The organism is Deltaproteobacteria bacterium, from assembly GCA_013151915.1.
Classification (GTDB): Bacteria; BMS3Abin14; BMS3Abin14; order BMS3Abin14; family BMS3Abin14; genus BMS3ABIN14.
Window position 1 is genome coordinate 1 of record JAADHJ010000041.1, and the last position, 57,671, is coordinate 57,671.

Genomic DNA, 57,671 nt, shown 5'->3' on the forward strand with positions numbered 1-57,671 from the left:
TACAGGCTGATCTTCGGATTTCCGACCGTTCCCCTCACCTGGACAGTGACGGATCCGTCGGTTTTTGCCCTGGCTCCGGCGAGAAGAAACAGGGGGGCCAGCCGCTTACGCGACGACGCCGAGGGACGCAGGCTAAGCGTCATATTGAGTCGGGAATTTTTGATATTCGATGGGAAAAGCAGGGCGGTTCCCCTGGCATCGCCGATGATGTCACCCTGAACGGTGGTCTCGCCGAGCGTGAGAAGATTATCCTTAACGGTCCAGAAAACAAGGGCCCGTGAGATTCCCAGAGACCCGGCGCCCAGAATGTCCATGGCGCCTCCGGAAAGCGAAGCGTCGCCAACCCGCGCGTTTCCCTTGCCGGATATCTTCCCCTTTCCATCGCTGTCCACGTCAAGATCCACATCGAGGGAAAGTCGGCCCGAAAGCTTCACGGGGAGGTTCTGCCCACCGGGGATGCGGGCAAGCTCAATCCCCTTTCCCCGGCCCTTGATGTGCCATGTCCGCCCTTCCTTCTCAAGGGTGACAGGCAGTTCTCCCCAGGGTCCTTTCAGGACAATCCCCGCACTCCTGTCATGTCCCACAAAGCTCTTCAGACCGAAGGACACCATCGCGTTTCCAAGGTTGACATGGGCACCGCCGATCATGGCGTCAAGCCCGGTCACCTTCAGGGACAGGGGGAAAACAAATGCGGCCGAATCCATGGACAGGACTCCCCCGGTAACATCCTTCATCCGCGCGTTCAGCATTTCAGCCATCCTGCCCCCGGGAAAGGTCGAAATCAGAAAGATTGCCGTTCCCGACAGGAAAAGAAGCAGGTAGACCACGTATCTGACAGCGCCGCGTCCCCTCATTTGCCCTCCAGGGTGCTGACCAACAACGTGACGTCAAGCAACTTGGGATCGTCGAAACGGGCCTTGATACGAATCCGCCTGGTTCTGACAAGGCGGTTCTCATTCTCCACGTTCTTCAGAAATCCAACGAGAGAACCAAGATCCAGCTTCTCCAGCCTGATCTCCACGGATGATTCCTCGATTCCCGATTCCATCTGAGTTTTCAGCGGTTTCATTGACGCGATTTTGTCCTGGACCCCTGATTCCCTGGCTCCCGATTCAAGTCGGGCGAGAAGTGAACCTTCATCCCGGGAGGACCCGATACGTTTTTCAAAACCGGACAACGATTGAGTCAGCTCCATATATCGGGTTTTCAGCTCCTCAAACCTGGCAAGCTCCTGTTTTTTTCGAACCGCCATACTCTGCCACCGGTCTCGCCTTTCCAGGGCGGGAGAGAGAACAAGGCTGTAGAGAAGGGTGCTGAGGACAAACAGTGCCCCCAGGACGATAACGATTCTCTCCCTTTCTGAAAGGCGGTGAAGGAAACTACGCAAGTTAAAGAACCTCCATCTGGAGACGGAAGGAGACCTTGGATGGGTCAGCGCCGACCCGCGCATTCTGAACCTTGACATCCTTGAACTTTCCGGATTTATCGAGGGCGCTTTTAATCCTGTCAATGACATCGAAGGATGGGGCCGTACCTTCCAGGCGGAGCCGACCCGAGTCCAGGGACAGCTCGTTGAGCTTCAGGTCCAGATCGCTGGGGATGGCCCGGCCAAGATCTGCCATTACCGAAAGTGCAGTCCTTCCGGAAAAGCCCGCGTAATCGGCCGCCTTTTTCTGAAGGGTGGAAATTTTCTCCTCCATCTGGGCCACCACATTGACGATTCTTGCATCCGGAAACATCATTTGAAAGGAGGATTTGAGTGTCCCTGCATAGGTCTGGTATTCGTCCTTCGCGGCAGTGTAATCACCCCAAAGGTATCCAGCGCCCAGGAGAACCACCAATCCGGCTAGGATCGCGGTCCGAAAACCGGCTTCTTTCAGGCCGGTAAGTATGTTTTCGGGCTTAAAAGGCCCCTGTCGAAGGTCGAACGGCAAAGATTCCCGGCGCCCAAGGGCCCGGAGGGCCAATCCCAGGGCGGGAAGGTATTGACCGGCCTCACCTGATACGGAGAAATCGCTTTCATTGAATACCGCCCAGTCCCTTGCCGTCTTAACCCTGGATACCCCAGCCTCATTGAACGCAGCCAACATCGGTTCGAGGAGAGAACCGCAGGCCAGGAGGAGTTCTCCTCCCTCGGCCAGGAGACCTGTCGTCATATCCACCAGATTGTTCAATTCCCCGGTGGGTTCACCGGCAAGCCGTCTCCTCCTTATTGCGACCGGCCTTCCGGAGGCAAGCCCCACGGCGATGGCCTCCCCCTCGCTGCAGTAAAGGATGCCGCCATCCCTGATCCCACCGAAGACGGACGCGGCGGCCAATCCCAGGGCGTCGGTCTGAATCGCCGCAGGGGAAATACCTGCGGGCAGAACCTTTAAAACCTCCCGGAGAAGTTCCTGTTCGCAGGCGACCGCCACACCTTTGCATCCATGCTTGTCCATGGTGAAGGGAATGAAATCGGAAACCGATTCATCGGACGGAATGGGGATTTCACCCTCAAGCTCTGAAGGAAGGACCTGGTTGATCCGTCGCCGCCCGGTAAACGGGAATGAAAGGGTCCGTTGAAAAGTGCGCACAGCGGGGATTCCCACAACGACCCTCTCCATAGAAAAGCCGTTTTCCACAACCAGCCTTAGAGCCGAGGACCAGCAGTCGTAGAGCGTCTCCCCCTCTCCGGGAAAAACAGCGGCGCGGTTAAGTGAAACTCCCCTCAAATTGGCGGAAAGTTCAACTACCGTGACGTTTCCACTCTCCTTAAGGGATATGCCTGTGCCTGTTCCGGCAAACATTTCCATAAGTGGCAAAATTATCAGAACCCCCTATAGTACACAAGGCTGACATGCTCTCCTTGCCTGGCGAAGACGCCGGCGGCTGTGCTGGAGGACCTTTCAGTCTCCCCGGTAATCACAGCGGAGAAATGACTGCTGTTGACATCGATCAGCGATAAAACCTGATTGTAGAGATCCTCGTGAAAATCCGCCACCCTCTCTTTCAGCTCGTTGGTTGTCTGAAACGGGGCATCGGACCTGACCGAAATGATCTCCTCGGCAAGATCGCGGTCGATTATGTAGTCCACGCCCCCTACCCCTTTCGGGGTCAGGGACATGAGAACCTCGGCAGACGCGGTATTGATATTTATTTTACCGTCCCGCCTCCCGTATATCGTGACAAATTTCCTTAGAGGAGGGATATCCCCTTCGCCGCGGTTCAGGAGGGCGTCGCCGACCCCTTTGACAAGAGCCAACTCACCCACAGTTCGAAGCCTTTCATTGGGGCAGGAATAGGGCCCGGGCAGATCCGAATAATACCGTTCCTCAGCCCCATTTTCCAGGGCGATGTTGTCCTCGTCCATCCAGTCGGTAAGGCTGTCGACAATCTCGTCCGCACGTTTGTTAGAGATGCCGAGAGATGTCAGCAGGGACCAGAGCCGGCCGGCCGCCTTTGCCGTCTCCTCATCGGTCTCGCCGTCATTGTTGACCAGAGCGTTGATGTCCAGTTTTCCCTCCTCGTCTTCGACCCTGCCGCTTACCCAACCGATATCAGCGATGGGTATTGTTCCAGCGGAATTGGCGGCTGCCCAATCGTCGCTGAATGAATCCACCTTGACATCGTCCTTCTCCAGGGCGGCCTGCACCAGGGCCAGGCCCGAGCGGGCGATATATTCGGTCTGAAGCTCGTAGGCGGCATTGTAAGCGATATCCTCAAACAGATTTACCCCGGCCCTTGTATCCAGCACCACCACGGAGAGGAGGAGCACCGCCACAATGGCCATAAGAAGGGCAACGCCCCTCTCCCCTTCCGAACGCGGTATTAATGCCATGGTGCCGCTCATGACATTTTATTCCGGCAGGTAGGCCACCACATGGTAGGATTCCTCCCTTGTGCCTTCCATCCACTTCACCGTGAGGCTGATCTCCTTGACCCCGGAAAATTCCGTATCGGTGACGGTGTCGGACCAGGTGTATATTCCTTTCTCATCCCTGGCTTCCTCCTGGGTGGAGTCGGGAACACCATTATAAATGATCCCTTCCATCTTCTCCCGGGCCAGGTAGGAGGCTCCCATGAGGCGGGCGGCGTGAAGGGTTCGGCGGCTGTTAAGGCCATCGGTCTGAAGAAGGACCAACAGGCCCGCCGCCAGGACGGCAAGAGCCGCTAGGATCTCCAGGAGGGTAAAACCATCCTCCCCCCCCTGGATGCTTCGTCGGAGGCTACGACGCAGGAAGTTCCACATACCCATCCTTCAGCCGAATCCCTCCGCTCAACATCTCCGGCTGAATACTCCAGACCCTCCCTTTTCTGTCCCCCACATGGATAATTGAAGGCTCGATAATCCCCCGGGGCGACAGATGGATCTCCCCTGTTCCCTCGTTTTTCTTCCCCTCACCGACCGTTATCACGTCCACTATCTTCATCCCTTCGGGAAGCCGTAGAATCCTGACATCCTCATCTGGAATATATTTGTCCTCCGGGCCAAAGTATGAAGCCGTGACGACCGACTGGTCCATATCAAAATCCAGCCTGTAGTAGCGCCTGAGGGTTACGGCCCGATCCCTGGTGAGCTGGATCAGCATTCCCAGCTTTCTGATGCCGCGATCCAGCTCCAACCCCGAGATATCGGGCAGTCTTGGCAGGATAATCCCGATGGCGATACCGATTATCACCATAACTATGACCAACTCCAGGAGGGTAAATCCCCCATCGGTAACGATTCTTCCACTCCGGGCATTTCCGGGGACGGGGTATCTGCCGCACGGTCTTCTACTCAAGGGTCCAGGATTCGATGTCCGCATCCTTTCCTTCGCCCCCTTCAACCCCATCGGCCCCATAGGAAACGATATCGAACTCTCCGTGCAGACCGGGAGAAAGATAGATGTAATCCCTGCCCCAGGGATCTGCGGGAACCTTTCCCTTTTCAAGATAGCCCCCATCACGGTATTTTCCGGGAACCGGATCGGTGGTGGGTTCCCTGACCAGGGCCTCAAGGCCCTGATCCGTAGTCGGATAAAAACCATTATCCAGATAATAGGTCTTGAGGGCCGTCTCAAGATTGGAAATGGTCACTTCAGCCTTCAAATGTCTTGCTTTCTCCGGTTCACCCAGGAACCGGGGGGCAACGATGGTAATGAGCGTCGCAAGAATGACCATGACCACCATGAGCTCGATGAGCGTGAATCCGTTCTCCCGTCCACCTTTTGGAATTTTCATTATCCTTCTCCTGTGAAAAAATCCAATTGCCGGCTTCTTTATATTTATGCTTCGTCCGGTCAATGCGTACCTGGATCAATACCGGAACAGGGAAAAACTTATTTAACACAGAGTACACAGGGTTTCACAGAGTTTCACAGAGTTTTTTCAAGTTAACTTCTTTGTCAAACCCTCTTCAAAACCCTGTGGAGCAGTCTGCGAAAGGCTGCGCTGTGTTAAAAGCTTTTGACTATACCTCTATCCCGATCTGACAAGCTGGTTCAGATCAAATATGGGAAGAAGCACCGCAAGGACAACAAACAGCACTACCCCGGCCATTAGAAGAATGAGGAGGGGCTCCATGACCGAGGTCAAAGCCTGAATGGAGGTGGTAACCTCCTCCTCGTAGGACTCCGCAACACCCGTCAACATCCCACCCAGTTCTCCGCTCTCTTCCCCCACCGCAACAACCCTCGGAACAAGGGGTGGAAAGACCGCGCCGGCCCTCAGGGCATCCGCCAGGGAACCACCGCGAGAGACGGACAGGGCGGCCTCTCCAACTGCCGAACTGAGAACCCGGTTCCCGAGTACCTGTCCCGCAACCTCGAGGGACTTCAAAAGCGGAACGCCGCTCTGAAGGAGAGACCCGAGGATGAAGCACATCCTGACGGTCGCGATCTTCAGGACAAGCCGGCCGAACACGGGCACTTTCAGCTTCAGACCGTCCACGACCGGCCCGAACCTGGCGCTGCCCGACAGGTTTCTATACAGAAGAAAAATCAGCACGACGGCAACGATAAGGGCAGGCCAGTAACGCGAGGCGAGATCGCTGACAACCAGCAGGATCCGTGTGGGCACCGGGAGGGTTCTGCCGAAATCCGAAAAGATTCCCACGACCTGGGGCACAACATAGGCAAAAAGAAAGAGCAGGAAGGTAAAACCGAGGATCGTCATGATAATCGGGTAGGTAAGCGCCGCCATGATCCTGCCCCGAAGACGGGTTTCCTTCTCCAGGGTGAGGGCCAGACGCGTCATAATGGTGTCCAGAAAACCTCCGGATTCCCCTGCCCTTACCATCTGTATAAAGATAGGCGGAAACACCGATGGATGCTCCGCAAGAGCTTCATGGAAAGATTTTCCTTCGTTAATCCCATTGCGGACACTGCTTAGCACCTTGCGGACAGCTGGTTTTTCTACCTGTTCCATGAGGGCTTCCAGTGCCTGAACGAGCGTGAGCCCGGCTTTAAGGAGCGTTGCGAGCTGACGGGCGGTAGTGGCAAGGTCTTTTCGGTTCATACGCTCGAAAAGAAAAAATTCCCTGGAAGAAGAATCGTCCTTCCGGGCAGCCGCGTTTTCCAGTGAAATTACGTAAAGCCCATTGGTCTTTAACCGTTCGCGGGCCGCATGCAGGGTGCCGGCGTCAACAAACCCGGCGCGCTTTCTACCCTTGGTATCCAGGGCGCTGTACTCAAACAGGGGCATGACCGGCCTCCTCCTGAGTAACCCTGAGAATCTCCTCCACCGTGGTCACTTCATCCAGGACCTTCCTCCCCCCGTCCTGCCGCAGGGTTCTCATGCCCTCCTCGATGGCTATCCGGTGAACCGTGCCGCTGTCAGGATTTTTCAGGGCCGCAGCCTTGATCCTGTCCGTCACCATGAGTAGCTCATAGATTCCCGTCCTGCCAACGTAGCCGGTCCCCAGACATTGATGACACCCCGCGCCCTTCCACAGACGGCCATCGGGTATCTCATTCGATTCCCAGCCGAGTTCTGCCAACTCCTCCTCAAGGGGAACGTATGTTTCTGCGCAGTGGGGGCAGATTTTCCGAACGAGCCTCTGTGCCAGAATGGCGGTGACGGAGGACGCCACCAGAAACGGCTCAACCCCCATGTCGATAAGCCGGGTAACCGCTCCCGCCGCATCATTGGTATGAAGGGTCGATAAAACGAGATGGCCTGTCAGGGAAGCCTGAATCGCAATCTCCGCCGTCTCCAGATCCCGTATCTCGCCTACCATAATCACATTGGGATCCTGCCGAAGGATGGATCGCAGCCCGTTGGCAAAGGTGAGATCTATTTTCGGGTTGATCTGGATCTGGCTTATCCCCCTGAGTTGATATTCCACCGGATCCTCCACCGTGATTATGTTCCTGTCGGCGGAGTTGATCCTGGTAAGCGCCCCGTAGAGGGTGGTTGTCTTTCCGCTTCCTGTTGGACCGGTCACGAGGGTAATGCCATGGCTGGAATGGACGATCCTTTCCATGGACCTGAGGTGATCGGAAGCCATCCCGATCTCCTCTAAGCCCAGCAGAACCTGGGATCGATCCAGGAGCCTTAAAACGCCCCGCTCTCCAAAACGTGTCGGCACGATGGACACCCGGATGTCAATGTCCTTTCCGGCGATCTTGATCCGAATCCTCCCATCCTGGGGCAGGCGCTTCTCGGCGATATCGAGGTCCGCCATAACTTTGACACGTGAAATTATGGGGGAATGAAGCCTCTTGGGCAGGGAGTGAACGTTGTGCAGGACCCCATCCACCCGGTAGCGAACGGAGAGGTCTCCCTCGAATGGCTCGATATGGATGTCGCTGGCCCTCTCCCGAACCGCTTCATAAAGGAGGGAATTGACGAAGCTGATAATGGGAGCCTCGTCGGAAGAGTCAAGGAGGTCCTGGGGTTCATCGAACTCGCCGGCATGAATGGCAAGGCCACCGTTATCAAGATTTTCAATGACCATATCGGCGGAGTCGGAGGATCTCTCGTAGGTCAGATTGATGGCCTCGGATATGGCCTTTCTTGTGGAAAGGACGGGTTTCACCACCGCTCCCAGAAAGACGCTGACGTTTTCAAGCACCTCATGATTCAGTTGATTTACCGCGACCCTGGTCTCCCCGGTTTCAGCATCCACGAAGGGATAAAGAAAGTGTTTACGCGCATATTGGATGGGGATCTGATGCCCTGCGGACCTCTCACGCACCCGGACCGAAAAATCCTCGATGAAGGGTACGCCGGACACATCCCCGAGCATATCAAGAATTTCGGTTTCCCCCAGCATTTTAAGGTGGAGAAGGGCCTCGTCCAGGGTCGTTCCCATCCTCTCCCCCTGGAGGTTCGCCTCCTCGACCTGGGCAATGGTCAGAAGGCCACGTTCCACGAGGGCCTCACCGAGCCTGTCCGAAAAAGCGTGTCCTTTCATTTTCCCTCTTTCCCGGGTTTGTCCGGGGCCTTCTCTCCATCAACAGCGGGGCGCTCCACCAACCCGGTATCTTCCATCCTCTCCATGGGGAGGAGTGTCTGCTTCCGGACACTGTATTGGGAGGCCTCCTGCATATCCTTCGGATTTGCGATAATATGAGGGGTGAGAAAGATCAGGAGGTTTGTTTTGCTCGCAACGGTCGACTCCTTGCGGAACAGAGCCCCGAGTATCGGCAGGCTTCCAAGCACCGGGACCCGGCTGACGACTTTGGTCTTGTCGTCCCTGATCAGCCCTCCGATAACCACCGTCTGACCATCAGAGACAACCACACTTGTATTGGCCTTGCGCTTGAGGGTCGTTGGGGCGATCTCCCGGGAAAGGCCGGTGTTGATGGTGTTGGCAACCAGAGCCTCAAGCTGGGTAAAGATATCCAGTTTGACAAACCGTTCGGAGTTGATCTGGGGGGTAATCCTCAGGGTCAGGCCCACATCCCGGTAATCGAAGGTGATGACCGGCTGATTGTTGGCATCAAACTTGGTGCTGGTCTGAAACGGAACGTTCTGGGCCACGACGATTTCAGCTTCATGGTTATCCATGGTCACGATAGTGGGGGTGGAAAGGATGTTCACGTCCGAATCCGTGCGGAGCAGACTGATGAGCGTTCCAAGGTTTGGAACGTCAACCACCTGACCGCCCACATTAAAGGAAATCGTCTCACCGAGGGCCCCGACGACAAGTCCGCTCGGGGTACTTGGAAATGAAGTGACCAGTGAATCCAACGCGCCGAAGGTGGATCCTCCAAACCCCAGGGTACCATTATTGAATTTGTTGGCGGCGCGCCATTCCACACCCATTGACAGCGTCTTGTCCATCGATACCTCAGCGATCAGGACCTCCACAAGGACCTGCTCCCGCGGCACATCCAGTTTCCTGATTACAGACTCCAGGACAGCGTAATCCTCGGGTTTGGCTGTGATCACCAGGGAGTTGGTCGCCGGATCCGAGATAATGGAAATATCCAGTTCAGGCGTGCCGGTTCTTGCTGCAGCCTGTCCCGGATTGCCGGAGGTTGCCTTGACCTGGTTCGATACCTGCTTCACAGGAATTCCCATGAGGACCTTGGACAGATCATCCGAATCCGCGTTCTGCAGGTAGTAGACGTGGATCTTCCCCTTCCCCGCCGGCATTGATACGTCCAGTTGTTTTACTAAAGCCTCCACCCGATCGAGGGTTTGGACGTCTCCTATGGCGATGATGGAGTTGGTCCTGTCATCCGGGATAATCTTTGTCTCCATCAGAGACGCCGCCTGCGCCGGCTGGATGCCCCTGGCCGAGCGGCGGGGCACGACCACCGGCCTGGATTGTTTCTGAATAATCTGGGTAATCTTCCCGGCGAGATCTTCCACGGGGGCGTAGTTCACCTTGATAGTGCGGATCTCTTCCCGCGCTCCGGCCACATCCACCACGGATATGATCTGGCCGAGGCGGGACAGGAGGGACTCGGTGGTGGTGATGATAAGCAGGTTTGTCGGGCCATAGGCGGTGATGCTGTCGCTCTTGGGGATAAGGGGCGCGAGCAGGTTCCTAAGGTCATCCGCGCTGGTGTATTGGACGTGTATGACCTGGGTTATGTACTGGTCCCCCACCTTTTTTTTGGCCGTAGCGCCTACCTCCGTGTCCATATTATAACTAGCTACGTTGGCCGCCGGTACGATCTTGTTGATCCTGCCGGCGGGGACCAGGGCATACCCCTTTACCCTCAGAATCGACAGAAACACCTGGTAGATCTCATCGGCAGTCAGGGATTTGGGGCCAACCATCGTAACCCGCCCCTGGACACGATCATCGATCAGGAAGTTTTTGCCGGTGATTTCGCTCACCGTCTCAATAACCTTCCGTATATCCACACCGTTAAAATCAATTTTATAGGCCGACGCGGCCAGGGCTTTCATGGGTATGGCCATGAGGATTACAGTAAGAAGGATCGCCGGAATTTTCCTGTGGATTTTCTTTTTCATGGCATTATCACCTTATTTCATAATGAAGGGTGAGATTTTTCCGGAACCGCTCAATCACCAGGGTGATGCGGCTTTCGTCCTTTAGCTGCTGGAACATCTGCAGGGCCTGTTCAGGACCGGATATCTCCAGCCCGTTTACCCGTTTAATGATGTCGCCGTTGACCATGCCCAACTTCATGAAGAGACTGTTGGGTCGGATATTAAAAACCTTGAACCCGTCCGGCTTCCCGTTGGAGAAGTGTGGAATCAGACGTACTTGGGTCAAAAGCTTGCTGAAATTCCCAAGAACTCCATCAACCTCTCTGCGGTCCATGACATAGTTATTGTCGGAAACCTTTCTGACCGTTATGCCGCCGGTGTTTTCCCTTCCGGAACGAACCGCCCGGACGCCGAACTTCCTCGCAGACGGGGCGGCGGCTCTTTCTGCAATCTTCTCCAGGACCTCCCGATGTCCGTTCCTCATCAGTATGACCCTGTTCCTGGCCACTGAGACCAGGGTCACCCCGTCGGCGACAAAATCCCCCGCAAAGTACAGCTGCTGCTTATTCGTACTGCTGTTTTGAATAATGGCGAATGAACGTCCACCCTTGACATTGACCACCGTCCCCAGCAGCTGGAGGGGAAGGGCGCTTCCCGGAAGACTCCCCCCGACGGCCGCGTTTTCGTTCTTATCGGAAGGGGTTTGACCGATACGACTGCCGAACAGGTTTCTGTGCAGTACCGCGGCCGCGTCGGCGTCTCCGCCATAACCTTTCCCGGAGGGGTTCTTGGATAAAACAACGGTTCGGGACCGCGCAACCGATTCGGCCCCGGGAGGAACAAAGGCGGTGAGGATGATCTGCGATGCAAAAAAGGCCGCCGCCATGATGAGAAGCAGGTCAACCGCCGTGAATATATATTTACCTGACTTTGACAGGGTCGTAAAAAGTCCATCCATGGCTCTTTACTCCACGGGTTCCATTACGGCGCAAGATCCGGGTTCTGGTAATCGGGATCAGCCAGATCACCGGAGAAAACCAACGGATAGATGGCACTTGGGAAATCTACAAGGTCCCCGTTCGTGTGATTATACGTTTCCAAAAAGTCTTTATATTGCAGATACGGCGGTTCCGATGCCAGGTTGGTGGCCCGGTTCATGGTAGAAATTTTGAGGATGCCCAAAAAATCACCGCCGATATTCTTCGAGAATACCGCCTCGCCGTACCTGTTGGTCTGATATCTGATTACCATCTGATTGACCTGGTCGGGGTCGGTCCCGGATTCAAGGAGGCCGGCAAAATCCGAGGCGGGCCGCTGTTGATAACTGTTATTGGGGGTGGCGGAGCTGTCGAGGGGCGACCCCATGATATCGCTGGCCAGGTTGAGCGGGGGAATGCCGGCCTCCATAAAGGAGAAGACCCTATGGTGGTTCACATTGGAAGAAGGTCCCGTCATCTGGAGGGCGCCGGACGCGGTGGAGGAGTAGTAGTATCCGTTGTAGGTATAAAAGGCGCCCAGTTTACCGTCGATGTGTGCGGCCGGCTCCCCGTTGTCCTGGATCACACGCCAGACGTACTCACCCTCGGGTGGGGTTGCCGCGGGATCCTGCCCCAGGGGGAAGCCGTCATAGCGGTAGGTCCAGCCCAGGGGATAGACGGTGGAGCCTGAAGACCAACGGACGCTGGAGAAGATGGAGGGCGATCCGGTGTCCCATACGGGGCCGCCTGAACCGGAGAGAGTCGAGGTGGTGGTCAACCACCTCGACGAACCGTTTCCCGCGCTGTCTATGGCAACGACGGCAAACCCGTAGGAAACATCGTTCACCATGTCCCCAACGGTGGCGGATGTGCCGGTGGTGTCGATGAAGGCGTAGGTCCCTGATGCGTAGGCGCCGGCGTCGGATGCGGCGACGGAGCCGGGCGCGTGGTACAGCCGGTAGGTAATGGTTGAAGATGCAGCTGCCGTACCCCATGAGGCGAGGACCGTCCCGGGGGTTCCCGGCGAAATGGTGAAGTTGGTGGCGATCCAGGAAGGTCCGGAAGTGGAACCCACCGGGACCGCCGGGACGGCGGAGATTGGCGTTCCGGCAATTCCGACGTCGCCGTTTGCCGCGAAGGGCTCAACACCGATGTAGTAGTTCGTCCCGTTGACAAGGCCGGTAAGTGTTACAGGGACCGGAGATCCGGTGTATGAGACATCTTTTCGAATGTATCTCGGGTCGTAAGTCTCGGTAGCTGAAGGGGCTGCATAAACATGATGGAGTATGGTTCCGGAGTTAAGGGAATTGTCCAGAACAAAACTCAATTCCCCACCCACGTCTGTCGCAATGGTTGAGGAAATGCTGGCGCTCCCCAGCGATGTACCCCCCGAAACAGGCGTAACGTTCCGGGTGGATGTGGCCGAAAGGGTGTCAAGGTTGGCGGATGCATCCCGGGCGCGAAGGCCGAAAGTGTACCCGGTTCCGTTTTTCAGCAGCAACGTGTCGTTGGGATAGGGAGCGCCGGGACCCACGGTGAAGAAGAGCGCCCCTCCTGCGGGGGCCCACTGAATACCCCTGACCACCAAGTTTTTCCCCCAATCAACGTTGTTCCACGAGGCCGTGGGCGCGTAGTAAAGATCGTAGGCGTCCGCCGGGTACCCATCCGTCCGGGAGGACCAGAGGATCGTCTGACCTGTGCCCGCCGCCCGCGCCCCCTGGAGACCCGCCAGCGGAACCTCCCAGTCGGGCTCGATGCCGGGCAGGGTGTTGGTGTATCCGGACGCATCCCGGATACCGAGGGGAAACCGGGTGTCGCCGTCCGTGTCCTGCCAGAGCTGGAATCTGAAACCAACCGTGCCGGTGAGGGATGGTTCCTGCCGCCACCAGAAGGTGGGCAGAATCGTCGACGCGAACTCATCGGTATCGCCCGCACGGTAAGGGGATGAGGTGTCCCGCCCGTCCGTCAGCCACTGGTTGTCAACAGGAGATACCTGCAATTCATCGAGGTAGACGGTGACAACCGTGATGAAGCCATCGGCGACAGGGACAGCCATTGTCGTATCTCCCACTGCGAAACCGCGATCGGCGTAGGCCTGGTACGTTCCCTCCGCGCCCTCCCCCGAGATGTGGCTCCCCCGGATGACCCACCCCCTGCCTCCCTGTGGGTCGAGGAGACTCGCCGGATCCACCTGGACCGTATGGACCCCGCCTACGGACAGGCTCTTAAATACCTGGCCCGTATTGCGTACGCCGGTAACAAGGGTGGTCCCGTCCACGCGGACCTGGACGCCGTCCACAGGAATCCCATTGGGATCCGCCCCTTCCATGACCTGAACGACGATGGCCGTTTCCTTGGGAAGCGGGATCCAACAGGCCGTGAGGGTCAAAGACAGGCCGAACAGAACAAGTAGGGACAGTGGTCCCCATTTTTTCATCCAGACATCTCCTGAAGCGTCGTCCCCACACGGCCGATAATCTCGTCCAGCCCTCCCGGCCGCTTGCCCCCTGCCTGGGCCATGTCCGGACGCCCGCCGCCTCTTCCATCCACGAGGGGGGCCAGCCGGTTTATCAATTCGGAGGCCGGGAAGTTTTCCACCAGGTCACGGCTCACCACGCATACCAGGTAGGCCTTGTTTTCATCCCTTGTTCCAAGGAGGACCACTCCGCTTCCGATTTTGTCCCTCATCCGGTCGGCGGTATCCCTCAGGGAGGTGGGATCCTGACCGGGCACCTCGGCTGCAAGGTACTTGATCCCGCCGGCCTCCTTAACCATGTTCGCCAGATCCGTCCCGCCTCCGGCCAATCCCCTCTGGAGATCCCGGATTTTCTTTTCCTGTTCCTGAATCGTCGACAGGAGTTTGCGAATTCGCGCCGGGAGTTCCGGAGCCGATACCTTCACCGCTTCGGCCATCTCCCGGAGGGCGTCTTCCTCCTCCCTGATCCTGCTCAGAACGCCGGCCCCTGTCACGGCCTCGATCCTTCGCACACCGGCAGCGACACTGGATTCCTGAAGAACCCTGAAAAGACCGATATCACCCGTCCGGTTCACATGGGTGCCGCCGCAAAGTTCCATGCTGACTCCCGGCACCGACACGACCCGGACCACATCCCCGTACTTTTCCCCAAAGAGGGCCATGGCGCCCTCCTTCATCGCCTCCTCGGAGGACATTTCACGGGTCTTGACGGAAATATTTTCCATGATATTCCCGTTGACAAGGTCCTCGATCCGTTCAATCTCCTCCCTGAGCAGGCCGGAAAAGTGGGTGAAGTCGAAGCGCAGGCGGCTGGGATTCACCAGGGATCCCGACTGTTTCACATGCTCGCCAAGGGTCCGTCTCAGTGCCGCCTGGAGAAGATGTGTAGCGGTGTGATTACGCCTGGTAGCTGATCTGGCGTCATGATCGATACGGGCGGTGCATATGTCGCCCAGTTTGACCTTAGCCGCATCCGGGAAACGGCAGTGGTGGACGACCAGGTCCGGCAGAGGACGGGTAGTGTTGAAAACGGATGCCTTGAATCCGTCGCCTTCCAGCAAACCGGTGTCGCCGGCCTGTCCGCCGCTCTCACCGTAGAAAGGGGTATGGTCCAGGACGAGCTCGATCTCGCCTTCGCCGGACCATGCGTCAAGCACACGCCCGCCCTCGGAAATTCCGACGATAGTGGCTGCGGCGTTTTCTTCTTCCTCGTATCCTATAAAATGGACGGTGCCGGTCTTTTCCCGAAGGGCTCGGTATACCGCGGGCACATCCTCTTCACCAGATCCCGTCCAGGCGGCTCTCGCCCGCTTTTTCTGAAGCTCCATTTCGCGGTTGAAACCCTCGACATCCACAGTCATACCGCTCTCGGAAGCGATATCCTCTGAAAGATCGAGGGGGAAGCCGAACGTGTCGTACAGGCGGAAGATCTCGTCCCCGGGCAGTTCCTTCAGGTTCCGGCTCCGTGTCTGCTCCATGAGCTCGGAAAGGCGCCGTAATCCTTGGTCCAGGGTCCTGACGAAACGTTCCTCCTCCAGATGTACGGCCTTGACCACGGTATCCATATTCTCTTCGAGCTCAGGGAAAGCGCCCCCCATATTCTTCCCAACGAGGGGACATATCCTGTACAGGAAAGGATCATCCAGGCCAAGCAGCTTCCCGTGCCGGGCGGCCCTTCTCATGATCCTCCTGAGGACATAGCCCCTGCCCTCGCTGGATGGGAAAACACCATCCGCTACCAGAAAAGTGACCGCGCGTATGTGGTCGGCTATCACGCGGAGGCTCACGTCGCTCCCCTCGGCGGCTCCGTATTTTACGCCGGAGATCCTGGATGCCTCCTGGAGATATGGAAAAACGAGGTCCGTGTGGTAGTTGCTGTCTTGGCCCTGAAGGACGGCGGTCAGCCGCTCAAGACCCATGCCCGTGTCGATACTGGGTTTTGGAAGGGGGGCTAGTTTTCCGGACTTATCCCGATTGTACTGCATGAAGACAAGGTTCCACAGTTCCAGGAATCGTCCACAGTCGCAGGCAGGCCCGCAGGTCTTCTCGCCGCACCCGTATTTCTCCCCCTGGTCATAAATGATCTCGGAACAAGGGCCGCACGGTCCCGTGTCGCCCATGGACCAGAAATTATCCTTTTCTCCGAGCCTGACGATCCTCTCGGTCGGGAGGCCGGCGATTTCTTCCCACAGGTCATAGGCCTCGTCATCGTCCTGAAAAACCGTAGCGGTGAGCCTGTCCGGATCCAGGTTTACTACCCTGGTCAGAAATTCCCAGCCGAAGGAAATGGCGTCTTTCTTGAAATAGTCCCCGAAGGAAAAGTTGCCTAACATCTCGAAAAAGGTATGGTGCCTGGCTGTTCTACCGACGTTCTCCAGGTCGTTGTGCTTACCTGATACCCTCATGCACTTCTGGGTAGATGTAGCTCTGACATAATCACGTTTCTCCAGCCCCAGGAAAAGGTCCTTGAACTGCACCATCCCGGCGTTAGTGAAGAACAGGCTGGGATCGCTCCGCGGGACCAGGGAAGAGCTTCCCACCCGTTGATGCCCCTTGCTCTCGAAATATTCCAGGTACGCTTCCCTGATCTCGGCACCCTTCAACTTTTTTCCTCCATCCTCTGGTAGGGTCGTAAAAAGTCCTTCAATGGCTTTTTACTCAACGGAAAGCGAAAAATGTCATTTTCACTTCCCTCACAAATCTTCGATTTGAGCGCCCCTAAGCGGGCGCTTTGATGGTAATAAGTCATCAACTTTGGTAGGGTCGTAAAAAGTCCTTCAATGGCTTTTTACTCAACGGAAAGCGAAAAATGTCATTTTCACTTCCCTCACAAATCTTCGATTTAACATCAAAACCTGTCGATCTGCATGCCGTCTGTCTTTGTGTCTCCCTCACCATTCCCGTTTTCCGACGGGACTTCCTGGTCTTTCTGCATTTTCTCAAACTCCACCCACGACTCATCGGTGGCATCAATGCCCTTGACCTTAAGCGCGAAATCGTCGGGACGCGTGCTTTGGCGAAGGGCTTCCTCGTATGTGATAAGCTTCCTTTTGAAAAGTATCATCAGTGCCTGGTCAAAGGTCTGCATCCCATACTGGGTATAACCGGCCCCGATGATATCGGTAATCTCGTGTGTCCGGTCCTTGTCGACTATGCATTCCTTAACGCGGTTGGTCGCAACGAGAATCTCCACAGCTGGAACCCTTCCCTTTCCATCGGACCTCGGGACGAGGCGCATGGAGATGACCCCCCGCAGGACCCCGGCCAACTGGATCCTGACCTGTTTCTGCTGATAGGGCGGGAATACAGAGATAATCCTGTTGATCGTCTCCGTTGCGTCCACGGTGTGGACGGTGCTCATGACGAGGTGCCCCGTCTCCGCTGCCACCAATGCAGTCTCGATGGTCTCAAAATCCCTCATCTCGCCGACCATCACCACATCGGGATCCTGCCTCAGTGCGCTCTTTAGCGCCGCTCCGAAGGACAGGGTGTCGGAGCCTACTTCCCTCTGGTTGATCAGGCTCTTGATGTCCCGGTGAAGGTACTCGATGGGATCCTCGATGGTCATGATGTGGGCCGTTCGTTTCTGATTGACATGATGGATCATGGCCGCCAGAGTAGTGGACTTTCCACTGCCGGTGGTGCCCGTAACGAGGATCAGTCCACGTGCTTGCATGGCAAGGGACTCCAGAACTTCAGGCAGGTTCAGTTCATCAATGGATTTGATTTTCACCGGTATGAGCCGAAAAACGATACCGATTGTCCCCCTCTGCTGGAAAATATTGACCCTGAATCGGCCAAGCCCGGGTACGCTGTAGGCCATGTCCAGTTCGCTGCTCCTCTTGAATCGATCTTTCTGCGCGTCATTCATGACGCTGAAGGCTATATCCATGACCTCTTCCTGGGTAACGCGTCTTGTCTGGGGAAGAGGGTGAAGCGCGCCATCCACCCGGATAACCGGTGGATTACCCACCTTCACATGGAGGTCAGACGCCCCGTAGCCCGCAGCTTGTCGGAGCAGTTGATTGATGTCCAGTGGAGCCTGCTCACTCATTCGGATTCTCCTTTTACCTCAGGTTCCCGGGGTACAATCTCGTAATGCTCCCTGACCTTCCCTTCGAGCTCCATGGTAACATCAGGATTTTCCTTGAGAAATTTCCGTGTATTTTCCCTCCCCTGTCCGATACGCTGTTCACCGTAGGAGTACCAGGCGCCGCTCCGACTGACCAGATCCGCATCCAGGGCCATATCCAACAGGGCGCCTTCCTTTGAAATCCCCTCTCCATTGATCAGGTCGAATTCGGCCTGGCGGAAGGGCGGGGCCATCTTGTTCTTGACAACTTTCACCCGAACCCTGCTCCCGATGGGAGTGTCTCCATCCTTCAGTGTGCCGATACGACGTATATCCATTCTGACGGAGGCGTAGAATTTCAGGGCGTTACCCCCGGTGGTCGTCTCCGGGTTGCCGAACATTACACCTATCTTCATCCTGATCTGATTGATAAAAACGAGGGCCGTCCTCGTCTTGCTTATGGCCCCTGTGAGCTTTCTCAAGGCCTGGGACATGAGCCGGGCCTGGAGCCCCATGTGGGAATCACCCATTTCACCCTCTATTTCGGCCCGGGGTACGAGGGCGGCCACCGAGTCGATGACTATGATATCGATGGCCCCGCTTCGCAGCAGCATCTCGGTAATCTCCAGGGCCTGCTCACCCGTATCGGGCTGCGATATGAGCATGTCGTTGGTTTTGACACCAAGCTTTCGCGCGTAGCCGATGTCAAGGGCGTGTTCCGCGTCGATAAACGCGGCAACTCCTGAACCCTTCTGGGCCTCAGCAATAAAATGGAGCGTCATGGTGGTTTTCCCCGAGGATTCCGGGCCGTATATTTCTGTGACCCTGCCGCGGGGGATGCCACCCACCCCCAGAGCAAGGTCCAGGGGCAAAGCGCCGGAAGATATGACGGGAATGTTCGGCAGCGGTTCATCCGACCCCAACCGCATTATCGATCCCTTGCCGAATTGCCTTTCTATCTGGCCGACAGCTGCTTCGATCGCTTTTTCTCTATCCTTATTCTGTGCCATTTTACACATCCTCCAGATGTTCCCGGCCTGGTAGCGCTAATAACCGAGGAATAATAGCAAATTCCATACCATTTTGCCATAAAGGGGCTACGTACCCCCGAGGAAGGGGAAAAACCGTATTACCTCATATTTCGCCCCGCCGGGATCGAGATAACTGCGGTAAAGAGACAGTCCCCTCGACTCCTGTTCCCCCCAGACACTATCCTGCATATTTCCCACTGCTGAGGCAAGTTGCTTGATATTGATATTTCCCTTGACCCTTCCGACCGTCACATGGGGGCGAAAACCTCTTCGTTCCCTCTTCCAGCCCATGGCAGCGGCAGCAGCCTCCAGCGAGTCCCAAACCTTTTCCAGGGAACCCGATGGCTCCAGGACACCGGCCCATATGATCCTCGGATTTGACAGAGTCGGAAATGCTCCCATCCCCGATACCGTGATGGGAAAAGGATAGACGCCGGATGTAATTCTCTCAAGGGTCGACTTCAGGGAATCTATCTTTTCGCCGGGGGTTTCGCCCAGAAATTTCAGGGTCAGGTGAATTCCATCAGGTTTTACCCACCTGACGGGAACACGGGTCCTCCTCAGTTCGTCCACAGCGGCTTTAAGAGCATCCCTGATCTTTTCGTCCAGGGCCAGGGCGACAAACAGCCTCATGAATCCGTTTTCTCCAAGGCTTCCACCAGAAATTCAAGAGCTTTGGAGACCGTCAACTCCCTTATCTCTTTCCGGCTGCCGGCAAGAGATAACATTTTCGACTCAAGCCCCTTTGGGGTCTTCACAGCGATATGAACCGTACCGGGGGGTTTTTGATCGGAACTTCCCGGGCCGGCCACGCCGGTTATGGACAGACCCACCTGCACCCCTGTTGCGCGAACAACGCCAACGGCCATTGTGCGTGCGACAGCCTCGCTTACCGCACCCTCCTTATCTATCAGTTCGGACGGAACACCGAGAAGCGCAATCTTCAACTGGTTGGAATAGGCGATCACCCCACCCGAAAAATATTCGGAGCTTCCAGGCACAGAGGTAATTCTGCTCCCGACCATTCCACCGGTACAGGATTCGGCCACCGCGATACGCCATCGATTCCGTTTACAGATGGGGCCCAGCTTATTCTCAGGTTCCATGTTTGATAGGGTCGTAAAAAGTCCATCCATGGCTTTTTACTCCACGGAAAGTGAAAATGGGCGCTACGATGACTTTTTACGAAGTCATCATAGTTTCCGCCGGTTTTGGCATCAAAGAAACATCCACTCCATGACCCGGAGCGCGCCCCAGGAAAACAGGCCGGCCATTATGTCATCGGCGACTATACCGTACCCTCCGGGTAGTGTCTCCTCCAGCCACCTCGCGGGTTGAAGTTTTGTTACGTCGAAGAACCTGAAGAGAAGGAAACCGGCCGCAATGTGGAGAAGATCCGGAGGCGACCCGGCCATGGTGACCAGGTACCCCGCGATTTCGTCGATGACAACCGGTTTGGGATCTTTGGCCCCCAGGAGAATCTCCATCCTGGATGAGACCGGGATGCCTACAAGAGCAACAGCGATAGCACCCGCCAGAACTCCCGCACCGCCCCACCAGTGCGAGAGAAAAAGGAAAAGGGGGATGGCGGCAACTGTTCCGGCTGTCCCCGATGCCACCGGAAAATAGCCGGCCCCCAACCCCGTGGATATAATTCGAACAAAAGCGTCCTTCATCATTGATAGGGTCGTAAAAAGTCCATCCATGGCTTTTTACTCAACGGAAAGCGAAAAATGTCATTTTCACTCTCCTCACAAATCTTCGATTTGCGCGCCCCTAAATGGGCGCGTTGATGACTTTTGCAAAGTCATCTTATTTGATAGGGTCGTAAAAAGTCTATCCATGGTATTTTGATCAGCGAAGCCTCTCGACCACATGGGTGTCGGCAATCCGGTCACCCAGACGTTCTCCTGTCTCGTCCACAAATACGAGCCACATCTCGACGAGGATAAGGGGAATCGCTGCAATGACCAGCAGTATCCATCCAAGAATCGGAATGGCGGCGAACAGGAACAGGAGGACAAAAGGAAGGTTGCGGAAGATTGAGGACTTCAGGTCGCACGGGCTGCCATCCCTCATGAGCACCTCAAGCCCAAACACCATCTTTCCCAGGCTCTGACCCTTCTGAATGCCATCGGCGACGGCCAGATAGATAAGCCCCAGGATAATTCCTGCAGGCGGGATAAAAAGAGCGAGGGCCCAGGCAACCAGGAAATCCACCAGCCTGGCCATTACCCTTTTCAGGATGCTCGCCTTGTGCATATCTCCATCATACACCATCGTGGTTCCCCTCCTCCGGGTCAGGATTTTCTTTCACTCAAGAACCCTCCTCCTTGAGGGAGCGGCTCAGAAGGCTCTTTAGAGCGGACCGGGCGTCTTTACCCTCGTACAGGACCATGAAGACCTCCCTTGCTATGGGCATCTCGACCCCGGTCCTGGCGGCCAGCCCGCGGGCGGACCGTGTCGTCCTGACTCCCTCGGCGATCATGGGTGACGATCCGATTATCTCATCCAGTGATTCGCCTCGGCCCAGCCTCAGTCCAAGCGTCCTGTTGCGTGAAAGGTCCCCCGTACAGGTAAGAACCAGGTCCCCGACACCGGCAAGCCCCTGAAAGGTCAAAGGTTCCGCTCCCAAGGCAACGCCAAGACGAGTAATTTCAGCAAGGCCCCTGGTAATAAGCGCCGCCCTGGCATTGAGCCCCAACTGGAGGCCGTCGCACATGCCCACAGAGATAGCCATGACGTTCTTCAGTGCCCCCGCGATTTCTACACCGATTGGATCCATGTTGGTGTAGAGCCGAAAGGTCTCAGCCGCGAGGACCTCCTGAACTACTGTGTTGTGGCGGCTGTCCATGCCCGCGATGACAGCGGCGGCGGGCAGCCCCATGGAAACCTCCCTGGCGAAGGTGGGACCCGACAGGGTCACCTTCCTTTTCAAGACTTCCTGTCCCAGGGTGTCGGCAAGAACCCCGTTCGCCGTCAGGTATGTACCCTCCTCAATTCCCTTCGTTGCATTGACGATTATGGCGTCTACCGGCAGGAAAAACCGCGCTTTATCCCAGACCTCCCTGATCACATGGGACGGAACAACGGAGAGAACCATCTGTGCGCCGGCCAGGCACTCCTCCAGGCTTGCGGTGGGGATTATCCCGGAAGGCAGCATGATCCCCGGAAGAAAGACATCGTTCTCCCTTGTCCGGGCCATCCTCCGGGCCAGATCCTCCTCGAATACCCACAGGGAAACCGGTATTTCCAACCGGGCACAGTGGACGGCGAGGGCCGTACCCCAGCTGCCGCCCCCGATAACGGCGATTTTCGATGGTCGTTCACCCATGTGATTCTTTTGTCTCTTTACCCAAAGAAGATCTCCGCGATCTTATAGATATTCATATCCACGGTCTTCAGTTTCCTGACCGCGTCTTCGAGACTGACGGAATCGATATGTCCACCCACGAGGGCGGCCATGGTCCCGAATTTACCCTCATGAACAAGGTCATGGGCCTTGACACCGTAAATGGTAGCCAGGATACGGTCATGGGGTGTCGGGGACCCTCCCCTCTGGACATGCCCCAATACCGTAACCCTGCTCTCGAATCCGGTCCTGTTTTCAAGTTCTTTGGCGAGGAATTGGCCGATGCCGCCCAGACGCGCGTGACCGAACTCGTCCAGTTCCTCGGATTGTTTGATAAGACCCTGGTCATTTTTTGAACCCATGTGGGCACCTTCTGCAGCCACAACGATGGAAAAGTTCTTTCCACGCGAATGTCTGGCCTTGATAACCTCGGCCACCTCGTCGAGATTAAACGGCTTCTCAGGGATCAGGATAACGTCCGCGCCGCCTGCGAGGCCGGAGTATACGGCAATCCATCCCGCTTGCCTGCCCATCACCTCAACAACCATTACGCGGTCGTGGGATTCGGCGGTGGTGTGCAGCCGGTCTATGGCTTCCGTTGCCACCGTCACCGCCGTATCGAAACCAAAGGTAAAATCGGTCCCGGAAAGATCATTATCGATGGTCTTCGGAACACCCACGACAGGCAGACCCATTTTGAACAATTTATTCGCCACGCCCAGTGTATCATCACCACCTATGGCGATGAGTCCGTCCAGGTTAAACCGCTTGAAGGTAGCAACGACCTTTTCACTGCCGCCATCCTCTTTGAAAGGGTTGGTACGCGAAGTGTGAAGGATAGTGCCGCCTCGATGTATCAGGCCGGAAACGGAACGCTGGGTCAACTCCTCGTGCTGACCGGTAAGCATCCCCTGCCAGCCATGGTGAATCCCAAGAATGGCGTCACCTTCCCGAACACCCTTGCGAACTACGGCACGGATGACTGCATTAAGCCCGGGGCAATCCCCGCCTCCCGTCAGAATTCCAATCCTCATTGTACTTTCCTCCATCGCCGACAGTGGCCTGAAAAATTATCAGAGGGTTCATTACCTGTCAAACAACCTTTCCAACATTGATAGGGTCGTAAAAAGTCCGTTAATGGCTTTTTACTCCACGGAAAGCGAAAAGTGTCATTTTCACTTTCCTTACAAATAAACAACTTGCGCTGCAAGTTGTTTATTTGGGCGCCCATTAGTGGGCGCATTGATGACTTTTTGCGAGTCTGTCAATATTGATCATTATACCTGAGTTTCATCCGGTTAATGCGCATCTTATTGCATTATCGCCAATTGGTCCAACCCCGCGGGAGACGGCCCAGTGTCCAGAGGGGAAGAACAGATACGGGGATTGGACATTTTTCTTTCTCTGCTCTATAGGTTGGAGGACTGAACCATCACGATAATGCACATCCATCGTCGATCCATCTCACGCGCAAGCCGTGGACCCGTGGTGAAAAATTTTTCCGCAAGGGCGTGATGCAACCGCCCGATTTGTTTAGAGGAGGCTCTGAAGTTGAAGCCCGGCATCCTTTATGTGGTCGCGACACCCATCGGCAACCTTGATGACATCACCCACCGGGCAGTCCTGACCCTCCAGTCCATCTCTATTGTTGCAGCCGAGGACACCCGCCGAACACGCAATCTCCTTAATCATCTCGATATCGCAAAACGCCTTGTCAGCTACCGGGAGGAAAACAGGGAAGCGGCCTCCATAGGGATACTGGAGGCCCTGGAGAATGGCCAATCCGTTGCCCTGGTAACTGATGCCGGCACACCCGGGCTTTCGGATCCGGGTCACCACCTCGTCAGGGCCGCCCTTGACAGGGGCATTCAGATCGTACCGGTTCCAGGCCCCAACGCCCTGGGAGCCGCCCTTAGTGTGTCTGGGATGTCCCTTGAGAGATTTATTTTCGAGGGGTTTTTGCCGACGCGCAGCGCGGCCAGGAAAAGGCGGCTCGGGGAACTGGCCTATGCAGGCTATCCCCTGGTAATCTATGAGTCACCCCACCGAATCCGGGATACACTGGCCGATATCATGGAGGTCCTGGGCAACCGTGAGGCCATGATCGCCCGCGAGATTACCAAAATCTACGAAGAATTCCTGCGCGGATCAGTTAAGAATATTCTCGACATGATGGAGAACCGGAAGATCAAGGGAGAAATCACACTTCTTCTGGCAGGGGGCGAGGCTCCCCGCCTTCCCATGGATCTGGATAGAGCCATTAATGAGATGAGACAGGCCGGCCTGTCCGCAAAACAGACGGCGGTGATCCTTTCGGACCTTGCCGGGGAGAACCGGCGGAAGATCTACAAAAAGGCCTGCGAAGTGAGGAGCAAATATGGATGAAAAACAGATACGGAAGATTATCGAGAAACACATGGTTGACGGAAAGCTGTCCTGCGCCGATGCCCATCATATCGCAGATGAGAACAGGATACACCTGACAACCATCGGCAGAATCTGCAACGAAGGAGAGGAGCAGATTCGGATCACAAAGTGCATGCTGGGGTGTTTTTAACCTTTGGGTCACCCTGGAAATGAGTACCTGGATGAATACCAGATCGGGTAAAAAGATAATTTAACACAGAGTACACGGGGTTTCACCGGCCGAAGCTTTACGCGAAGGCTGGTGAAACCCTCTTGAAAAAACCCTGTGGCATGACTGTGATAAATCAGCTTTTGACCTTTTCAGCTCCGCCCGGGATTGCCGCGTCACTCTCGTCTGCCTCGATGCTCCTCGCAATGACAGCAAAATAGTAATATAAGGTACGCATTAACCGGATGAACCTTTTCTTTAAAACCCTGTGGTGCAGCCTGCAAGCGACTGCACTGTGGTGAAAGAATGGGGTCTAGGGCCAAGTTTTCCGTCTTCTAAATCCGGCGACTATGCCGAGCCCCAACCACACACTGACCAGGGACGACCCCCCGTAACTGAGAAACGGCAGCGGAAGACCGACCACGGGCAGAATTCCGATGGCCATGGCGATGTTGATGACTTCCTGCATGGCCAGGCCGCAGGAAATGCCCACCACGGTCAGGACACCGAAACGGGTCCGGGTCGCCTCAACGTGACTGAGCATCCAGAGCGTCAGGAACAGCATCAGCCCTAGGACCAGTACGATCCCGACGAAGCCGAACTCCTCACCCAGGACGGAGACAATGAAATCGGTGTGCTGTTCGGGGATGAAACGAAGCTGTGACTGGGTTCCCTGGAGATATCCTTTGCCGAAAAACCCTCCTGATCCTATGGCGATTTTGGACTGGACGATGTGGTACCCGGACCCCAGGGGATCCCTTTCGGGGTTGAGGAAATTCAGGATTCTCTCCTGCTGATATCCCTTCATGGTGAAAAAGAGAAAGGGAGCCACCAGAGCCGCGCTTCCGGTCATGAAGAGGATTGTCCACCTCTTTATCCCAACCATCAGAAAAATTGGTATCGCCAGAAGGATGAAAAAAATGGCGGTCCCCAGGTCCGGCTGTAATGCAACGGGGATCACATAAGCCGCGACCATGGCCATGGGAACGGCGATTCCGTCCAGCCCGTAGGGCGGGGATTGCTTCTGTTTGTGGAAATACCGTGCAAGGGCCAGGACAAGAGCGAGCTTGGCTATCTCAGAAGGCTGAATGGTCAACCCGCCGATGTGAATCCAGCGCTGAACGCCTCCCGATATTTTCCCCACGACGGCAAGAGTGGTAAGAACCGCAAAAACGGCTCCGTAAAGCAGATAAGCGCTCCGTCTCAGATGACGCCTGTCGATGAAATATCCCACAAAGTAGGCCGCTACGGCCACAGCCAGCCAGTAGGCCTGTTTGAGATAGTATCCCTCCGAGGGGTTGTTAACCGTGGCGGATCGTATGATCATGATACCGATGAAAGACAGGATCAGCGCTGAAGCGAGCATTACCCAGTCAACGTCCGGGAGTCCGAAAAACCTTTTCATGTCCCCTCTCCCGGCGGTTTGGCGGCATCGTAACCGGATTTTACCATGATCTCCCTGTATTTTCTGAGGATGCGGCCCACTATGGGGGCAGCCGAGGAAGAACCATGGCCCCCGTGCTCGACCACCACGGCGACGGCCACTTCAGGGTCCTCCGCTGGAGCAAAAGCGGCAAACCAGCCATGGTCCCTCAACTCCAGCGGTATCTCCTCCGGCTTCTTGCCTTCCCAATCCTTCAGGCGGACAACCTGCGCCGTGCCGGTCTTCCCCGCAACCGTGAAACCTGGAATCCTCGCAGCATGGGCCGTGCCTTTCGGGTCGTTCACCGCTCCCACCAAAGCGGGAATGATCCGATCCCAGACATCAGGGGAAACCTTTGAGTTCAACGAAGCGGACGGGTCTTTTCGGTATAGTTCCTCTCCATCTGCGCTTACGATCACCTCGGCGAGATAGGGCGCCTTGATAATTCCCCGTCTCGCGATCGTGGCAAAGAGATTAGCCATCTGGATGGGGGTCACCAGGACGTAGCCCTGTCCTATGGAGGCGGAAAGGGTTTCGCCTGGGAACCAGGGAACATCGTGGACAGAGCGTTTCCATTGGGGGGTGGGGATCAGCCCCGCGGATTCACCGGGAAGATCGATTCCGGTTTTTCTCCCGAGCCCCAGTGCGAAGGCCCATTTCGACAACCCTTCGATCCCGGTTTTTTCCCCCGCCTGATAGAAATAGACGTCGCATGACTCGACAATCCCCTTATACAGGTTTACATTCCCATGCCCGCCGCGCTTCCAGTCATGATAAAGCCTGCCCCCGTAATAGAAACCCCCTTTACAGGTCACATCCTTGTCCGGGTCCAGCGTCCCCGTCATCAGGGCCGCCACGGCAGTGACTACCTTGAAGGTTGACCCGGGCGGGTAGACACCCCTGATTGCACGGGTCTGAAGCGGGTGGTTCGGATCCTTCAGGATCTCCTCCCATCTCTGTCTGGTAAGCCTGAGAGAGAACTCGTTGGGATCGAAACCCGGCCGGCTTACCATCGCAAGGACCTCACCGGTTCTTATGTTCAGCAGGACACCGGCTCCATGGTTGTCGCCTATTGCATCCTCCAGCTCCTTCTGAAGACGGATATCTATGGTCGTGGTCAGATCAGCCCCGGGCACAGGTGCGGTGATACCGAGAACGTTAATCTCTCGTCCCCGGGCATCCACCTCCACCTGTCTGCCGCCATCCCTTCCGCGCAGATATCGATCATAAACCTTCTCCAATCCGAACTTCCCAACCATATCTTCCCTGCGCGCCCCTTGGTATTTCCCTGAGGCGAGTTGGGCGGAGGATATCTCCCCGATATATCCCAGAAGATGGGAGGCCGTGCTGCCGTAGGGGTAAAAACGCCGTGGGACAGGCTTGAGGATAGTACCCGGGAAGCTGTCCCGCCGGGTCTCAAAAAGGGCCACCTCCCGATAATCAAGGTTTTCAAATATGATAATCGCTCTATATGGCGCACGTCTGGCCTCGGTCAGGAGCCGGTCCAGGACATCACCAGGGTCTCTGCCCAGAAGGCTGCCCAGTTTTATGATTTCCGCCTTCCGGTCGGGATTCATATCAACGGGCATCACGGACAACTGGTAATTGGGGGTACTGTCCGCCAGAATTGTCCCATTCCTGTCCCTGATAATCCCGCGGGTCGCGAGCATCTCAACGAGCCTTATCCGGTTATTGTCGGAAAGGTTCAGGTATTTTCCGTAAAGGAGGACCTGAAGTCTCCAGAAATCACCCAGGAGGAACAGAAAACCCAGGACGACAAGCCCGACAGTGACGGCCAGTTTCTTTTCCATCAGGGGAAGCTGTTCCCTGACACTCTTTGAGATGGAAGACATGTGTCACCCGCCCAGGCTCAGTTCCTCATCACCCCGGATGCCGATCTTAGATTCAACACGGTCCAGGAGAGAACTGATGAGCAGGACGAGGGCGGTGTTGACAACCACAAACCCCACGACAGACAAGGACACAATGGAGGGCGCGGGAAGGGAAAAGCTGTACAGGGTCAGAAGCTTGGAAACGAGCCCGCCCAGGACGGCTCCCAATGCCGAACCGGCCCGGTGAAAGGCATCTTTGGCGAAAAGTTTCTCCTTGAGCACACCTCCCAGGTATCCGGCAACGATCTTGCTGATTCCATTGATTCCAAGTATCCCTCCGGCCATGGCATCCTGAAAATAACCGAGGAAGATGCCGGAAACCATTCCGGCCCTCTTTCCCCTGGTGATCGCAAAATGGACCACCCCAATCAGAGGCAGGTCAATGCAGTTCGTCAACCACTGGGGAAAAACAAGCGGGATGAGCACTGACTGGGCGACCAACAGAAAAGCGAAGAGAACGATATAATAAAAGACGATCATTCCGCGTCCCCCATCCCCTCTCTTCGGGTGAGGACCAGAACGTCCTCAAGACGGTTAATGGGGGCCGCCGGCAGGAGTTTGGCATACTGGTAAAGACCATGTTCTTTCTTGATAACCTGGGTGATGGTACCAACCTGGATGCCCCGAGGATATGTTCCGGCCAGCCCGCTGGTGGTTACTGAATCACCCTTACGGACGTCCTCCGTCCTGTCCAGATATTTCATCTGGCATGTCCCCGAGTTCTCGCCTTCGAGGATGGCCCTGGCCCTGGACCTGCTCACCAGGACCGGGACCTGAGAGGACCGATCAACGAGGAGGCGAACAACGGAGCTTCCCTCGGCAACCTCAATTACCAGTCCTGCAAGTCCCTCAGGGGTAACCACCGGCATATCCGTCCTGATACCATCACCGGATCCGCGATTGATCACTATCGTTCTGACCCACGGATCAGGGGACTCGCCGATAACACGTGCCGCGACGCCCACGAAGCCGGTTTCATTTTTAAACTGCTCAAATTCGACAAGGCGCCCCGCCCGGTGCAGTTCCTCCCTGAGAAACTGCACCTCGCCTTTTAACAGGTTAACCTCGCTTTTCAACCGACGATTCTCCGACCGGACACCGAAGAGGTAGAAATAATCGCGCCAGATCCCGGACGTCGTATGGGTCAGGGCACTAGCGCCCCTCTGGAAGGGCGACATCAGGGTGAGACCTTCCCTTTTCAGGTAGGTCATACCGGTCTCATCCTTGACCTGTTGGCTAATTATGAGAAGGGACGCGACCAGAAGACACGCCAGCAGCAGCCCCTCTCGGTGGCGCGTCAGGAAATCGCGCAGGGGACCGCCGGAATCGGACATGGGACTACTCTTTCATGGATATCTGTTTGAGGAGTTTTAGCTCAGTGAGGGCCTGGCCCGCCCCTTTAACAACGCACATAAGAGGTTCTTCAGCAATTATGATGGGGAGATCCGTCTCCTCCCTGAGCCGGTGGTCCATCCCCTTCAACAGCGCTCCACCTCCTGCCAGGACGATCCCCTTGTCCACGATGTCTGCCGCGAGTTCAGGGGGCGTTCGCTCAAGGGCGTTCTTGATGGCCTCCACGATCCGGGATACAGGTTCCTCCAAAGCTTCAAAGATTTCCTTGTTGTTGATCTCAATGGTTTTGGGGACTCCCCCGATGAGGTCACGGCCTTTGACCTCTACGTTCTGGATATCGTCCATGGGATGGGCCGAACCGATGGAAATCTTGATCTGCTCGGACATCCTCTCTCCGATCAGCAGGTTATATTTTTTCTTGATATACGCCACGATGGCCTCATCCATCTTGTCGCCGCCCATCTTCACGGAGATGGACAGAACGATGTCCGAAAGGGAGATAACGGCCACCTCAGTGGTTCCCCCGCCAATATCCACGATCATATTTCCGGACGGCTCGGAAATGGGGAGGCCCGCGCCTATGGCGGCAGCCATTGGTTCTTCTATAAGGTACACCTCTCGCGCGCCGGCCTCCTGGGCGGACTCCCTTATGGCCCGCTTCTCAACCTGGGTAATTCCTGACGGCACCCCAACGATAATTCTGGGACGAACCAGTGATTTTCGGTTGTGGACCTTCTGGATGAAGTAACGAAGCATGGCCTCCACGACCTCGAAATCAGCTATTACACCGTCCTTCATGGGCCGTATCGCAACAATGCTGCCCGGGGTCCTGCCAAGCATCTGCTTGGCCTCCATACCTACTGCCTGCACTCTGGACCCCCCGCGCGCGTCTTTCTGGACGGCGACTACAGAGGGTTCGTCGGTAACAATTCCCTTGCCCTTAACGAAGATAAGTGTATTGGCTGTCCCAAGATCTATGGCGAGATCGTTGGATATTAACCCAAAAATATTGTCAAGCAGCATATTTTCCCTCGAATAGTTGACAGAACCGACGCGTTGGAAATTCTTCCTCAGGTGCCTCGGATCGATATGGAAGGTAAATTTCTCTGTACACTTCAGCTCACGGATACTATCAGAACCATTACACTTTTTCAACGGGAAGAGGGAATATCGACGTATTTTTCATTGGGCGGGACTTGCATTCAACAGCCTTTTTCTTATAATAGCTTGCTGGCTTTCATTCCCCGGGAACGGGGCCGGTGGTTTTTCCGCTGGAGTGACACCATGAACCTTCTGAAGGAGATATGAAATGCTCAGGTACATGAGAAACAACGCCGGATCCTGGATGGTGAGAATAATGCTGTTCGGAATCGTTATCATTTTCGCCTTCTGGGGGGTTGGCAGCTACAGCAGCAGAAATCTGACCACGGTTCTGACAATCGATAAGGATCGGGTCCCCTACAGCGAATACCAGGATATCTACAACTCCCTGAAAGAAGCGTACCGTCAGACTTACGGCGGTGTGGACTCCAAAGCCATTGAGGGGCTTGATATCAAGAATATGGCCATGGATCTTCTCGTCGAGCGCCATCTTCTTTTGGCGGCCGCAAAGAACCTGGGTGTAACCGCCACCCAGGATGAGATAGAAGGGATGATCCGCAGGAACAATCTTTTCTTCGAAGGGGGCGTTTTTTCCCAACGTCTCCTCCAGGCATACCTCGATCGCAACCGCTTGACCGTGAACAAATACGAAAAAGGTATCGCTGCAGATATTACCGTTGGAAAGATCCGCGACCTTGTCAAGCTTTCCGCGGTGGTCACACCCCAGGAGGTGGATGAAAACCTGAATCTGCTCACCAGGAAAATCGTCGTGGACCTTGTCAAAATCGACCCCAACCGATTCATCCGTAACCTGCCGCCCGCCTCCGAGGAAGACCTCATGGACTATTATGATGACCACGTGGAGGATTACCGGGTTCCGGAACGGTTCACCGAGGCCGTTGTCATCATAGACCCCGAGGACATGGCCAAAAAGGTGCCGGTCACCATGGAGGAAATCGAGGATCGATATGATGAGAATGCTGAGGATTATGCCCGCCCCGCAGCGTTCAGAATTCGACACATCCTTTTTTCCATACCGGATGCGGCGGCGGCGAACACCATTAATGAGATCCGCACCAAGGCGGAAGGGGTATCCAAGAACCTCCAGGAGGGCAAACTGACTTTTGATCAGGCAGCGAAGAGATGGTCCGACGACGAGGGGAGTGCATCTTCCGGTGGAAAGCTCGGCTTTTTGACTGAGGATGAACTTGATCCGGCCATCGTTGACGCTGCATCTTCCCTTAAAGGAGATGAAGTCAGCGATCCTATCCTGACACGGAAAGGGTTTGAGATCATCAGCGTCATGGAACGCAGGGAGAAAAGCGAGGTCCCCCTCGACGAGGTCAAGGGGGAAATTAAAGCCCAGATCCTGAAGGAAAAGGAGCAGGAGGCCGCCTACGATCTTGCCGATGATCTCATCGACGATGTGGAAAAAGCCGGAAAAAGTCTCCAGGAGGCGGCTCAGGCACGCAACCTGGCTGTGGTTATCACGCCGCCGTATAGCCGGGGGGGGGCTTTACCTCGCTCCGTTGATCTGCCCCAGGGCCTTCTCAAGGAGGCATTTGATACCGAGGAGAAGGAACTGGGAGACACCTTCGAATTCGAGGGCAAGCTCTATGTCATGCAGACCGTCAAACGCTCTGAAACGTATCTCCCGAAACTGGACGAGGTCAGGGACCAGGTCAACGCCGGCCTCCTGGTCAAGCGCGCCCTCAACGCGGCCTACGAGAGAGGCAAGGAGATGATCGGGCAGTTGAATAAAGGAACGACGCTAAAGTCATTGGCCCGGGAACTGCGAACCAGGGTGGTGACGACCGAGCCATTTACGATACTGGACCCTGCCCTGCCGGGCGTTGGCGGCACTGAAGAACTGACCAGGGCCGCTTTCGCCATCGGGAAACCGGGTAAGGCGACACTGGTCAAAGGGAAGCAGGAACACTATCTGGTCGTTCTCAGGAAAATTATCCCCCCGGATGAGGGGCAGATGAAATCCGACCGGGCCTCCCTGGAGAGGGCGGTAAGAGCACAGCTGGAGCAGAAGGTCCTGGCCGGTTACGTGGAATCCCTGAAGGCCGAGTACGCGGGCCGTATCGAGATCAACAAGGATCTGCTCTAGGCGGTGGGCAGGAGGGCAGGCTCACTGCAGGCAAGCTCAGGGTCCTCGCAATGACAGCTCTTTGTTCCCCGCGTCCTCTTTTCTACTCTGGACTCTGGACTCTGGACCTTGAATCCCGCCGTTGAACATTGAACGTTGAACACCGGGTTAAGGTACGCATTACTCGGATGAACCATATTTCAGGAGCCCGAAATCCCTGTTCTCATATTCTTCCTGGTCGGTGTCCGGGTAGGAGACCTCCTCCCCGGACCACGGTTTTTTCATGGTCACCATGTCGCCGTCCCTTCCGATGATATTGTCCCGGTGCATGGGGATCTTGCCTCCCGCCGTAGAGATATACCGGGGGATGGCATCCCCGGAGATGTTCCCGTACATGCCTTCCACGATATCCCTCCCTGTCTCCACGGGCACCCGCAGGTGACGGAACTGGGGATTCCGGTAGGAACAGTTAAACACATAATAGGGCCGCACGTAGGATTCGTGGATTGTCTCGCACAGCTTCCACATCTTCACACTGGTATCGTTGATGCCCTTTAGCAGTACGGCCTGGTTCAATACGGCCGACACCTGGCTGGAAAGATTTCTAAAACCTTCCCGGCTTACGGGGGTTATCTCCTGCGCGGTGTTGATCTGGGTCACCACACGCAGAGGTTTTTTCAGGTTGCTGGCATTCAGGATATCGAGAAGTTCAGCGTCAAGCCGCATGGGAACCGTCACGGGAATCCGGGTGCCGAGACGCTTCATCCTGACATGGTCGATAGCGTCCAGCTGCTCCAGTATCCAGCGGATCATCCTGTTGGGAAGCATGAAGGCGTCGCCACCCGTTATCAGGACATCACGGATTAGAGGGTTGCCGCGGATATAATCAAGAGCCTCCTGATAGGCGTCCTTCGAATAGATCCGATCCTTTTTCCCGATGTGGGCAATGCGAAGACAGTGGGTACAGTACATGGCACATATATTGGTCACCTTTACACTCACGACCCGGGGATAAAACTGGTCCACAAGGCGGGCAGGAGAATGGTCGGCCGCAACGGGTGGTATCTCCTCGCCCACATTATCCACCATCTCTCCGGTGGGTACCGACTGGATCAGAACAGGGTCATCCAGACGGCCGGGCATAATGAGGCCGGCATAGTACGGCGTCAGCCTCATACGGTAATCCCTGGTAACACAGGTGACATCCCTGATCGCTGCGGCCGGCAGATCGATCACCCTGGCCAATTCGTCAACGGTGTTGATGGCATACTTCAACTGACCTGGAAACGAACCCCAGTCCTCGTCGCTCATGCCCAGGGCACTCCTGATCCTGGCACCGTTCTTCTGAATCTGCTCCCAAAGCTCTATACCGCTGGGGGCATCAGCATCCTTTTTGGCCATGTAATCGGCCACCCTGGCGTTGGCCGCCTTCACAATCGGTATCGCCTTGAGAAGCCGGCCTCCAACAGTCACACCGTGCTCGTCGATGAGCTGATGTTTCGACGCCAGCTCCTCGAGATCCCCCCGGGTAAGACCGAAATCGTCGGGAGTAAACCCCGTCTCGCGTCGATATTTGAGCAGCGCATCGAAAACCAGCAGGATTTTCCCGGTGGAGTTGCCCTGGAGAGCACTGCTGCAGGCTTCCTTTAACCCCGCTGCCTGGCCTGGGGAAGGCTTGTTCCCGGTTCCGGTACCCGTGAAAAGTTCGTTAATAAGCTCCCTGGTAAACGAGTCCGTTTCCCCACCTGTTAAACCGCATCCATTCATAACCATCCCTTTCCTAAAAAAACATAATTGCCTGGTTCGAAATCATGGCCGATGGGAGCCTTTCATATATGGAAGCGAGGTCCGTGTCAAGCTTGTTGCCTGCCGAAGGTTCAACGTTCCAGATTCCGGGTAACTTCGTCGATACCGCGATACTCCCATACCTGTCCCCTCAGGGTTGTCACTGCGAGGAGTATCGAGTTTAACGAGGGCAACGTAGCAGTCCCGGGCTGCGGGACCGTCACCCGCCGCTGTCCTGACGACGGCCACCAACTTTTTTATCCGAACCATCTCTCCGGATGAACTTTCCATGGACTTACCCTCGACCATCGATAAAAACCCCCGGCAGCTTATTTTTACTTGCAATTGTCCGGTATATTAAATACAATTTTGTAATTAAACTGGGTTGGAGGCGTTTTTATTGACATGATCCTTCTCGATGCTCTGACATTCAGCGTCGGCATATTACTTCTGCACTCCTGCAAGGACATTGCTCCCTTCATGAAATCCGCTGATTTAGCCGTGCATACCGCCAAGAAGGGCGGTAGCAGCCGAATCCAGTCAACCGTTTGCGATACCGGGCCCTGAACTGATATGGACAGGAAAAGCCCTGTGGGAGGTGTAACATGAACCAGGAGAAAAGACCGGAGAAAGGCAAAGGCCTCATCACCATCGAACCGGAGATGGAGAATGGCCGATATTCAAACGCAGCCAATATCATCCACTCCTTCAATGAATTTATCCTGGATTTCATCATGCTCCTCCCCGGGGACAGGCAGAAGGTCGTGTCCCGCATAGTAACCTCACCGGCCCATGCCAAGCAACTGGCGGAAGCCATGGAGCGTAATGTCCGGAAATACGAAACAACCTATGGGAAAATCAAGATACCCGACAGGGTCGAAGACGGTGAGTTCTCCGGGCCGGTAAATTAGCCGGACTTCCCGGCGCCGATGGTTTTGTACATGAAGTTTTTGAACCTCATCAGAGCCTTTTGCTCACCATATGGGGTTTCCTCCAGCGCACGGAGGAGAAGTGCGGCCTCTTTCACCCCCCCTCCCTCGGCGAGGGCTATTTTGTAGATCCTGAGCACCATGGATCGGGTCATGTCATGGGCTATGAAGGGTGCGTGGATCATATCCCAGAAATTCCCCTTGCCTCCCCTGATGAGGTCATAAAGGGCGGATTCATTGTCCCCATCCGGGCCCGGCCCTCTAAAGTGCCGGAGCGCTTTCCTGATCTCCTGCTCTCCGACTAAACCATCAACGCTCTCAAACAACCCCCCCTGGAGGATGCTCACCAGCTGCCTGATATTTCCAGGATATTCCAACCCGGTCAAAAAGAGGGATGCCTGGGGAGTCAGGTGAGGGGGGGAAGCATTCCTGGAGAATTTGGAGTGTAGCCGCCCGAGGAAATGTTTCGCCAGATCTGGAATATCCTCCCGACGTTCCCTCAAGGGCGGCACTTTGAGAACGATCTCCCTTAGACGGTGATAAAGGTCCTCTCGGAAGTTTCCCAGTTCTATCTCCTTCCCGAGGTCCCTGTTTGTAGCGGCAACGAATATCACCCTGCTCCTCTGGATGCGGCTGTCACCCAGCCGTGAAAACTCGCCGCTGTCTAAAAACCTCAGAAGCTGGACCTGGGTTTTCTGATCCGCGTCTCCTATCTCGTCCAGGAACACGATCCCGCCATCGGCCTCGTCAAAGATCCCCTTGCGGTCCGCGTAAGCCCCCGTATACGCGCCTTTTCTATGTCCGAAAAGTTCGGAGAAGGTCAGGTCGCCGCCATAGGCCGCTATGTTGGTCTTTCTCAGGGGCAGTTCCTCTCTTTTTCCCACGGCTTCCCGATAACGCTCATTGAGAAGAGAGTACAGGTTGTTGAAAACAAACTCCTTCCCCGAACCTGTCTCCCCCGTGATCAGCAGGGTGGGAAGTCCAAACTCGATCCCTTCCCCGACATCACCATCCCAGTTCAGCAGCCAGCTTGTCAGTGGCGGCACCAGAAGCCCCAGACGGTCCACCAGTTCCGTGGATGCTCTGCTCTTTCCTATGATATTACCGAGGAGATAGGAACTGACCGCAGGATCTCTGTACTCGACCTCCCTTTTCAACCTGGCCACTTTCTGGGTCAACTCCGATATCTTTATCAGGTCGGCGATCCTGTTGGCGATCAGGCGGGAAATGAGAAGAATGATCCTCTGATGCTCCTGATTAAAGTATCTCTCCTGATAGCTGTCCAGGTTGATAACCCCGATTACGCTTCCGCCAACAACGATAGGTACGGCCAGTTCGGATCGGACAAGACTGCTCAAATTCTTGAAAAACCCCCCTTTTCCGGCCTCTTCAACGGTATCGTTGCACAGGAAAGGTTTTCCGGTATGGGCTACGTAACCTGTAAGGGATCTCTCCTCGACCGGCAGTTCCTCACCCCCCACCTTTAAAAGGGGGATCTGCGCTTTTCTCCACCCCCTGGATTTCGCCCCGGACGGCCCGCTGTCCTCCACCCTGTCCACGACCACCCAGCGCTGTTCATCCTCTCTGCTTAAAAGCCCGATGGAACCGGTATCCGCCCCCACCAACTCAACAACCATTGAAACAACCTTATTGAGAAAGACAGGGAGCTCTGTGTCCTCACCGAGGAGCTGCTCAATTTCGGACAGGACTTTTATCTCGAAGTGTTCTTCACCTGTATCGGCGATGCCCCTGCCAAGCGCCATGGCATGGTTTTTCAGGAGGCCCAGATCCCACTCGGTGTATTGATGGGGCCTTTTTGTGAAGTAGTTGACCACACAGACTACGGCATCATCATAATCCATCACGGGAATCATGAGAAGGGTCCTCAATGAAAGATGATGAAAAACATCCCACCTCTCAAACTGTCTGGACAGGATGTCCTCGAAGAACAGGACATCAGGCGCCCCGGGACGCATGACAACGCTGTCCCCATCCTGCATTACCAGCAAAGACAACAGGCTTTTGCCTTCCAGAAGGCTGATACGTTCAAGGGTCTCGTAAACCGGGGGGTCTCCCATGTCCCTGGACGCGGACGCGAGGATTTCCATATGCCCGCCCCGGGCCGTTCTGAGAACTTCGGGCACGGTGGACTCGGCCGGTATCAGGACCGAGGTCATATCAAGCGCCATCTCCAGTTCAAAGGCTCCGCCGAGGAGAATACGGGCGATTTCTCTTTTTCTCGAGCGATCCAGGTGGCGGTTGAGCATAATCTGTTGATGAAACCGATGGGCCTTCTCCAGAACCGGCATGATTCTTTTGAGGAGGCCCCTCACCGCGTCCCGGCTTTCGCCGGACAGTACGCTCCCCTTGCCATTTTGGGCATCAATGCTGAGGACACCTATGGAGCGGCCTCCCGCATTAAATGGAAAGATGACGGATCGTGTGAGGCTTCTTTCGGAGAACCAACGGGTGTGAAGATCGTCACCCCCGGTTTTTTGCGTAGCGGCATCAATAAGCTGGGACGCGAGAAAGGCCCGGACCAGGTAGTTTTCTCTCCACTGGATCGGGATCCTTGCGCCCTTGCGCTCCAGCTCCCCTTCGGGGGTATAAAGGCAGATGAGGGCACCTTCCCTCATATCTTCCATATAAACCCGGATATTGCTGCACCCGGTTATTTCGGTTACGCTTACGGAAAGGTAATGAAGGATATCAAGAAGGTTCTCCTTCCCAAGGGAAAGGATATGTTTAATATCTTTGCCGGTCATGTCGGATAACTCTGTTGCCTTTTACCCGTCACCTGGTTCCGGGCACTTGGTTCCGGGCACTGAGCTCCAGACTCCCGTCGGAAAGCAGGGCTGCCCTTTCGTCGACCATCTGCAGGTACGACTCCATTTCATCCCGTGGAACAGAGGATGCCCTCGGGACATTCACCTTCCTCGGATCCACATATCGGCCGTTGCGGTACATGGCGAAATGAAGGTGCGGCCCGGTGGTTCTTCCGGTTGCCCCAACAAAGCCGATGACCTGCCCCTGGCGGACGTGGACACCTCTCGAAATACCGGATGCGAAGGAGTTCAGATGCGCATATGCGCTGGAATAGGTCGAATTGTGGCGTATTTTCAACATTCTTCCATTGAATCGATCTGTTTTCCTGAGGATCACCGTGCCGTCGCCGATGGTGTGCACCGGTGTGCCGGTTCTGGCGGTGTAGTCAACCCCCAGATGGGGCGCCATTTTTTTAGTCACGGGGTTGAGCCTTCTGTGTGAAAACCCTGAGCTGATCCTTCTGAATTTCAAGGGCGCCTTGAGAAACTGCTTCCTCAGGCTGCCGCCCTCCTCATCGAAATATCCGCCACTGCCCTGCGCCGGCCTGTAAAGAAAAGCCTGGTAGAGGTGCCCGGCATTTTTAAAACGGGCTGCCAGGATGCGTCCATATTTGACAAATTTCCCGTCGCGGTAGAATTTCTCCAGCAGGATCGAAAAGACGTCCCCTTTCCTTAAGTCCCTGAAGAAATCGATCTGCCACGCAAATATTTCAGCAAGATCCATGGCCAGGATAGGGTTTTCTCCCAGGGACTCGATGGCGTTAAAAAGGGAATTTTCAATGACGCCCGATACCAAAACAGTTTTTACATTGTACTCGATGGGTTCTACGCTGACCTCCGGTTTTTTGCTGCCTAAGGAAACTTTGACAAGTCTGTTTTCATCGGGCTCGTACTGGTATTCCACCGCCGTATCATTCCTTTTGATGATCCTGTATGGTCGCCCTGCCACAAGCCTGGCAATATTCACCCCATCCACCCTTTTGGATGCCAGCGTCATGATGGAATCGTCGCTGACCCCAAGGCCTTTGAGTATGCCATAAAAGGTTTCCCCTTTTTTCACCTTGAATTCGCTGACCACAGGTCGAGTTATCGAAGGGGCTGCTTCCTTCGGGCCGGTCGGTTTTTCGGAGACAATGGGAGGCTTCGGCAACCTCTTTTCAGATCTCCCCGGGAAATAACTGAAACCGACCAGGCCGAGACTGATAAGGAGTAGAAAAACGAAACGGATTCTCACCGGTCGTCTTCGGATGTGGCTGTTTCGTTTCTGCCTCTGAGAGGCTGGATATTTTGGGCGGTTTTCTCTCATTCCCAGATTTTCTCCTCCACCATCAGGCGGAGTATGGCATCCCGATCTCCATCTCCTGAATCCTGAAGGTACGCGTAAAAAATCTCTTCCAGGTCCATAAGCGCCATCTCGTGGACCTTGACAATCGGGAAGAAATTCTCCGAAAGCTCGGGCAAGTCCAGTCGGACCATGTTTCTCGTGGCCAGGCCTCGAACCGCTCCGATGCTGTAGTCACGTCCATAGTAAGAGAGAACCTCCCTCGCGTTGCGGATAAGTTCTTCAAGGTTATTTTCCCTGTTTGTCATCGCTTTCTTCCTGAATTTTTTCAATGCTGTCCAGACGTTTTCGGACCTCATCAAGATAACCCTTCAGTTTTCTGTTTTTCGGATCCCGCGCCAGGGCCAGATTCCAGGTCTCCCGGGCCTGCGTGAACCGTCCCTTGGCGTAGAATTTCAGACCCAGCAGCCTGGCGAACTCCACAACCTCGTCGAGCCTCCCTTTTTCCATGGGGGGCTCGCTCAGGGTCAGCCCCAGATAATAGTAAGCGTCGTTCAGGTTTCCCTGTTCCTCCACCTGGACGGCCATCTTGAACGCCTCCCTCGACCGGGCCTCTCTGAGGGTCTTAATTTCAATCAGCAGGCGTTGGGCAGGCATGGGGAGGACCGTGGCGACCTTGTATTTCTGCAAGGTTTTTTCGGCATCGCGGAGACGCCCCGCCTTAAAATATTTTCTGGCCAAAGCCAGATTCTTTTCCGCTTCCCGGCGGATCTCCTGATGCTTCTCGGCCTTCCTGAGGAATGCCATCTTCTCCGCAGTTCCCGGCCTTGCCGGCGTCAGAGATGAAATCGCTTCCAACCGTTTTATGGCTCCCGCAAAATCTCCCCGTTCTTCCAGGTATTGCGCCTCCTCTTCAAGTCCCTCCACACGCGCCTCAATGGATCGCTCTACACCCGACAGCAGCTTTTTGACCCAGTAGTAACGAGGGTAGATCTTCAATGCCTTCCTCATGCTGTCCCTGGCGCCGCCGAGATCTCCCTGGCTCTTCTCCTTGAATGCCTCTCTTACGAAAGAATCGGCTCTGTCGAGTGTATCACTGGAACGCTTCAGGGCGACCTGGACATCCTCGGAACACAGCTGAATCTCTTCCTGAAGTTTCCGGGCCGCTTCAACTGCCGCCTGGTGCTCGCCGGCCCGGGAAAATTTGCCTATTCTGCCGCACCTGGTCGTCCTGTCCGTCAATGCCTCCAGGTGAGCGCAACCTGCCATAACCAGTGCAAGGAGCACAATACACGATATATTACCTAGGTTGTTATTTCCTTGACCTCGGAACATATTTCCCCGATCACACCTTCCCGCTCCAGACTAAGGAACACTTCCACGACCGCCGGGTCAAACTGCGCGCCGGAGTCCGATTTCACCCTGCTTACGGCTTCCTTATGGCCCAGTGCCGATCGGTAGGCTCGGTCCGAAGTCATGGCATCAAACGCATCGACCAGATTGATGATCCGGGATGGCAGGGGAATATCATCGCCTTTCAAACCATCCGGGTATCCGGTCCCGTCGAAATGTTCATGGTGGTATTTGACATAGAATCCCGCCCGTTCAAGAGAAGACATGGGACCTAATATGCGCGCACCGATTTCGGGATGGCGTTTCATGTTAAACAGTTCGCTATCCTTCAGGGGCCCGGTCTTGCCCAGGATATTCCCATCTATTCCTATCTTCCCGATATCGTGCAGGATGGCCGCCATCTCGAGGTTCTTCTGGTCATCGCCGCCCATTTTCATCCGTTCAGCAATGGCGTGGGAGATCCTGCCCACCCTCTCGCAGTGCCCCCTCGTATAAGCGTCCTTGGCTTCAACAGCGGCTGCCAGGGATCTGATCGTCTCCCGAAAATTCCTCTCTTTTTCGCTTCGAGTCTCCTGAATCTGTCTGACCATCTCGTTGAAATGCCTGGTAAGTCTTCCCACTTCGTCTCTTCCCTGCACATCGACGTGCACGAGGAAATTCCCAAATCCGACAGCACGTACCGCCTTGGCCAACATCTCAATCTTTTTGACCTGAACCCCGGCCAGAAAAAAAATCGCCACAATTCCCAGGGCGGTGACCGCGAACAGGGGAAGCAGAAGACCCTTGAGGGTCTCCTTCATTGCGCTGTAAATATGTTCTGCGCTCAATCCAACTACCGCCTTGCCTACTGTGACATCCTCGGCCACTATTGGCGCGACAAACTGAATAATACCGGGGGCGGCTGGGGGAATTTGGTCAAAGTCAATAATATTGCCCGTTTTTCCCTGGGTCGAATGGTAAACAATCTTTCCCTGATGGTTCACAAGATAGGCGTAACGAACGTCCTCGTCGAGAAGCGTGGACTCGGTCGCCGGGCCAAGACGAAGGTCATCCGATGCGAGGAGAGGGTCTGTAGCGTTTACCGCCAGGTTTTCCGCAAGCGATTTGGCCCTCTTCTGGCTCTCCATGGAAAGAAAGATCCACTCGTAACGCACAAGGGAAACGGCGATAACCCCGGAAAGGAGGAGCAGAAGAAGTGAGAAAGAGAGAGCTACTTTAAAACGCAGGGAAAACAGAAAGGGCACACCTTCCGTCGAAAAGAGGCCTTTTGCCCGGGCATTCACGCCTGGCACAATGTTCTTCTTATCACGCTCCAAAGGTTTTATTCCTCCCTGTTTACTGCGAGCGTTGTGTTCCCGATGGTAAACGTATCACCAAAATTCAGCCGGGCTGTGAGGACCTTCTTTCCACCCACGAAAGTTCCGTTTGTGCTCTCCATGTCAATGAGAAACAGATATTCATCGAAGATCCTGACCTGACAGTGTTTCCGGGAAACCTCAGAATCGTTGATTACAATATCAGCCTCGCTCCTCCCCAACGAGACCGCAGGTTTGTCAACGAGATAGACGTCACCGCCGGGCAAGGTCGTCAGAAAATATTTTTTCCCCTCCTGGAGATGGGGTTTTTCCCGGGAAGCTTCACGCAAAAGATCCGTCACCTCGCTCCTGCTCTGATCAACCTCCTGAAAATCGTAAGACATGGTCTGGCTGTAATCCACCCCGGGGGGGTCCATAAGGTTTACGGAAGAACTGCCGCCTCCTCTCCTGGGTGGTATCAGAATATCCTGACCGCAGTTGGGGCAGCTCAACTTCGTTCCCCTGGCCGGGATCTTTCTATCGGCCACCTGACAGGGAGTCTGGCAGTTGCTGCAGGTTATTTTCATCTATCGTCGCCTGTATACCGGCATCTTAACCACGGAAAAACGCTTTCCATCGTATTTAAAAACTCCCTGGTCCGTATGAAACCACTTGTTATCCGACAGGTCCACAGCAATCACGGGAACAGAGCGTCCAAAAAATCCCTGGTCCGGACCGAAAACCACCCATTTTTTCCCATCAAACCGGGCGATTCCGCTTTCCCTGGTTCCGATCCAGACATTCCAGCGTCCGTCAACGGCAATGGCGGTCACCCTGTCGGAAGGAAGACCGTCAAGATGGGTAAAGACCCTGATCACCTTGTCGCGAAAACTGGCTACCCCCTTGTCCGTAGCGATCCAGAAAACTCCGTTGGCATCGATGGCCAGCGCGTTCACATTGTCGTCCGGAAGACCATCCCTGGATGTATAGACCTTAAAGGAATTGCCGTCAAAACGGGCCAACCCCTTGTCCGTGCCGAACCAGAGATGCTTTCTCTGATCCACGACGATACAGTTGATAAAGTTGCTCGGCAAACCATCGCCGTAATCAAAGGTTACCCAGTTCTTCGCGCCATCGAACTGGGAAACACCTTTATCGGTTCCGATCCATTTAAAGCCCAGATGGTCAACCGCGATGGCCCGGACAGAATTACTGATGAGGCCGTTGTCCCTGGTGAAGTTCTTCCTCCTCTTGTTAATGATGTTTACTCTGAAAAGCCCCTCATCGCCTCCGACCCACAGGAAGTTTCCATCCAATACGCTGGGAAAGATAAACACTCCATTGGTGTTGTCTCTCCATAGACCGCTTGCCACTGTGTAACTGGCGGTTTTAACTTTTTCGTGGTTCCCCGCCCTGTCCACGGCGAAAAATCTGATTGTGGCTTTGTCACGGAGAATCAGCGGAACGGTATACTGAGGGGACCCGTCCGTGGGTTCCGTACCGTCCAGGGTATAACGAATAATCGCGTTTTCCTCGCTCTTCAGCTCCAGGGTTATGGGGGGATTATATTGACCCGGCGCTGGATAAGAGATGGTGTTGGGCGGCTCGGAATCGATGGTATATTCGGCCATCTGGATCCCTTCCCTGTTCCCGGCCGCATCCTCGGAATAAAAGAATATTTTTCCGCTTTGGCTCAGTACGAAGGGTCCGCCATAAATGGAGAACTTCTTATTTACTCCCGTTCTGATGAATATTCTGCCGCCTTTCTCGGATTTCAGGGATACACTCACAGGCCTGTTGTATATTCCGGCCGGCGGATCAACGGTGGTTGACGGAGGTGTCTGATCAAATGTGTATTTTTCGACTTTAACCGCCTCCCTGTTGCCGGATTCGTCAACTGCGAAAAACTTCAGAACAGTATCCCGGGCTACGGGAACAGGGTTTTCATATTCCGGCGAGGCGTCGCTCGGGGTGCTTCCGTCAGTGGTGTATCGAATGACAGCATTATCCTCGGTCTTCAACACGACGAGGATAGGCCCTGAAAACATCCCTTCGCCGGGGTCAGCGGAGGTAACCGGCGGTGTCCGGTCCAGAATATAGCGCTGGCTGACAACATCACTACGGTTGCCGACTTTATCCACAGCGAAGTAGGATAAAACAGCATTCCTGGTCACATTGATGGGGCCACGGTATCTCGATGACTGACGTGTTACCGAACTCCCGTCAAGTGTGTAGAAAATATTCGCCGGTTCGGACGTTTCCAGTTTAACCCGGATTCTTCCCGAATAATTGCCTCCCTTCGGGCGCGGCACCACAGTGGGCGCAGTAGTATCGATGATAAATTCGGCTGTGGCTGTTTCTCCCCTGTTTCCAGCTTCGTCCACCGCAAAATATTTAAGGACCATCGAACGGTTCAGTTTTATGGCACCATGGAAAATTGGTGACGAGGGACCTGGTTCACGTTCACCGATCTCGTACCGGATCGTTCCCTTCTCATTGGATGACAGGGTCACATTAACCGCGGTTCCATAGGTCCCCGGATGAGGCTCCACTTTAACCTTGGGGGGAACGGTATCGATCACATATCGTTCCTCACGGACATTTTCCTTGTTCCCGGCGCCATCAACAGCAAAAAAACGCAGAACCCCGCTGCGTTGAAAGGTGATGGGTTTCAAATAGGCACGGGACCGGGAGGTAGGCCGGCTTCCATCGAGCGTGTAATGGATCCTGGCCCCCTCTTCACCAACGAGGGAAACGGTGACGGGACTGTTGAACAGTCCGCCGGACGGATCGGCGATGGTCACAGGCCTGGTAGTGTCGATAAGGATATGGTAAATCTCCGTCCTGACCGCCTCCTTGTTTCCCGCCTTATCCATGGAGAAGAATTTAAGCGATGTATCCTTTTTTATTCTAAGGGGCTTACCGTAGACAGGTGAGCCTTCTCCGGGGACACTTCCATCAAGGGTAAATCGGGTGACGGCATCCTCTTCGGTGGTCAGGCGGATGGATATCGGATGGTTGTACTTACCCCCCTTCGGACGGGCAGCCGTAACGGGAGGCTCCGTATCCAGGCGCACATGAAAAATCGAGGTCTGTATCTCCGACCGGTTGCCTGCCCGGTCGGCGGCAAAATAACGAACCTGAGCGTCATTCCGCAAGGTGACGGGAACGATGTAGGGCATAGGTTCCTGATCGCCGATGGAATAGAAAACGACGGCGCCCTGCTCGGTGGTAAAAACCAGGGAAACCGCCTTATTGTAGGTTCCGGGGGGAGGTTGGATGGAAACGGCCGGAGGGGTTCTATCAAAAGGAAAGAACCGGGCAACGACAGCCACAACTGCCAGAAGAATGGCCAGGAATAGAAAGACCTTGCCTCTCATTATCCGGTCCCCCCGGTTCGGGCACTACCATCGAAAAACTCATCGTCAAGGGTGCGTGGTTGGGCCTCGCCAACACCAGCCATCAGCATAACCTTTTCCTCATGGGTTGCTCCTCCTGATCCGATCCATGGCTCCATCCTCCAACCTGTATTGAACCTGGAACTCCCTCTCGAGTTCCTCGACCCTGATGAGATCCAGGCCGCTGGAACGGATAAACTCCTCCCGGACCTTGGGGTTCATCCCCTTGACCGCCCTGGGAAGAACCGTGTTGACGTAAACACGTTCCATTTTCAGATCATCAAGGGCTTTTCGCAGGAAGGCATCCGGTATGCCGGACCTGACGAAGCCCCTGGATGTCAACATCTTCTTTACATCTCCGACGAAGGCATTCTCCTCGTCCGCACCCCGGAGTGAACGCCCGAATTTCTTCAACCACCGGTCCATGGCAGCTTTGACGATATGGTATTCCTTCTCCTCCCTTGTGAGGGTCTCAAGGGAGATAACCAGGTCATGGAGCGAAAGATCACCTGTGGCTATTTTTCCGAGCCCCGAGGAAAGGGCCTCGATCTTTTTTCTGCCGGTGTTGGGGAGAAAGGGGTTTTTCAGAATAGGGTTCAGGAACAGCTCGCGAAAGAGGCCATCCTGTATTTCCTCAAAAATCCTGCGATTGGCCAGGAGGCTTCGGGCCCGTTCCAGTGAAAGCTTCTCCTCCTCGTGGAAAGCCATCCGGTTGACCATATTATAGACCGTATCGAACCTGTCGAAGTAGGTGATAATATTTCCGAACTCCTCGAGGATGGTCGGGTTCTCCATCCTGGTACTGAGATCGTCGCACTCCTTGCCAACCTCGATTAATATTCTATCGAACGCGGAATCGCGATTCTCCAGAGCGGAAAGCTTTGTCTTCAGCAGGCGGATAAGGTCAATCCTCTCCAGATGAACACCTGTCCGCCGGGTCCGGAGCAATATGGTTTCCAGTACGCCTCTGGCCTCAATGAGATATTCCGGCGCCTCGGTCGTCATGATTTTTTTGTCACCAAGGAGTTTTTCATCCAGTACGTTCAGGAAGCTATCCGGGATCCCCTTGCGGAGTGCCAAAGTCCTCAATCGAGATATCTTGGCGCTCTGGTCGAAGCGGATCTCCTCTCCTCTCCAGATTTCAGCCAGGACGGATCTGTACTCATCTATGACCTGTCTGTTCTCGTTGTCCCGAAACATGATATCGATCTTTATGCGCTCCTGAGAATAGGGATCGATCCTCAGCCGGTTCGCCAGATCCTGCAGGATGGTCTGCTCGTCTTCCCCGATAGCGTGCGAACGGGAATAGAGTTCCTCGTACTTGACGTAGAAATCGCGATGAGACTGGTTCACAAGTTTCAGCAAAAAAAAGGCCGTTCCCAGTTCAGACCACTTATCGTTCAGTTCCTCCGCTATTTTCGAGTCATCGCCGTCCAACGCGAGGGGAAACCTCTTGAGGGATCTACCAAGAACCTTGAGGATCTCCTCCTGTTGTTTCCTGAGAACTGTGCGGTGGAAAAACTGTATGAAGAAGTAATAGTTGAAGACGGTGTGCCCGCGGAGGAAGATATCCTTGAACGATTCGTATCCCGAGGTATCCTTTGTGAACCGAATACCGGGAACCCCGTCGTGCCGGGCCCCGAAAAGAACAAGACGGTTGACTACATCCGCTTTGACAAGATCTTCAACCGGTTCATCGACACCGAACATATAGGGACAGAAACTGCCCCCATTGCCGGTGTGGGAAATCCCGTCCGGGCTGATAATAAACTCATTGCCGCCGCTGAAAAAGCGGTGCCTGGCGACGACGCCTTCATCAAGCACCTCGTGAAAATAATGGCTCCCCAGTCCAAATCCGCTTAGCGTCGCATAGAATTCTTTGTCCGGTCCAGCCACCCCATGGACCCTGAAATCCTTTATCATCGGGAAAATGTTATATTATTTTGCCGGGGATGTCTTGTGTTTGTTATGTAGCTCCATCGGGGACGCTCGCGCCTTCACGCCCTGACAGGCTCTCCTAAGGTAATTCCTCCTTGACCCAATGGTCCCCCGTAAATCGGGCCACTCCGCCCCGGGTCGCAACCCAGATATCTCCGTCGACATCCGGGGTGATGAGGGTAATGGCATCGCTCGGCAACCCGTCCTTCTGCCTGTAGCTTCTCCAACCGGTGCCATCAAACACTGAAATACCATCAGGTGTGCCGCACCATACGTTCCAATGGGAATCCAGCGCCACGGTACGAACCTCGTTTCTTATCAGACCGCTTTCCCTGGTGAAGTTATGCCACTCCGACCCCGTGAATTTTGAAAGGCCTTTCTTTGTGCCGAACCACTTGTTTCCGAGAGCATCCACGGCGATGGCCAGGACAGTATTGTCCACAAGCCCGTCCTTCTTTTCGAGGATCTCCAGGACGACATTCCTCTTGATGTGGGCCACCCCATTTTTTGTTCCGGCCCACACGGAGTTGTCGATGTCCACACCCAGGCTGATGACCTCTTCGGACGGCAGCCCCTGTTTTTTTCCGATATGGAAAAATCCGCCCCTCTTCTTCATGACGGTGATGCCCGCCTCGGTGGCCACCCAGAGGTTGTCTTCCTCATCCAGGACCATATCGTTGATTGTATTTCCGAGGAAACCCTCCCGTTGGCCGACAAACTGCTGCGAACCCGATCCGACCGTGTAGACAACCAGACCCGCTTCGGAACCCATCCAGAATGTATGACCGTCGGTTACGCTGGGCAGAAGGAACACCCCCCGTGCGTACTTCCGCCACACTCCATTGATAAATCGGTATCGATGGGTTTGGACAGCTTCTTCATTGCCGAGATTGTCCACGGCGAAGAGCTTCAAAACGGTGGGGACCTTGAATGTCAGGGTGTTGGAATAGACGGGGCTGTTCATGTCCGGGGTACTCCCATCCAAAGTGTAATGGATGGCTGCTCCTTCCTCGGTTTCCAGCGTAACGGATACGGGCGGCCTGTATTCGCCCCCCGGGGGCGTTACTTCGGTTTCCGGGGGGGTTGAGTCGAAGGTGTATTCCGCCGTTTTAACCTCCTCCCTGTTGCCCATCCGGTCCACTGAAAAGTACTTTATGATGGTGTGGTAATTCAGAACGAGGGGAGCATTATAGACATGGGAATCAACGCCGGGGTCGGATCCATCCAATGTGAAGTGAACGACTGCATCTTCCTCGGAGGTCTCAATCCTGACAGTCAGCGGTGGAACATATAGGCCCGGTGCGGGGATCGTCCTGGATTCCGCTGGAACGGTATCAACCACATACTTTGCAACATGGATCTCGCTGCGGTTGTGTGCCCGGTCAACAGCGAAAAACCTCAGAACGGTATTACCCTGAATAGGGAAAGGATTTTCATATTTAATTGATTTTTCAGTGGGCTTTGATCCGTCAAGTGTGTAGTAGAATTCGCATTCCTCATTGGCCTCAAGGTGAACCAGGTCGCCGATTTTATACTCCCCGGGGGAGGGCGCAACGGTGGGCTCCGGCGGTGTCGTGTCCACAATCTTTTCGGTGAGGCTGAAACTATAACGCTCGGATCTTACAGGCTCTCTTGTCCCATCGCTTCCCATGGAGAAAAATTTTAAAACGGTATCGTTGGTCAGAAGGATAGGCGATGTAAACACAGGGCTGCTCGTATCCGGGTCCGAACCGTCTATGGTGTAATAGAGGGCAGCCCCGGCCCTGCCTTCCAGTTTGACCCAGACGCCTCTGGAAAAATGCCCCCCCGGGGGATTTGCGACAGTCAGCAGACGGTCCTTCCGGGAGTCGGGCAAATCTATTCTATAAAAGGCCTCTTTGACGGCGCCCATGATCCCCGACACGTCCACGGTAAAATAGCGGATAACCGTATCTTCGCCGATGGTGACAGGGGACTTGAAGGCGGGAGACCTTACAGTGGGTTCGGAACCATCCAGTGTGAAATGGACCTCGGCCCCGGCGGGGACCGCAAATCTGAGAACGACAGGTTCGTGGTATGTTCCCGGCGGCGGGGTCAGGACGACACCCATTGATCGGGCATCCGGGATGCGGAAAATCCCTGTAAAACCAACAAGAATCAGGAAAACCAGAATGACAGGGCCACGACGTCGTTTCAAAATCGAAAACTCCTTCGGCAATATAATTTATGGACAATATGGTGATGATATTGAATATGCCCGGAAATGGCAATATTCTTCCCGTAAGTTCATTGCCCGAAACGCATGATCTGCTATAATTTCAACCATGACCATACAGACCATGAGAGCCCTGACAGTGACCCCCTCCACGGGTGAATTTGCCGTCAGGGATGTGCCGATGCCGATTTTGGAAGCCGACGAGGTTCTCGTCCGCATTACACGGGTCGCCTTTACCCGCAGGGACCGCCTCATCATGGAGAACCCGAAAGCCGTCTCCCCTGAAGGGTCAAAATACCTGATACCCGGCCATATCGCCGCAGGCAGGGTGGCGGAAACCGGATCCCTTGTAAAGAACCTTGCCGCCGGGGACCTCGTTGTCCCGACCATTCGCCGCGACTGCGACAAATGCATCGACGCACGCAGCGACATCTGTCCCCATCCGGACAAATACATGGATTCGGGGCTTATGAGAGCCCACGGTTTTGCGAGAGAGTTTATTGTCCTTAAAAGCCGTTATCTCATTAATCTGCCCGACGACCTGGAAAACCTGGCCCTGCTGCTTACGCCCTTAAGCGTGGCCGAAAAAGCCCACCGCGAGGCGGTTCAGATCCTTGAGCGGTACAACTTTTACTGTTTCCACAATGACGATCCTTTCCCACCCCGCACCCTGGTGACCGGCATGGGGCTGGTGGGAATAATGGCCGCTTTTCTCCTGTCCCTTTACAACTACCGGATAACGGTTTTCGGCCGCCGGGAGTCGGACGACTCCAGGTCCGCCGTATTAGACCCCCTGGACGTGGAGTTCATTAATACAGCCCGTGTCCCATTGGAAAGGTTGGAAAAGACCAGATACCATTTTAACCATATTTTCGAGACCACCGGAGACCCCTCCTACATCATGCGCACCATCCCGTTCATGGGCTTTAACGCCATTATGGTCCTAATGGGTATACCGGAAAATATCGCGGGAGAGACTCACCTGGATATAGAGGGTACCGCCCTTTTCAGCAGGATGATAGAAGGCAACCAGATACTGATGGGCAGTCTTAAAGCGGGCAGAGACGCATTCAACTCTTCCGTAAAACATCTGATCGAGCTAAGCGATCTTTATGGAAAACAGCTGGCAGGGCTTATTACACACACGTTTCCCCTGGAGGAATACCGGAAGGTCCTCGCCCTGGATTCGAGGGAAGCCATCCTTCCCGTTCTCGATCTGACCTGATACTATTTTTACCGGGTCAGTCCTTATCCTCCCCCTCGTCTTTTCCGTCCTGGGAGATGCCGTATTTTTTTGCCCGGTCAAAAAAGGTTGATTTGGGTATTCCCAGCCACTTGGCGGCCGCCCTGATGTTCCCCTCCGACTTTTCCATAGCGCGGGTGTAGTACATCCTCTCCAGATCCTCCAGGGTATGAGGGGTCGCCTCATCCGCCTCGCGGCCGGCCATGGGGTCATCCCCATCATCAAAAAAGATAAGGTCCTCCCTGTCTATGGGGCTGCCCCCCTTCAGTATGCAGGCACGCTCCAGAACGTTTTTGAGTTCCCTGATATTGCCCTGCCACGTGTGTCCCTTAAGCCTTTCCATGGCATCGGGAAGTATCTCGGACCGACCCATCAAAAAATGCTGCGCCAAAACAGGTATGTCATCCTTCCTTCGCCGCAGGGGGGGTACCGCAAGGGGAAGGACGAAAAGACGGTAGAGAAGATCGGCGCGAAAAGCCCCCTGTTCCACTTCCTTTTTCAGATGTCGGTGGGTAGCGGCCACCACCCGGACATCCACGCTGATACTGTTCTGGGAACCTACCCTTCTGATCTCGCCCGTCTCAAGGACCCTCAGGAGCTTCGGCTGGAGGCCAAGGGACAGTTCGCCGATCTCGTCGAGAAAAAGGGTGCCGCCATGCGCCTGCTCGAAGGCCCCTTTCCTGGCCGCAATGGCGCCGGTAAACGCCCCTTTCTCATGGCCGAACAGCTCACTTTCCACAAGGTCGCGCGAAATCGCTCCACAGTTGATGGCGATGAAGGGACCCGACGAACGCGCACTTCGATTATGGATGGCCCTGGCCACAAGCTCCTTGCCGCATCCCGTTTCACCCATGACCAAAGCGGTTCCCACGGAGGAGGCGACCTTGTCGATCATCTCGAACAGGCGAGCCATGGCGTCGGAACTTCCCACCATACCCTCGAATATCGCTCCATCCCCATGGGAAGAGCTCCCCCTGATCTCGGTTTCCTTGTCCCACTCGGATTCCTCCTGGGTCAGGCGGAGACGGTACGGACCTATGGTGAACTCATCGCCGCGGGAGAGAACGGCCTTTTCAATTCTCTCCCCATCGAGCCAGGTTCCGTTACTGCTCCGGTCCATAAGGGTGTAGCGGGTGCCCTGACGTACCAGGTTGGCGTGGTGACGGCTCACCGTCTGATGTGGAAGGATGATCTGATTTTTCCTGCCGCGGCCGATGCGTAACTGGGAGCTGCTCCCGATGTGATACCCTCCAAGGTACTGGTCGCCTTTATAAACATCGACACGCATTCTACCAGTCCCCATGCCCGTCATCATCCATGACCACCTCGGGTGACAGTCCCATGGCCAGGCAGCGAAGGAGAATATCGCACGACCACTCCAGCGAGTGGGAAATCTGAAGCCCTTCCTCGAGATTTCCGCCCGTCGCGAAGGCCCCGTGGCCCCTGATCATAACGATGGGGAAATTCTCGAGGAGAACGGGCAGGCCTCCCTCCAGTTCCTCAGAACCGATGGCACGTTTGGCCTGAAAAACCGGGACCCTCTTGAAATAGTACCGGCCCTCAACATCCACGGGCACGATATTGTCTCCCCTTAAAGAAAGGGCCGTGGCGGAACGCGGGTGGGAATGGACAATAGCGAGAGCCGAGGTGGAACGATAGATCGCCCTGTGGACATTGACCTCCGTGGACGCGATGGCGATTCCGCTGTCGTCCTGCTTAAGGTCGATCGGAACAAGATCGGAGGCGGAAAGTTCCCCCAACATCGCCCCACGGCGGGTGATTACCAGTTTGTCACCAATGCGAACGCTGAGATTGCCGCTATGTGAGTTGTTAAGCCCCCCTTGAAACAGGAGCCTTCCGATACGGGCAAATTCCGCTGTCAACCTGTCCCAGGATTCACCTTCCATTCTCATGACAGTCCCAACTCCTCTCTCTTCTCCCGGTCCGGAACTCCGCCCGGCCATCCTCTCCGGGCATAGTATTCTTCCAGCATGTCATCGAGCCTGACCACCTCGCCGGCGCAAGCCCCCTCCCCAAGGGGCTCGGACAGAAAACGCCGGGGGAGAGTATCCTGCTCCGGTTCAATCCCTCTTTCCACATTCAATATTCGTTCCAGATTGATTATTCTCTCCCCCGCCCGCATCATATCCTCCCCGGACATTTCCCATCCGGTGACGGCGGACACCATTCTGGACCAGTATTCCTGGGTCAGGGCAAAGGTGGCGAACCGGCAGGAAGAGAGGGAATCGGCCACCGCCCCGAAGTCCTGTGCCCTCGCGACATGCCCGCCTTTGCCCAGGACCTCCCGCCCCGAAACCTTCTTGGGAATGCCGAGAACCTCTCTGGCAATGAGGTATCCGCCTCTCAGATGGCAGCCGCCACGGCTGGATGTCGCGTAGGCCAGCCCCTGGCCCTGGACGCCCCGGGGATCATAACCTGGAAGTTCGAGACCCTTGACCTGCATGGAGTATTCCTCGGCCCCGGCTTTCCGGGACAGGGTACGGGAGCCCTCCGCCAGTTCATCGCCTTCGCCTTCCCTGGCCGCGATAAGGCCGATGGCCTTCAGGACGGCCTCGGAATCACCGAAGTTCAGGGATGATCTCCTTATATCGAGGCTGCCTAGTTCCATGGCGCAAGAGAGTGTCCCGCCGGTGGAGATGGTGTCCAGGCCCAGCTCGTTGCACAGGTGGGCGGCCCGGATGATAGCTTTCAGATCGGTGATATCGAGGTTTGGACCCAGGGCCCAAAGGCTTTCATATTCCGGGCCCTCGCCCCTGACACCGTCCACCTCGGTAATTCGGCCGCACCTTATGTAGCACCCCGTACATCCGCTCCGCCCAACGGTGAATTCCCTGGCCAGCAGTTCTCCAGAGTAGGCTTTCGATTCCCCCACAGCCACTCTCCGGAAGTTGGCCATTGGAAAGATGCCCGCACGGGTGCAGATGTTCACCAGCATGGGTGTGCCGAGGGCCGGAAGCGCCTTGGAGGTGACCGGATGGGCGCGAAGCCACCTGTTGGATTCCTCCAGAACCACTTTCAGGCGTCCCCGGTCATGGACCTTGACCTCGCCGCTCCCCATGACCACAATGGCCTTGAGGTTCTTGCTTCCCATGACGGCCCCAGCCCCTCCTCTGCCCATGGCCCTCATCCGTTCCGTCATGATGGAAGCGTAGCGTACAACACGTTCCCCGGCAGGCCCTATGACCGCCATCCCGCAACTTTTACCGTAGGTCCTTCCCAATTTCCCCAGGACTGTTGAGACCCTCTCGCCACGCATTTCCCCGGCCGGCAGCAGCTCGCCCCCGCTATTATCCACCTTGAGGATGGAAAGGCTTTGAGCCGCCCCGCGAATAATAAGGAGATCCCAGCCAGCCCTTTTCAGGGAGCGCCCCAGCCGGCCGCCGGAATTGGTGTCGAGGACGGTGCCGGTGAGGGGGGAAAGGGTGCTGAGGCTGAAGCGGTCACCCGAAGGAACCCCGGCTCCCGTTAATGGGCCGGTGGCAAAAATAAGGGGTGTATCGGAACCCAGGGGCTCCGTACCGGGACCTGTCAGATCCCTGAGGATAGCGGCGCCGAGCCCCCTCCCACCCAGAAAAAGCCGGACCCGGCTTTCAGGGAATTCGGTATTGAAGATTCGGCCCGTGGAAAGATCGATATCGAGGGCACGCCAGTGAGGGGACATAATTGGTTTCCAGTCTCGGGTTCCAGGTTTAATTCCAGGGTTTTTGACTTCGCAGCGCTCGGCCATTAGCACCGTTTTTCACTCTACTGCCTTTCCCCCGGCTTTTCAAGGACACCCGCCGGGAGACGATTGCCTCCTTGCCCCACCCGGTCCATTCTGCTATTCATCCCGGTATGGGAGAGAAAAAACAACACTGCATCTACCACCCCGACAGGGACGCGCGACGGCGCTGTTATCACTGTCTTTCTCCCATTTGTCCCACGTGCCAGCGTCGGGCCGGCGGCCACATCTTCTGTTCCTTTCGCTGCCAGTCTCTTTATCGGCTGTCCGAAGGATCGGTGCGCCTCAAACGCATGTTCCTCAGGGGAAGCCTTCGGCTCAGAAGGGTGGAAAGAGCCCTGGAGAAGGTGACGGGAAACGGCATCTTCAGGATCATCTATCTCGGTGTTCTGCTTCTTATCCTGGCCCAGACCGCGGTCCTGCTCCGTACCACCAGGGAGATCGGTGATCTCATGCGAGCCCCGCCCGTTTATTCATCCCCCGTTCTTCCTTCCCCTTCTCTTGCTCCGGCCGCGGGGTTGACCATCGAAATCCCCGTGCGACCCTTGGCGGCAAAAACGGCGGTACAAAAACCCAAGAGGGAAAACAGCTCCAGACCCATCTCCCTGAAGGCATCGGGATCCGGCAGGATTTTAATCCCCATAGGTGATTTGACCCGAGGTGATCCCCTGTCGAGGAAGGTCGCCATCACATTCGACGGAGGTGGACAGGGAAACGCGGCCAAGCGCATCCTCGACGCCCTGAAAACCAGGGGACTGAAGACCACATTTTTCCTTACCGGAGAGTTTATCAGGAGATATCCGGCCATCGTCCGCCGGATCGCCTCCGAGGGTCACGAGGTGGGAAACCACACGTACAGCCATCCGCACCTGACCACATATGCCGCCAACTATCGTCAGAATACGCTTCCGGGGGTCACCCGAAAGTTCCTCATATCCGAGCTAAAAAGGAACGAGGCCCTTTATGAAAAGGTTACCGGCAGGAAGATGGAACACCTCTGGCGTGCGCCTTACGGGGAACAGAACAAGACTATCCGGCGCTGGGCCTGGGAAGCCGGGTACCGCCACGTCTCATGGACCTACGATTCAAAGACGCACCAAAGCCTGGATGGGTTGGACTGGGTAAGCGACAGGAGTTCCGCCCTATACCTGAGCTCAGAGCAGATCGTGGATAAGATCTTATCCTTCGATCAAGGGACCGAATCCGGGCTCGGCGGCGGAATACTCCTGTTCCACCTGGGGTCGGAGCGAAAGGTGGATCCTTTCTATCCCAGGATCGGTGAACTGCTCGACCAGCTCAAGGACAGAGGGTACAAGGTAGTGTCGGTCGGTTCCATGATTGGGACGGTGGGTGGAGGATAGCAGAAGGTCCGGGGTCCGGCCGCTCTGACCCCTAGCTTCCATTCTCCCCTTCGTTATCCGTCAGCTCAGGAGCCTGCAGGTCTCTGGACCGTTTCTCCACGGGCTCTAAAGGGGTGATCTCCTTCATGCTTCCGGCGCTCATCTCGTTAAACCTCCTGGCCGAAACAAGGACCCGGCTCTCCATGGAAGATACCGCCCTGTTGTAGGAGTCCACCGCCTTATCCAGGCCCTTGCCCACTCCCGCGAAGTGGTCGGCGAGAACCCTCAGGCGGTCGTAGAGCTCCCGGCCGAGGTTCCAGATGGACTGGGCGCTTTCCGCCACCTTTTCCTGCTGCCATCCATAAGCGACCGCCTTGAGGAGAGCAATGAGGGTGGTCGGGGTCGCCAGGATAACCCGCTGGTCCACTCCTGCCTCGATGAGACCGGGATCCTTCTCCAACGCCGCGGAAAAAAAGTTCTCACCGGGTATGAACATGACCACAAACTCGGGTGACTGGTCGAACTGTTCCCAGTAGCCCTTTTCGGCGAGTTTTCTCATGTGGTCCCTGATGTGCCGGGCATGCCTTTTAAGCTGGGTGTCCCTCTCCCCGTCATCCTGTGTTTCCTGGGCGTCCATATAGGCCTCCAGCGGCGACTTGGCATCCACCACAATTCTTTTGTCTCCCGGAAGCCTGACGATGAGATCGGGGCGCAGCCTTCCGTCCCCGGTGTTCACCGACTCCTGTTCGATGAAATCGCAATGGTCCAGCATGCCGGCCAGCTCCACAACCCGCTTGAGCTGCATCTCCCCCCACTTGCCCCGGACAACAGGTGAACGGAGGGCCTTGACCAGGTTTCCGGTCTCCAGCCTGAGGTTCTCCTGGGTGCTGGACATCTGTCTGACCTGTTCCTTCAGTTCCACGTAGGCCTCCAGGCGGACCTTCTCGAGATCCTGGATTTTCGAATCGACCTTTTCCAGGGACTGTTTAATCGGGGTGACCAGATTCTCCACGGCCTGCTGTCTCTTCTCCAGTTCCCCCCTGGATTGGGATTGGACCTTTTCCAGCTCAAGCCTGGCCATCTCGAGGAAGGTTTTGCCGCTGCTCTGCAAAACATCGGAGGAAAGCGCCTTGAAGGTGTCGCTCAGGGTCTCCCTGGCCGTTTCGATAACCTTGAGGTTTTCCCCGGCTGCCTCCCTCTCGATTTCGAGGGTGGTTTCCAGGCGAACGATTTTCGTCCTGGCGATCAGCCAGGCAAGTATGGCGCCGGTAACGACACCCGCGAGGGCGAGAATTATGGCAGACAAATCCATGGGGCTTCTCCTTCTGGGAAAATAACTGCTCTCATCATAGAGGAGGAGGATGAGGAGTTCAACGAGGATTTCCCGTCCGGAAATTTCATGTTATTCTTCCTCAAGACCTGGTTCATCCGGCTAAAGCGCGCACCTTTATTATTTTGCTGTCATTGCGAGGACCCTGAGCTTGTCGAAGGGGACGCGGCAATCCCGGGCGGAGCTGAAAAGGTCAAAAGCTAATTCATCACAGTCACGCCGATGGCGTGATTTGAAGGTCACCCCACAGGGTTTTTAAAGAAAGGTTTTAAAAAACACGGTTCATCACAATAATG

General features: G+C 55.4%; 46 protein-coding genes. 6 read left to right on the forward strand and 40 right to left on the reverse strand.

Going from position 1 to position 57,671, the window contains the following annotated elements:
* The 21 genes from gspN to GXP52_07910 all read right to left on the reverse strand — a co-directional run.
* A partial coding sequence (gene gspN, locus GXP52_07810; protein ID NOY87186.1) for a type II secretion system protein GspN occupies nucleotides 1-854 on the reverse strand: 854 nt, incomplete at its 3' end.
* Entirely contained in the window at nucleotides 851-1,387 is a 537-nt protein-coding gene (locus tag GXP52_07815) for a type II secretion system protein M (GenBank protein ID NOY87187.1), read from the reverse strand. The genes GXP52_07815 and gspN, both read right to left, overlap by 4 nt.
* 1 nt (nucleotide 1,388) lies before the next feature.
* Complete coding sequence (locus GXP52_07820) at nucleotides 1,389-2,801, reverse strand: hypothetical protein (GenBank protein ID NOY87188.1); 1,413 nt, start codon at nucleotides 2,799-2,801, stop codon at nucleotides 1,389-1,391.
* A 5-nt stretch (nucleotides 2,802-2,806) separates the two neighbouring features.
* Nucleotides 2,807-3,817, reverse strand: coding sequence for a type II secretion system minor pseudopilin GspK (gene gspK / locus GXP52_07825; GenBank protein ID NOY87189.1), 1,011 nt, complete (start codon nucleotides 3,815-3,817; stop codon nucleotides 2,807-2,809).
* An 18-nt stretch (nucleotides 3,818-3,835) separates the two neighbouring features.
* Nucleotides 3,836-4,234, reverse strand: coding sequence for a prepilin-type N-terminal cleavage/methylation domain-containing protein (locus tag GXP52_07830; protein ID NOY87190.1), 399 nt, complete (start codon nucleotides 4,232-4,234; stop codon nucleotides 3,836-3,838).
* The gene (locus tag GXP52_07835) at nucleotides 4,206-4,763 is read right to left on the reverse strand and encodes a prepilin-type N-terminal cleavage/methylation domain-containing protein (GenBank protein NOY87191.1); all 558 of its coding nucleotides are present in this window, start codon (nucleotides 4,761-4,763) and stop codon (nucleotides 4,206-4,208) included. Before GXP52_07835 ends, GXP52_07830 begins: the two co-directional genes overlap by 29 nt.
* Nucleotides 4,756-5,202, reverse strand: coding sequence for a type II secretion system major pseudopilin GspG (gene gspG, locus GXP52_07840; GenBank protein ID NOY87192.1), 447 nt, complete (start codon nucleotides 5,200-5,202; stop codon nucleotides 4,756-4,758). Before gspG ends, GXP52_07835 begins: the two co-directional genes overlap by 8 nt.
* A gap of 237 nt (nucleotides 5,203-5,439) precedes the next feature.
* On the reverse strand, nucleotides 5,440-6,663 hold the full coding sequence (gene gspF / locus GXP52_07845) for a type II secretion system inner membrane protein GspF (protein ID NOY87193.1): 1,224 nt from the start codon (nucleotides 6,661-6,663) through the stop codon (nucleotides 5,440-5,442).
* The gene (gene gspE, locus GXP52_07850) at nucleotides 6,650-8,377 is read right to left on the reverse strand and encodes a type II secretion system ATPase GspE (GenBank protein ID NOY87194.1); all 1,728 of its coding nucleotides are present in this window, start codon (nucleotides 8,375-8,377) and stop codon (nucleotides 6,650-6,652) included. The genes gspF and gspE overlap by 14 nt, the downstream gene beginning before the upstream one ends.
* A complete protein-coding gene (gspD, locus tag GXP52_07855; protein ID NOY87195.1) occupies nucleotides 8,374-10,395 on the reverse strand; it encodes a type II secretion system secretin GspD in 2,022 nt (673 codons plus the stop codon). The genes gspE and gspD overlap by 4 nt, the downstream gene beginning before the upstream one ends.
* Nucleotides 10,396-10,402: 7 nt before the next feature.
* On the reverse strand, nucleotides 10,403-11,332 hold the full coding sequence (locus tag GXP52_07860; GenBank protein ID NOY87196.1) for a hypothetical protein: 930 nt from the start codon (nucleotides 11,330-11,332) through the stop codon (nucleotides 10,403-10,405).
* A 23-nt stretch (nucleotides 11,333-11,355) separates the two neighbouring features.
* Nucleotides 11,356-13,788: a hypothetical protein gene (locus GXP52_07865; protein NOY87197.1), complete on the reverse strand. Its 2,433-nt coding sequence runs from the start codon at nucleotides 13,786-13,788 to the stop codon at nucleotides 11,356-11,358.
* Complete coding sequence (gene alaS / locus GXP52_07870) at nucleotides 13,785-16,430, reverse strand: alanine--tRNA ligase (GenBank protein NOY87198.1); 2,646 nt, start codon at nucleotides 16,428-16,430, stop codon at nucleotides 13,785-13,787. The genes GXP52_07865 and alaS overlap by 4 nt, the downstream gene beginning before the upstream one ends.
* Before the next feature lie 245 nt (nucleotides 16,431-16,675).
* Complete coding sequence (locus GXP52_07875; GenBank protein ID NOY87199.1) at nucleotides 16,676-17,863, reverse strand: type IV pilus twitching motility protein PilT; 1,188 nt, start codon at nucleotides 17,861-17,863, stop codon at nucleotides 16,676-16,678.
* 14 nt (nucleotides 17,864-17,877) lie between these two features.
* Complete coding sequence (gene recA, locus GXP52_07880) at nucleotides 17,878-18,909, reverse strand: recombinase RecA (GenBank protein ID NOY87200.1); 1,032 nt, start codon at nucleotides 18,907-18,909, stop codon at nucleotides 17,878-17,880.
* An 87-nt stretch (nucleotides 18,910-18,996) separates the two neighbouring features.
* Nucleotides 18,997-19,563, reverse strand: a complete 567-nt coding sequence (gene thpR / locus GXP52_07885) for an RNA 2',3'-cyclic phosphodiesterase (GenBank protein ID NOY87201.1) — start codon at nucleotides 19,561-19,563, stop codon at nucleotides 18,997-18,999.
* Entirely contained in the window at nucleotides 19,560-20,066 is a 507-nt protein-coding gene (locus GXP52_07890; GenBank protein ID NOY87202.1) for a CinA family protein, read from the reverse strand. The genes thpR and GXP52_07890 overlap by 4 nt, the downstream gene beginning before the upstream one ends.
* Nucleotides 20,067-20,147: 81 nt before the next feature.
* Nucleotides 20,148-20,636, reverse strand: a complete 489-nt coding sequence (locus GXP52_07895; protein NOY87203.1) for a phosphatidylglycerophosphatase A — start codon at nucleotides 20,634-20,636, stop codon at nucleotides 20,148-20,150.
* Between the two features lie 148 nt (nucleotides 20,637-20,784).
* Nucleotides 20,785-21,210: an RDD family protein gene (locus GXP52_07900; GenBank protein ID NOY87204.1), complete on the reverse strand. Its 426-nt coding sequence runs from the start codon at nucleotides 21,208-21,210 to the stop codon at nucleotides 20,785-20,787.
* 37 nt (nucleotides 21,211-21,247) lie between these two features.
* A complete protein-coding gene (locus GXP52_07905; protein NOY87205.1) occupies nucleotides 21,248-22,264 on the reverse strand; it encodes an NAD(P)-dependent glycerol-3-phosphate dehydrogenase in 1,017 nt (338 codons plus the stop codon).
* 17 nt (nucleotides 22,265-22,281) lie between these two features.
* Nucleotides 22,282-23,316 (reverse strand): 6-phosphofructokinase, encoded by a 1,035-nt coding sequence (locus GXP52_07910; protein NOY87206.1) that lies wholly within the window; start codon nucleotides 23,314-23,316, stop codon nucleotides 22,282-22,284.
* 517 nt (nucleotides 23,317-23,833) lie between these two features.
* Between GXP52_07910 and rsmI the strand changes: the two genes are divergently transcribed.
* Together rsmI and GXP52_07920 are read left to right on the forward strand one after the other, a co-directional pair.
* The gene (gene rsmI, locus GXP52_07915) at nucleotides 23,834-24,667 is read left to right on the forward strand and encodes a 16S rRNA (cytidine(1402)-2'-O)-methyltransferase (protein ID NOY87207.1); all 834 of its coding nucleotides are present in this window, start codon (nucleotides 23,834-23,836) and stop codon (nucleotides 24,665-24,667) included.
* Nucleotides 24,660-24,839 (forward strand): hypothetical protein, encoded by a 180-nt coding sequence (locus GXP52_07920; protein ID NOY87208.1) that lies wholly within the window; start codon nucleotides 24,660-24,662, stop codon nucleotides 24,837-24,839. The genes rsmI and GXP52_07920 overlap by 8 nt, the downstream gene beginning before the upstream one ends.
* A 331-nt stretch (nucleotides 24,840-25,170) precedes the next feature.
* Here the strand turns inward: GXP52_07920 and rodA are convergent, their stop codons facing one another.
* From rodA to GXP52_07945, 5 genes are read right to left on the reverse strand one after another with little or no spacing between them, the layout of a single operon-like run.
* A complete protein-coding gene (rodA, locus tag GXP52_07925) occupies nucleotides 25,171-26,262 on the reverse strand; it encodes a rod shape-determining protein RodA (GenBank protein NOY87209.1) in 1,092 nt (363 codons plus the stop codon).
* The gene (mrdA, locus tag GXP52_07930; protein ID NOY87210.1) at nucleotides 26,259-28,133 is read right to left on the reverse strand and encodes a penicillin-binding protein 2; all 1,875 of its coding nucleotides are present in this window, start codon (nucleotides 28,131-28,133) and stop codon (nucleotides 26,259-26,261) included. Before mrdA ends, rodA begins: the two co-directional genes overlap by 4 nt.
* A gap of 3 nt (nucleotides 28,134-28,136) precedes the next feature.
* Nucleotides 28,137-28,652 (reverse strand): rod shape-determining protein MreD, encoded by a 516-nt coding sequence (gene mreD, locus GXP52_07935; GenBank protein NOY87211.1) that lies wholly within the window; start codon nucleotides 28,650-28,652, stop codon nucleotides 28,137-28,139.
* The gene (mreC, locus tag GXP52_07940; protein ID NOY87212.1) at nucleotides 28,649-29,506 is read right to left on the reverse strand and encodes a rod shape-determining protein MreC; all 858 of its coding nucleotides are present in this window, start codon (nucleotides 29,504-29,506) and stop codon (nucleotides 28,649-28,651) included. The genes mreD and mreC overlap by 4 nt, the downstream gene beginning before the upstream one ends.
* 4 nt (nucleotides 29,507-29,510) lie before the next feature.
* Entirely contained in the window at nucleotides 29,511-30,548 is a 1,038-nt protein-coding gene (locus GXP52_07945) for a rod shape-determining protein (GenBank protein NOY87213.1), read from the reverse strand.
* A 286-nt stretch (nucleotides 30,549-30,834) separates the two neighbouring features.
* Here GXP52_07945 and GXP52_07950 point away from each other — a divergent pair, with 286 nt between their 5' ends.
* Nucleotides 30,835-32,742, forward strand: a complete 1,908-nt coding sequence (locus GXP52_07950; GenBank protein NOY87214.1) for a hypothetical protein — start codon at nucleotides 30,835-30,837, stop codon at nucleotides 32,740-32,742.
* A 159-nt stretch (nucleotides 32,743-32,901) separates the two neighbouring features.
* Here GXP52_07950 and GXP52_07955 read toward each other — a convergent pair whose 3' ends face one another.
* Nucleotides 32,902-34,488: a KamA family radical SAM protein gene (locus GXP52_07955; protein ID NOY87215.1), complete on the reverse strand. Its 1,587-nt coding sequence runs from the start codon at nucleotides 34,486-34,488 to the stop codon at nucleotides 32,902-32,904.
* A gap of 623 nt (nucleotides 34,489-35,111) precedes the next feature.
* Here GXP52_07955 and GXP52_07960 point away from each other — a divergent pair.
* On the forward strand, nucleotides 35,112-35,417 hold the full coding sequence (locus GXP52_07960; GenBank protein NOY87216.1) for a DUF3467 domain-containing protein: 306 nt from the start codon (nucleotides 35,112-35,114) through the stop codon (nucleotides 35,415-35,417).
* On the opposite strand, the gene GXP52_07965 is transcribed toward GXP52_07960, so the two are convergent.
* The 9 genes from GXP52_07965 to GXP52_08005 form a co-directional block, all read right to left on the reverse strand.
* Complete coding sequence (locus tag GXP52_07965) at nucleotides 35,414-38,200, reverse strand: GAF domain-containing protein (protein ID NOY87217.1); 2,787 nt, start codon at nucleotides 38,198-38,200, stop codon at nucleotides 35,414-35,416. The two genes, GXP52_07960 and GXP52_07965, sit on opposite strands and share 4 nt — an antisense overlap.
* A gap of 28 nt (nucleotides 38,201-38,228) precedes the next feature.
* A complete protein-coding gene (locus GXP52_07970) occupies nucleotides 38,229-39,566 on the reverse strand; it encodes a peptidoglycan DD-metalloendopeptidase family protein (protein ID NOY87218.1) in 1,338 nt (445 codons plus the stop codon).
* Nucleotides 39,563-39,850 carry a hypothetical protein gene (locus GXP52_07975; GenBank protein NOY87219.1) on the reverse strand — a complete coding sequence of 96 codons (288 nt, stop codon included), beginning with the start codon at nucleotides 39,848-39,850 and terminating at the stop codon, nucleotides 39,563-39,565. Before GXP52_07975 ends, GXP52_07970 begins: the two co-directional genes overlap by 4 nt.
* Nucleotides 39,831-40,784, reverse strand: coding sequence for a hypothetical protein (locus GXP52_07980; protein ID NOY87220.1), 954 nt, complete (start codon nucleotides 40,782-40,784; stop codon nucleotides 39,831-39,833). The genes GXP52_07975 and GXP52_07980 overlap by 20 nt, the downstream gene beginning before the upstream one ends.
* A 62-nt stretch (nucleotides 40,785-40,846) precedes the next feature.
* Nucleotides 40,847-42,187, reverse strand: a complete 1,341-nt coding sequence (locus GXP52_07985; protein ID NOY87221.1) for an HD domain-containing protein — start codon at nucleotides 42,185-42,187, stop codon at nucleotides 40,847-40,849.
* Nucleotides 42,188-42,216: 29 nt separating this feature from the next.
* Nucleotides 42,217-42,777 carry an FHA domain-containing protein gene (locus tag GXP52_07990; protein ID NOY87222.1) on the reverse strand — a complete coding sequence of 187 codons (561 nt, stop codon included), beginning with the start codon at nucleotides 42,775-42,777 and terminating at the stop codon, nucleotides 42,217-42,219.
* Nucleotides 42,778-45,570, reverse strand: coding sequence for a hypothetical protein (locus GXP52_07995; protein NOY87223.1), 2,793 nt, complete (start codon nucleotides 45,568-45,570; stop codon nucleotides 42,778-42,780).
* Between the two features lie 99 nt (nucleotides 45,571-45,669).
* On the reverse strand, nucleotides 45,670-47,484 hold the full coding sequence (locus GXP52_08000; protein NOY87224.1) for a TIGR04442 family protein: 1,815 nt from the start codon (nucleotides 47,482-47,484) through the stop codon (nucleotides 45,670-45,672).
* A 121-nt stretch (nucleotides 47,485-47,605) separates the two neighbouring features.
* Complete coding sequence (locus GXP52_08005; GenBank protein NOY87225.1) at nucleotides 47,606-49,702, reverse strand: hypothetical protein; 2,097 nt, start codon at nucleotides 49,700-49,702, stop codon at nucleotides 47,606-47,608.
* A 142-nt stretch (nucleotides 49,703-49,844) separates the two neighbouring features.
* Between GXP52_08005 and GXP52_08010 the strand changes: the two genes are divergently transcribed.
* Entirely contained in the window at nucleotides 49,845-50,945 is a 1,101-nt protein-coding gene (locus GXP52_08010; GenBank protein ID NOY87226.1) for an alcohol dehydrogenase catalytic domain-containing protein, read from the forward strand.
* Between the two features lie 16 nt (nucleotides 50,946-50,961).
* On the opposite strand, the gene GXP52_08015 is transcribed toward GXP52_08010, so the two are convergent.
* Genes GXP52_08015 through GXP52_08025 form a run of 3 tightly spaced genes read right to left on the reverse strand, consistent with a single transcriptional unit; the run spans nucleotide 50,962 to nucleotide 54,645 of the window.
* Complete coding sequence (locus tag GXP52_08015) at nucleotides 50,962-52,251, reverse strand: FHA domain-containing protein (GenBank protein NOY87227.1); 1,290 nt, start codon at nucleotides 52,249-52,251, stop codon at nucleotides 50,962-50,964.
* Nucleotide 52,252: 1 nt separating this feature from the next.
* Nucleotides 52,253-52,846 carry a fuculose phosphate aldolase gene (locus GXP52_08020; GenBank protein ID NOY87228.1) on the reverse strand — a complete coding sequence of 198 codons (594 nt, stop codon included), beginning with the start codon at nucleotides 52,844-52,846 and terminating at the stop codon, nucleotides 52,253-52,255.
* 26 nt (nucleotides 52,847-52,872) lie between these two features.
* Nucleotides 52,873-54,645 carry an aldehyde ferredoxin oxidoreductase family protein gene (locus tag GXP52_08025; protein NOY87229.1) on the reverse strand — a complete coding sequence of 591 codons (1,773 nt, stop codon included), beginning with the start codon at nucleotides 54,643-54,645 and terminating at the stop codon, nucleotides 52,873-52,875.
* 137 nt (nucleotides 54,646-54,782) lie between these two features.
* On the opposite strand from GXP52_08025, the gene GXP52_08030 reads away from it, so the two are divergent.
* Nucleotides 54,783-56,066 carry a polysaccharide deacetylase family protein gene (locus GXP52_08030; GenBank protein NOY87230.1) on the forward strand — a complete coding sequence of 428 codons (1,284 nt, stop codon included), beginning with the start codon at nucleotides 54,783-54,785 and terminating at the stop codon, nucleotides 56,064-56,066.
* A 31-nt stretch (nucleotides 56,067-56,097) separates the two neighbouring features.
* Here the strand turns inward: GXP52_08030 and rmuC are convergent, their stop codons facing one another.
* Complete coding sequence (gene rmuC / locus GXP52_08035; protein NOY87231.1) at nucleotides 56,098-57,357, reverse strand: DNA recombination protein RmuC; 1,260 nt, start codon at nucleotides 57,355-57,357, stop codon at nucleotides 56,098-56,100.
* Nucleotides 57,358-57,671: the final 314 nt, after the last annotated feature.

Excerpts from the sequence above, each read along its gene's own strand:
- gspK (NOY87189.1), bottom strand. The coding sequence starts at position 3,817 with ATGGCATTAATACCGCGTTCGGAAGGGGAGAGGGGCGTTGCCCTTCTT.
- GXP52_07830 (NOY87190.1), bottom strand. The coding sequence starts at position 4,234 with ATGGGTATGTGGAACTTCCTGCGTCGTAGCCTCCGACGAAGCATCCAG.
- gspG (NOY87192.1), bottom strand. The coding sequence starts at position 5,202 with ATGAAAATTCCAAAAGGTGGACGGGAGAACGGATTCACGCTCATCGAG.
- gspF (NOY87193.1), bottom strand. The coding sequence starts at position 6,663 with ATGCCCCTGTTTGAGTACAGCGCCCTGGATACCAAGGGTAGAAAGCGC.
- gspE (NOY87194.1), bottom strand. The coding sequence starts at position 8,377 with ATGAAAGGACACGCTTTTTCGGACAGGCTCGGTGAGGCCCTCGTGGAA.
- gspD (NOY87195.1), bottom strand. The coding sequence starts at position 10,395 with ATGAAAAAGAAAATCCACAGGAAAATTCCGGCGATCCTTCTTACTGTA.
- GXP52_07860 (NOY87196.1), bottom strand. The coding sequence starts at position 11,332 with ATGGATGGACTTTTTACGACCCTGTCAAAGTCAGGTAAATATATATTC.
- GXP52_07865 (NOY87197.1), bottom strand. The coding sequence starts at position 13,788 with ATGAAAAAATGGGGACCACTGTCCCTACTTGTTCTGTTCGGCCTGTCT.
- recA (NOY87200.1), bottom strand. The coding sequence starts at position 18,909 with ATGGCACAGAATAAGGATAGAGAAAAAGCGATCGAAGCAGCTGTCGGC.
- thpR (NOY87201.1), bottom strand. The coding sequence starts at position 19,563 with ATGAGGCTGTTTGTCGCCCTGGCCCTGGACGAAAAGATCAGGGATGCT.
- GXP52_07890 (NOY87202.1), bottom strand. The coding sequence starts at position 20,066 with ATGGATGGACTTTTTACGACCCTATCAAACATGGAACCTGAGAATAAG.
- GXP52_07895 (NOY87203.1), bottom strand. The coding sequence starts at position 20,636 with ATGGATGGACTTTTTACGACCCTATCAATGATGAAGGACGCTTTTGTT.
- GXP52_07900 (NOY87204.1), bottom strand. The coding sequence starts at position 21,210 with ATGGTGTATGATGGAGATATGCACAAGGCGAGCATCCTGAAAAGGGTA.
- GXP52_07905 (NOY87205.1), bottom strand. The coding sequence starts at position 22,264 with ATGGGTGAACGACCATCGAAAATCGCCGTTATCGGGGGCGGCAGCTGG.
- GXP52_07910 (NOY87206.1), bottom strand. The coding sequence starts at position 23,316 with ATGAGGATTGGAATTCTGACGGGAGGCGGGGATTGCCCCGGGCTTAAT.
- GXP52_07920 (NOY87208.1), top strand. The coding sequence starts at position 24,660 with ATGGATGAAAAACAGATACGGAAGATTATCGAGAAACACATGGTTGAC.
- rodA (NOY87209.1), bottom strand. The coding sequence starts at position 26,262 with ATGAAAAGGTTTTTCGGACTCCCGGACGTTGACTGGGTAATGCTCGCT.
- mrdA (NOY87210.1), bottom strand. The coding sequence starts at position 28,133 with ATGTCTTCCATCTCAAAGAGTGTCAGGGAACAGCTTCCCCTGATGGAA.
- mreD (NOY87211.1), bottom strand. The coding sequence starts at position 28,652 with ATGATCGTCTTTTATTATATCGTTCTCTTCGCTTTTCTGTTGGTCGCC.
- mreC (NOY87212.1), bottom strand. The coding sequence starts at position 29,506 with ATGTCCGATTCCGGCGGTCCCCTGCGCGATTTCCTGACGCGCCACCGA.
- GXP52_07945 (NOY87213.1), bottom strand. The coding sequence starts at position 30,548 with ATGCTGCTTGACAATATTTTTGGGTTAATATCCAACGATCTCGCCATA.
- GXP52_07950 (NOY87214.1), top strand. The coding sequence starts at position 30,835 with ATGCTCAGGTACATGAGAAACAACGCCGGATCCTGGATGGTGAGAATA.
- GXP52_07955 (NOY87215.1), bottom strand. The coding sequence starts at position 34,488 with ATGAATGGATGCGGTTTAACAGGTGGGGAAACGGACTCGTTTACCAGG.
- GXP52_07960 (NOY87216.1), top strand. The coding sequence starts at position 35,112 with ATGAACCAGGAGAAAAGACCGGAGAAAGGCAAAGGCCTCATCACCATC.
- GXP52_07965 (NOY87217.1), bottom strand. The coding sequence starts at position 38,200 with ATGACCGGCAAAGATATTAAACATATCCTTTCCCTTGGGAAGGAGAAC.
- GXP52_07970 (NOY87218.1), bottom strand. The coding sequence starts at position 39,566 with ATGAGAGAAAACCGCCCAAAATATCCAGCCTCTCAGAGGCAGAAACGA.
- GXP52_07975 (NOY87219.1), bottom strand. The coding sequence starts at position 39,850 with ATGACAAACAGGGAAAATAACCTTGAAGAACTTATCCGCAACGCGAGG.
- GXP52_07990 (NOY87222.1), bottom strand. The coding sequence starts at position 42,777 with ATGAAAATAACCTGCAGCAACTGCCAGACTCCCTGTCAGGTGGCCGAT.
- GXP52_07995 (NOY87223.1), bottom strand. The coding sequence starts at position 45,570 with ATGAGAGGCAAGGTCTTTCTATTCCTGGCCATTCTTCTGGCAGTTGTG.
- GXP52_08010 (NOY87226.1), top strand. The coding sequence starts at position 49,845 with ATGAGAGCCCTGACAGTGACCCCCTCCACGGGTGAATTTGCCGTCAGG.
- GXP52_08015 (NOY87227.1), bottom strand. The coding sequence starts at position 52,251 with ATGCGTGTCGATGTTTATAAAGGCGACCAGTACCTTGGAGGGTATCAC.
- GXP52_08025 (NOY87229.1), bottom strand. The coding sequence starts at position 54,645 with ATGTCCCCTCACTGGCGTGCCCTCGATATCGATCTTTCCACGGGCCGA.
- rmuC (NOY87231.1), bottom strand. The coding sequence starts at position 57,357 with ATGGATTTGTCTGCCATAATTCTCGCCCTCGCGGGTGTCGTTACCGGC.